At 63.8% G+C, this 57,671-nt stretch carries 49 protein-coding genes and 1 pseudogene (2 of these 50 running past the window's edge); 25 read left to right on the top strand and 25 right to left on the bottom strand.

Translation table 11 applies throughout. The features are described 5' to 3' along the window. From WDM24_RS18470 to WDM24_RS18490, 5 genes are all read left to right on the top strand, one after another. Positions 1-688: the 3' portion of an ROK family protein gene (locus WDM24_RS18470; RefSeq protein ID WP_338832020.1), read on the top strand. 50 nt of this gene lie to the left of the window's left edge; 688 of the gene's 738 nt are visible here — the last part of the coding sequence; its start codon lies beyond the left edge, outside the window; the stop codon is at positions 686-688. Between the two features lie 124 nt (positions 689-812). Continuing rightward, the gene (locus WDM24_RS18475) at positions 813-1,073 is read left to right on the top strand and encodes a hypothetical protein (RefSeq protein WP_338832021.1); all 261 of its coding nucleotides are present in this window, start codon (positions 813-815) and stop codon (positions 1,071-1,073) included. A 266-nt stretch (positions 1,074-1,339) separates the two neighbouring features. Beyond that, positions 1,340-2,623: a cystathionine gamma-synthase family protein gene (locus WDM24_RS18480; protein ID WP_338700427.1), complete on the top strand. Its 1,284-nt coding sequence runs from the start codon at positions 1,340-1,342 to the stop codon at positions 2,621-2,623. Between the two features lie 128 nt (positions 2,624-2,751). Continuing rightward, on the top strand, positions 2,752-3,060 hold the full coding sequence (locus WDM24_RS18485) for a putative quinol monooxygenase (protein ID WP_166294841.1): 309 nt from the start codon (positions 2,752-2,754) through the stop codon (positions 3,058-3,060). A 150-nt stretch (positions 3,061-3,210) separates the two neighbouring features. Continuing rightward, on the top strand, positions 3,211-3,585 hold the full coding sequence (locus WDM24_RS18490) for a hypothetical protein (RefSeq protein ID WP_338832022.1): 375 nt from the start codon (positions 3,211-3,213) through the stop codon (positions 3,583-3,585). A gap of 84 nt (positions 3,586-3,669) precedes the next feature. On the opposite strand, the pseudogene WDM24_RS18495 reads toward WDM24_RS18490, so the two are convergent. Beyond that, positions 3,670-4,445 (bottom strand): annotated as a pseudogene (locus tag WDM24_RS18495) (IS5 family transposase). A gap of 297 nt (positions 4,446-4,742) precedes the next feature. Between WDM24_RS18495 and WDM24_RS18500 the strand changes: the two are divergent. Then, entirely contained in the window at positions 4,743-5,708 is a 966-nt protein-coding gene (locus WDM24_RS18500; RefSeq protein WP_338828278.1) for an IS110 family transposase, read from the top strand. Between the two features lie 229 nt (positions 5,709-5,937). Here WDM24_RS18500 and WDM24_RS18505 read toward each other — a convergent pair whose 3' ends face one another. Then, complete coding sequence (locus tag WDM24_RS18505) at positions 5,938-6,927, bottom strand: LLM class flavin-dependent oxidoreductase (RefSeq protein ID WP_338832023.1); 990 nt, start codon at positions 6,925-6,927, stop codon at positions 5,938-5,940. Between the two features lie 430 nt (positions 6,928-7,357). On the opposite strand from WDM24_RS18505, the gene WDM24_RS18510 reads away from it, so the two are divergent. Beyond that, on the top strand, positions 7,358-7,624 hold the full coding sequence (locus tag WDM24_RS18510; RefSeq protein ID WP_338832024.1) for a hypothetical protein: 267 nt from the start codon (positions 7,358-7,360) through the stop codon (positions 7,622-7,624). Between the two features lie 315 nt (positions 7,625-7,939). Further along, on the top strand, positions 7,940-8,329 hold the full coding sequence (panD, locus tag WDM24_RS18515) for an aspartate 1-decarboxylase (RefSeq protein WP_051346452.1): 390 nt from the start codon (positions 7,940-7,942) through the stop codon (positions 8,327-8,329). A gap of 2 nt (positions 8,330-8,331) precedes the next feature. On the opposite strand, the gene WDM24_RS18520 is transcribed toward panD, so the two are convergent. Next, positions 8,332-9,165 (bottom strand): hypothetical protein, encoded by an 834-nt coding sequence (locus WDM24_RS18520; RefSeq protein ID WP_338832025.1) that lies wholly within the window; start codon positions 9,163-9,165, stop codon positions 8,332-8,334. A 328-nt stretch (positions 9,166-9,493) separates the two neighbouring features. On the opposite strand from WDM24_RS18520, the gene WDM24_RS18525 reads away from it, so the two are divergent. From WDM24_RS18525 to WDM24_RS44510, 4 genes are all read left to right on the top strand, one after another. Next, positions 9,494-10,618 carry a metallophosphoesterase gene (locus WDM24_RS18525; RefSeq protein ID WP_338832404.1) on the top strand — a complete coding sequence of 375 codons (1,125 nt, stop codon included), beginning with the start codon at positions 9,494-9,496 and terminating at the stop codon, positions 10,616-10,618. A 126-nt stretch (positions 10,619-10,744) separates the two neighbouring features. Continuing rightward, entirely contained in the window at positions 10,745-11,014 is a 270-nt protein-coding gene (locus tag WDM24_RS18530; RefSeq protein WP_166204637.1) for a DUF2312 domain-containing protein, read from the top strand. Positions 11,015-11,058: 44 nt separating this feature from the next. After that, the gene (locus tag WDM24_RS18535) at positions 11,059-11,460 is read left to right on the top strand and encodes a lysozyme inhibitor LprI family protein (RefSeq protein ID WP_338832405.1); all 402 of its coding nucleotides are present in this window, start codon (positions 11,059-11,061) and stop codon (positions 11,458-11,460) included. Positions 11,461-11,955: 495 nt separating this feature from the next. Then, entirely contained in the window at positions 11,956-12,609 is a 654-nt protein-coding gene (locus tag WDM24_RS44510) for a ClpX C4-type zinc finger protein (protein WP_414645734.1), read from the top strand. A gap of 114 nt (positions 12,610-12,723) precedes the next feature. On the opposite strand, the gene WDM24_RS18550 is transcribed toward WDM24_RS44510, so the two are convergent. Both WDM24_RS18550 and WDM24_RS18555 read right to left on the bottom strand, forming a co-directional pair. After that, a complete protein-coding gene (locus WDM24_RS18550; protein WP_338832026.1) occupies positions 12,724-14,520 on the bottom strand; it encodes an NACHT domain-containing protein in 1,797 nt (598 codons plus the stop codon). 188 nt (positions 14,521-14,708) lie between these two features. Then, positions 14,709-18,482: a vitamin B12-dependent ribonucleotide reductase gene (locus WDM24_RS18555; RefSeq protein WP_338832027.1), complete on the bottom strand. Its 3,774-nt coding sequence runs from the start codon at positions 18,480-18,482 to the stop codon at positions 14,709-14,711. A gap of 808 nt (positions 18,483-19,290) precedes the next feature. Here WDM24_RS18555 and WDM24_RS18560 point away from each other — a divergent pair. Beyond that, positions 19,291-20,184, top strand: coding sequence for a DMT family transporter (locus WDM24_RS18560; protein WP_166294849.1), 894 nt, complete (start codon positions 19,291-19,293; stop codon positions 20,182-20,184). 328 nt (positions 20,185-20,512) lie between these two features. Here WDM24_RS18560 and WDM24_RS18565 read toward each other — a convergent pair whose 3' ends face one another. After that, positions 20,513-22,750 carry a CHASE3 domain-containing protein gene (locus WDM24_RS18565; protein WP_338832028.1) on the bottom strand — a complete coding sequence of 746 codons (2,238 nt, stop codon included), beginning with the start codon at positions 22,748-22,750 and terminating at the stop codon, positions 20,513-20,515. A 19-nt stretch (positions 22,751-22,769) separates the two neighbouring features. Next, positions 22,770-23,174 (bottom strand): response regulator, encoded by a 405-nt coding sequence (locus tag WDM24_RS18570; RefSeq protein WP_338700454.1) that lies wholly within the window; start codon positions 23,172-23,174, stop codon positions 22,770-22,772. Positions 23,175-23,353: 179 nt separating this feature from the next. Between WDM24_RS18570 and WDM24_RS18575 the strand changes: the two genes are divergently transcribed. Next, entirely contained in the window at positions 23,354-24,250 is an 897-nt protein-coding gene (locus WDM24_RS18575; RefSeq protein WP_338832029.1) for a DMT family transporter, read from the top strand. Between the two features lie 51 nt (positions 24,251-24,301). On the opposite strand, the gene WDM24_RS18580 is transcribed toward WDM24_RS18575, so the two are convergent. Next, entirely contained in the window at positions 24,302-24,928 is a 627-nt protein-coding gene (locus WDM24_RS18580; protein ID WP_338832030.1) for a BA14K family protein, read from the bottom strand. Positions 24,929-25,196: 268 nt separating this feature from the next. On the opposite strand from WDM24_RS18580, the gene WDM24_RS18585 reads away from it, so the two are divergent. Together WDM24_RS18585 and WDM24_RS18590 are read left to right on the top strand one after the other, a co-directional pair. Beyond that, positions 25,197-25,607, top strand: coding sequence for an NADH:ubiquinone oxidoreductase subunit NDUFA12 (locus WDM24_RS18585; protein ID WP_029082185.1), 411 nt, complete (start codon positions 25,197-25,199; stop codon positions 25,605-25,607). A gap of 649 nt (positions 25,608-26,256) precedes the next feature. Continuing rightward, positions 26,257-27,822 (top strand): phospholipase D-like domain-containing protein, encoded by a 1,566-nt coding sequence (locus tag WDM24_RS18590; protein WP_338832031.1) that lies wholly within the window; start codon positions 26,257-26,259, stop codon positions 27,820-27,822. 46 nt (positions 27,823-27,868) lie between these two features. Here the strand turns inward: WDM24_RS18590 and WDM24_RS18595 are convergent, their stop codons facing one another. Beyond that, on the bottom strand, positions 27,869-28,564 hold the full coding sequence (locus WDM24_RS18595; RefSeq protein WP_338832032.1) for a DJ-1/PfpI family protein: 696 nt from the start codon (positions 28,562-28,564) through the stop codon (positions 27,869-27,871). 128 nt (positions 28,565-28,692) lie between these two features. On the opposite strand from WDM24_RS18595, the gene WDM24_RS18600 reads away from it, so the two are divergent. Continuing rightward, positions 28,693-29,631, top strand: a complete 939-nt coding sequence (locus WDM24_RS18600; protein ID WP_338832033.1) for a GlxA family transcriptional regulator — start codon at positions 28,693-28,695, stop codon at positions 29,629-29,631. Positions 29,632-30,242: 611 nt separating this feature from the next. Here the strand turns inward: WDM24_RS18600 and WDM24_RS18605 are convergent. The 4 genes from WDM24_RS18605 to WDM24_RS18620 all read right to left on the bottom strand — a co-directional run bounded on the left by WDM24_RS18605 (position 30,243) and on the right by WDM24_RS18620 (position 34,045). Beyond that, positions 30,243-30,674: a hypothetical protein gene (locus tag WDM24_RS18605; protein ID WP_338832034.1), complete on the bottom strand. Its 432-nt coding sequence runs from the start codon at positions 30,672-30,674 to the stop codon at positions 30,243-30,245. Between the two features lie 212 nt (positions 30,675-30,886). After that, complete coding sequence (locus WDM24_RS18610) at positions 30,887-32,143, bottom strand: SLC13 family permease (RefSeq protein ID WP_338832035.1); 1,257 nt, start codon at positions 32,141-32,143, stop codon at positions 30,887-30,889. 144 nt (positions 32,144-32,287) lie between these two features. Next, complete coding sequence (locus WDM24_RS18615; protein WP_338832036.1) at positions 32,288-33,229, bottom strand: alpha/beta hydrolase; 942 nt, start codon at positions 33,227-33,229, stop codon at positions 32,288-32,290. Positions 33,230-33,265: 36 nt separating this feature from the next. Then, entirely contained in the window at positions 33,266-34,045 is a 780-nt protein-coding gene (locus WDM24_RS18620) for an SDR family oxidoreductase (RefSeq protein ID WP_338700472.1), read from the bottom strand. A gap of 247 nt (positions 34,046-34,292) precedes the next feature. On the opposite strand from WDM24_RS18620, the gene WDM24_RS18625 reads away from it, so the two are divergent. After that, positions 34,293-35,315: a DUF2155 domain-containing protein gene (locus WDM24_RS18625; protein WP_338832037.1), complete on the top strand. Its 1,023-nt coding sequence runs from the start codon at positions 34,293-34,295 to the stop codon at positions 35,313-35,315. Between the two features lie 144 nt (positions 35,316-35,459). On the opposite strand, the gene aat is transcribed toward WDM24_RS18625, so the two are convergent. After that, complete coding sequence (gene aat, locus WDM24_RS18630; RefSeq protein ID WP_166294861.1) at positions 35,460-36,140, bottom strand: leucyl/phenylalanyl-tRNA--protein transferase; 681 nt, start codon at positions 36,138-36,140, stop codon at positions 35,460-35,462. Between the two features lie 225 nt (positions 36,141-36,365). On the opposite strand from aat, the gene WDM24_RS18635 reads away from it, so the two are divergent. From WDM24_RS18635 to WDM24_RS18665, 7 genes are all read left to right on the top strand, one after another. Beyond that, positions 36,366-37,811, top strand: a complete 1,446-nt coding sequence (locus WDM24_RS18635; RefSeq protein ID WP_029082175.1) for a DASS family sodium-coupled anion symporter — start codon at positions 36,366-36,368, stop codon at positions 37,809-37,811. A gap of 178 nt (positions 37,812-37,989) precedes the next feature. Further along, positions 37,990-39,294 (top strand): MdtA/MuxA family multidrug efflux RND transporter periplasmic adaptor subunit, encoded by a 1,305-nt coding sequence (locus WDM24_RS18640; protein WP_338832038.1) that lies wholly within the window; start codon positions 37,990-37,992, stop codon positions 39,292-39,294. After that, on the top strand, positions 39,291-42,398 hold the full coding sequence (locus WDM24_RS18645; RefSeq protein WP_338832039.1) for an MdtB/MuxB family multidrug efflux RND transporter permease subunit: 3,108 nt from the start codon (positions 39,291-39,293) through the stop codon (positions 42,396-42,398). Before WDM24_RS18640 ends, WDM24_RS18645 begins: the two co-directional genes overlap by 4 nt. 3 nt (positions 42,399-42,401) lie before the next feature. Beyond that, entirely contained in the window at positions 42,402-45,686 is a 3,285-nt protein-coding gene (locus WDM24_RS18650) for an efflux RND transporter permease subunit (RefSeq protein WP_338832040.1), read from the top strand. Continuing rightward, entirely contained in the window at positions 45,687-47,159 is a 1,473-nt protein-coding gene (locus WDM24_RS18655; protein WP_414645735.1) for an efflux transporter outer membrane subunit, read from the top strand. An 8-nt stretch (positions 47,160-47,167) separates the two neighbouring features. After that, positions 47,168-47,479: a hypothetical protein gene (locus tag WDM24_RS18660; protein ID WP_338832042.1), complete on the top strand. Its 312-nt coding sequence runs from the start codon at positions 47,168-47,170 to the stop codon at positions 47,477-47,479. 11 nt (positions 47,480-47,490) lie between these two features. Then, positions 47,491-47,817, top strand: a complete 327-nt coding sequence (locus WDM24_RS18665; protein ID WP_338700489.1) for a BA14K family protein — start codon at positions 47,491-47,493, stop codon at positions 47,815-47,817. Positions 47,818-47,829: 12 nt separating this feature from the next. On the opposite strand, the gene WDM24_RS18670 is transcribed toward WDM24_RS18665, so the two are convergent. The 11 genes from WDM24_RS18670 to WDM24_RS18720 form a co-directional block, all read right to left on the bottom strand. Beyond that, positions 47,830-48,513: a hypothetical protein gene (locus tag WDM24_RS18670; protein ID WP_338832043.1), complete on the bottom strand. Its 684-nt coding sequence runs from the start codon at positions 48,511-48,513 to the stop codon at positions 47,830-47,832. 214 nt (positions 48,514-48,727) lie between these two features. Further along, on the bottom strand, positions 48,728-49,819 hold the full coding sequence (locus WDM24_RS18675; RefSeq protein WP_338832044.1) for a sensor histidine kinase: 1,092 nt from the start codon (positions 49,817-49,819) through the stop codon (positions 48,728-48,730). Next, on the bottom strand, positions 49,816-50,256 hold the full coding sequence (locus WDM24_RS18680; protein ID WP_166294873.1) for a response regulator: 441 nt from the start codon (positions 50,254-50,256) through the stop codon (positions 49,816-49,818). The genes WDM24_RS18675 and WDM24_RS18680 overlap by 4 nt, the downstream gene beginning before the upstream one ends. After that, positions 50,253-51,779, bottom strand: coding sequence for a sensor histidine kinase (locus WDM24_RS18685; protein WP_338832045.1), 1,527 nt, complete (start codon positions 51,777-51,779; stop codon positions 50,253-50,255). The genes WDM24_RS18680 and WDM24_RS18685 overlap by 4 nt, the downstream gene beginning before the upstream one ends. A 101-nt stretch (positions 51,780-51,880) precedes the next feature. Further along, positions 51,881-53,239 carry an acetyl-CoA carboxylase biotin carboxylase subunit gene (accC, locus tag WDM24_RS18690; protein WP_338832046.1) on the bottom strand — a complete coding sequence of 453 codons (1,359 nt, stop codon included), beginning with the start codon at positions 53,237-53,239 and terminating at the stop codon, positions 51,881-51,883. A 24-nt stretch (positions 53,240-53,263) separates the two neighbouring features. Next, positions 53,264-53,740: an acetyl-CoA carboxylase biotin carboxyl carrier protein gene (accB, locus tag WDM24_RS18695; protein WP_338832047.1), complete on the bottom strand. Its 477-nt coding sequence runs from the start codon at positions 53,738-53,740 to the stop codon at positions 53,264-53,266. Between the two features lie 52 nt (positions 53,741-53,792). Further along, a complete protein-coding gene (aroQ, locus tag WDM24_RS18700) occupies positions 53,793-54,266 on the bottom strand; it encodes a type II 3-dehydroquinate dehydratase (protein WP_338832048.1) in 474 nt (157 codons plus the stop codon). 309 nt (positions 54,267-54,575) lie between these two features. Further along, complete coding sequence (locus WDM24_RS18705; protein WP_338832049.1) at positions 54,576-55,418, bottom strand: DUF1236 domain-containing protein; 843 nt, start codon at positions 55,416-55,418, stop codon at positions 54,576-54,578. Positions 55,419-55,542: 124 nt separating this feature from the next. Beyond that, positions 55,543-56,505: a hypothetical protein gene (locus WDM24_RS18710; RefSeq protein WP_338832050.1), complete on the bottom strand. Its 963-nt coding sequence runs from the start codon at positions 56,503-56,505 to the stop codon at positions 55,543-55,545. Positions 56,506-56,638: 133 nt separating this feature from the next. Continuing rightward, positions 56,639-57,406: a DsbA family protein gene (locus tag WDM24_RS18715; protein ID WP_166204671.1), complete on the bottom strand. Its 768-nt coding sequence runs from the start codon at positions 57,404-57,406 to the stop codon at positions 56,639-56,641. 86 nt (positions 57,407-57,492) lie between these two features. After that, positions 57,493-57,671: the final stretch of a M48 family metalloprotease gene (locus WDM24_RS18720; RefSeq protein ID WP_338700516.1), read on the bottom strand. Its footprint extends 1,243 nt past the window's final position; 179 of the gene's 1,422 nt are visible here — the last part of the coding sequence; the start codon falls outside the window, past its right edge; it ends in the stop codon at positions 57,493-57,495.

The raw sequence follows: 57,671 nt of genomic DNA on the forward strand, positions 1-57,671 counted from the left end.
GTCGCGGCGCACGGTGCTGGCGATCGACATCGGCGGCACGCATGTCAAGGTGATGACCGACAGGGAGCGCATCAGGCGTGAATTCGAGTCGGGTCCAAATTTGTCTGCGATGGAGATGGTGCGGCAAGTCAAGGCGCTGACCAAGGACTGGTCCTATGATGTGATCTCGGTCGGCTATCCCGGGCCGGTGGTTCACAACCGTCCGCTCGCCGAGCCGCACAATCTCGGCCGCGGCTGGGCCGGCTTCGATTTTCACGCAGCGTTCGGACATCCGACCAAGGTCGTCAACGACGCGCTGATGCAGGCGATCGGCAGCTACGAGGGCGGGCGGATGCTGTTTCTCGGTCTCGGCACCGGGCTCGGCTCCGCGATGATCGTCGAAGGCGTGTTCGAGCCGATGGAGCTGGGTCATCTGCCGTACCGCAAGGGCGAGACGTTCGAGGACTATGTCGGCGCCGCAGGCCTCGAGCGTCGCGGCCGCAAGAAATGGCGCAAGAGCGTCGACGACGTCATCGCGCGCCTGTCGGCGGCGCTGGAGCCCGACTACATCGTGCTCGGCGGCGGCAATGCCGACAAGGTCGACAACCCGCTGCCCAAGGTGAGGTTCGGCGACAACGCCAATGCATTCGAGGGCGGCTTCCGGATGTGGAAGAAGGGCGCGCGCAAGGCGAGCAGCGCGCCGCGTTGACGCCGGAAACGCCACCAAATTGCCGCAACTGCCGAAGTTTCACGCTGCTCCGTCATCCCTGTTCCCGGAACTGATCGGGTGCGCCGCTCGTTTTATGCGGCATAACATCTAATAAGGAGTGAAAATGCGAAGCTTCATTATTCCCGTCGTCGCGGCGCTTGTGATCGGCGCGGCGACGCCGGCGATGGCCTATGATTCCGGCAGCCAGATTTCGATGGGGGCCTCGCTCGACGTCGCGACCAATCTCGGCATCGTGACGGTGTCCAATACCAAGTTCCTCGGCGACGAGTGGGAGGTCGAGGGCCGCGACCGTCTCGGCCGCTGGATGCAGGTCGATGTCGACGCGCGGACCGGCGAGGTGCGCAATGTGGACCGCGGCTGGTAGCCGCGTCTTCTCTCGGTGTGAGCAAGTCACACGTAGCCCGCATCGGCGGCTTTTCTTGATGTCAGCCGGCAGGTGACACGCGCGACCTGCGATACTGACTACGGTTTTCGGACGGCCGGCGGCGCAGGGCGCACGCCGGCCGTTTGTTATCCAGAACTGCACGATGCCGTGCTTTGGCGGAATGGCACAAAGGTGGAGTATGCTTGCGGCAGATTCTTAAGGTCCGGCCGCCGATGCGGCGCCCCCTCAAGACAAGGAGACAGGCCGTGGTCAAACCGTTTCCGTCCAGAACCCACATCGGCAACCACTTGCTGCATCCGGAAACCCAGATGCTGAATTACGGCTACGACCCGCAATTGTCGGAGGGCGCGGTCAAGCCGCCGGTGTTCCTGACCTCGACCTTCGTGTTCCGGACCGCCGAGGACGGCAAGGACTTCTTCGATTTCGTCGCAGGCCGGCGCGAGCCTCCGGAAGGGATGGGGGCAGGGCTGGTCTATTCGCGCTTCAATCATCCGAACAGCGAGATCGTCGAGGACCGGCTTGCGATCTATGAGCGCACTGAAAGCTGCGCGCTGTTTTCCTCGGGCATGTCGGCGATCTCGACGACGATCTTCGCCTTTGCGCGGCCCGGCGACGTGATCCTGCATTCGCAGCCGCTCTATGGCGGCACCGAAACGCTGTTCACCAGGACGCTCGCGGGCTTCTCGATCAGCGCGGTGGGCTTTGCCGACGGCCTCGACGAGAGCGTCGTCCGCGCTGCCGCTGACGAAGCGATGAAGAAGGGCCGGGTTGCGATGATCTTCATCGAGACCCCGGCCAATCCAACCAACGGCCTGGTCGATATCGCGCTTATCAGGCGCATCGCCGACATGATCGGCAAGGCGCAGGGCTTTACCCCGATCATCGCTTGCGACAACACGCTGCTCGGGCCGGTGTTTCAACGGCCGATCGAGCATGGCGCCGATCTGTCGCTGTACTCGCTGACCAAATATGTCGGCGGCCATTCCGACCTGATCGCGGGCGCAGCCCTCGGCTCGAAGAAGCTGATGAAGGACGTCAAGGCGCTGCGCGGCGCGATCGGCACCCAGCTCGACCCGCATTCCTGCTGGATGATCAGCCGCTCGCTGGAGACGCTGAGCCTGCGCATGGAAAAGGCCGACCGCAACGCACGGATCGTCGCCGACTATCTGCGCGACCATCCCAAGGTGGCGCAGGTGCACTATCTGGCGCATCACGATGCGGCCTCGCTTGCCGGCCGCGTATTCGCCAGCCAGTGCTCCGGCGCCGGCTCGACCTTCGCCTTCGACATCGTCGGCGGGCAGGAGGCCGCGGAGAAATTCCTCAACAGCTTGCAGATCTTCAAGCTCGCGGTGAGCCTCGGCGGCACTGAGTCGCTCGCGAGCCTGCCGGCCACGATGACGCATTCCGGCGTGCCTGCGGATATCAGGAAGAAGATCGGCGTGCTGGATACGACGATCCGGCTCTCGATCGGGATCGAACATCCGTCGGACCTGGTGGCCGACATCGCGCAGGCGTTGAGCAGGGTGTGAGCGTGTAGATGAGCGTGTAGGATGGGGTGAGCGAAGCGAAACCCATCACTTTGTATCCGCGGCGCAAATGATGGGTATCGCTTCGCTCCACCCATCCTACCGGCTACCAGATTTTCTGGAGAAGCAGCATGTTGACGATCACGGCGGTCATCAGAGCGAAGAAAGGCCACGAGGCGACGATGCGTCAGGCCCTGCTCGATGTCGTCGACCACGTCCGGGCCAATGAGCCTTCCACTATCGGCTATTACGTGTCGCAGGATGCGTCGGATCCCTGCGTGTTCGCGACCTATGAGCGATATCTGGATCAGGCGGCCATGGACCGGCACAACAATTCGCCGGCCGTGGCGCAGTTCTTCGATATTGCGAAGCCGATCCTCGATGGCGATGTGATCCTCGTGTCGGCGAACGAGTTTGCGAGCAAAGGCGATGCGAAATGACGGATGAGCGCGCCTCGGCATCGTGCCGCTGCGGCAGGGTCGCGCTCGAGATCGCAGGAGCCCCAATCCTGCGGGGCATCTGCTATTGCCCGAGTTGCCAGTCAGGAGGCGGGGCGGCGGCATCAGGCGGCCTCCGGCGCCGATGCTGTTTTGGCCGAGGATGGCGGCACGGACTACGTGCTCTATCGCAAGGATCGCGTGCGCTGTAGCAGTGGCGGAGAGCTCCTGGAGGAGCGGCGGTTGAAACCGGAGTCGCCGACGAGGCGAATGGTCGCGCGCTGTTGCAACACGGCCATGTTCCTCGACTTCACCAGGGGACACTGGCTCACGCTCTATCGCGGCCGCTTGCCCGGAGGCATCCCGCCGGCAACCATGCGGATGATGACGGCCGACCGGCCCGAGGGTGTGATCTTGCCGGACGATATCGCCAACTATCCAGGCCACTCCGGAAAGTTCATGCTGAAGCTGCTCGGCGCGTGGATGGCGATGGGGTTCCGCCGACCGGCCGTTGAGGGCGTGCCGTAGCCGAGTAATCCGTAGGATGGAGCGAAGCGATACCCATCATGTACTGCACGAAAGTCGATGGGTATCGCTAGGTGGTGTGGACACTTATCGCATCCATAAGACGATGGCTGCGAGAGTGACGACGGCCAGGTAATTTCGGGCGGTCTTTTCGAAGCGGGTTGCAACGCGGCGGAACTGCTTGAGCTTTGAGAAGCAGCATTCGACGAGATGACGCTGGGCATAGAAATGCTTGTCGAGTGGATATTTGAGCGCCCGTGACGGGTTGTTGGGGATCACGGCGAGCGCGCCTTTGGCGGCGATGGCTTGGCGCAAGTGATCGGCGTCATAGGCCGTATCGGCCATGACGACCTCGGCGGATAAGCCTTCGATCAATGCGGCGGCTTGCGGTGCATCGCCCTTCTGACCTGCGGTAAGCGTGAACCGCACCGGACATCCCAAGCCTCGAACGGCCATATGTATCTTGGTGCTCAGGCCGCCGCGCGAGCGGCCGATCGCTTGATCTTCCGCTTGATCTTCAGACCCCCCTTTTTGGCGCCGGCGGCGTGCTGATGCGCCCGAACAATGGTGGAATCGACGATCAGATATTCGAAGTCCGGATCATCGGACATCGCCTCGAAGATCCGCCACCAAACACCCTTGATGCTCCATCGACTGAAGCGCCGGAACACGCTGTTCCAGTCCCCAAACACCTCCGGAAGATCGCGCCAGGGAGACCCCGTACGCACGATCCACAGCACACCTTCCACGAACATCCGGTTGTCGCGCCCGGTGGAGCCCTTCTGATCGGGGCGCCCTATGATCAGCGGCGCTATCCGCTCCCACGCCGCGTCGCTCAATACCAAACGGTCCATCACACCCAAGGCGGCCTCCCCAAAAGCAGCCTTGAATCTGATTTGCTCCTAAAAGGGAATCCTTAGAGTCCACACCACCTAGCGCTCCACCCATCCTTGTATTAGCGCGCTGGGTTAGACTGGCCTCGTTCCGTGAGGAATGGCCCAGCTCGGGTGGCCGCCCGGGCTGGGCCGCTGATCGATCGGATCGATACCCATCGAAGCCTTGAAGGCTGTTATTCGTAGCAAGATCGCGATCGGCACTTCATCGGGACCCGCATGGTTGAACGAACTTTAGGTTCGCATCACAAGGGAGGGTCGAGGAAGATGGCCAAGCGTATCACAATCTGTGCCGGAATCGATATTGGCAAACGGAAGCTCGACGTGGCGCTCGACGACGGCTCGGAGCAGCTGCAGGTGGAGAACACGGCGGAAGGTTACAAGACGCTGTTGGAGTGGCTTGGGCGCCATAAGGTCAGGCGAATTGGGATCGAGGCGAGCGGTGGCTATGAGCAGCCGGTCGTCGTCGAGCTGCGGCGCAAGCGGTTTGTCGTCGTGGTGTTCCAGCCGGCGCAAGTGCGTGCCTATGCCAAATACCGCGGGCAGCGTGCCAAGAACGATCGGATCGATGCCGCGCTGATCGCCGCATGCACCGCTGCGGTCAAGAAGATCCACCCGGCACCCGATGCAAGATTGCCGCCCTTGGCCGGGCATCTGACGCTGATCGATCAGATCGGAGAAGATATCGCGCGGTTCAAGAACCGGCTCGAGAGCTGCCGCGACGCGCGTATCCAAAAGCTCTGGAAGGACGACATCGCCCGTCTGGCCAAGCGCGAACGAGTCGAGTTCAAGGCTCTGGTGGCAGCGATCCGCAAGCAGCACGATCTCGCCGCTCGGCTCGACCTGATCTACAGCGTCGGTGGGGCCGGGCTGCCGACTGCGGTCTCCGTCCTGGTCCGGATGCCCGAGATCGGCCAGGTCAGCCGCGAGCAGGCCGCAGCACTTGCGGGCCTTGCGCCTTATGACGACGACAGCGGCGAACACATCGGCGCTCGTCACATCGACGGTGGACGCAAACGTCTGCGCCATGCGCTCTATGCTGCGGCGCTGGCGGCGTCTTTCCGCTGGAATCCGCAGCTCATGGCCCTGTACAAACGATTGATCGCCGCCGGCAAAGGCCACAAGCGTGCCCTGATCGCCTGCGCCAGGAAGTTGCTCATCTTCATCAACACCGTGGTGGCCCGAGCGACCCCTTGGCAAGCTCACTTGCCAGTCGTCGCCCCGGCGACCTGAAGCGTTTCTTTGTTCGATCGGGGCACCGTTTCTTCGTCCCGACCTGCCGTCACAAGGACGCCGCGCACAGCGGCCGTCAAGGATGGCCGTCGCTCAAATGCTGCCACATCCCACCCTCGACAGGCCACGCCTTGATGGCCGCGAGCACGGCGTCAGTCTCAACGGCGATCGGGCAATTCAATCGCACACAACCGAAAGAGCTAATGGTTGCTACGTGCTGCAACGACGGTCAGGCAGTAATCCGACCCGCTTGAGCGATCAGCTCGAAGGATCGCAGCCGCTTCTGGTGATCGTAGACGTCGGACACGATCATGAGCTCGTCGGCGCCTGTCTCCGCCACCAGCGCCTCGATCCCGGCACGCACCGTGTCGGGCGAGCCGATGATGGAGCGCTCCAGCATCCGCATCGCCTGAACCTTTTCCGATGGCGACCAGTAGGTCTCGATGTCGTCGATCGGCGGTTGGCTGAGGCCGCGCGCGCCGCGGAAGATGTTGGTGAACGACATCTGCTGCGTGGTCGCAAGGCGCCGCGCTTCGGCGTCGGTGTCGGCCGCGATGATGTTGACGCCGACCATGGTGTAGGGACGCTCGAGCTGCTCCGACGGCTTGAAGCGCGCGCGGTAGATCTGCAGCGCCTGGATGAGGAGCTCGGGGGCAAAGTGCGAGGCGAAGGCGTAGGGCAGGCCGAGCTCGCCGGCCAGCATCGCGCCGAAATTGCTCGACCCCAAAATCCACAGCGGCACGTCGGTGCCCGCAGCCGGGACCGCCTGGATACGCTGGTTGGGACCGGCGGCCGCGAGGAAGGCCTGCACCTCGAGCACGTCCTGCGGAAAATTCTCGGCGGATTCCGGCGTGCGGCGCAGCGCGCGCAGCGTCAGCTGATCCGTCCCCGGCGCGCGGCCGAGCCCGAGGTCGATACGATCGGGAAACAGCCGTGCCAGCGTGCCGAACTGCTCGGCGATGACGTAGGGCGCGTGGTTCGGCAGCATGATGCCGCCGGCGCCGACGCGGATGGTCTTCGTGCCCGCCGCGATATGTCCGATCACGACTGATGTCGCGGCGCTCGCGATCCCCGCCATGTTGTGATGCTCGGCCACCCAGATGCGGCGATAGCCCAGCGCCTCGGCATGCACGGCGACATCGCGCGCGTTGTACAGCGCGCCGCGCGCATCGGTCTCCTCAGTGACGCGGACGAGATCAAGGATGGACAGTGCGGTCACGGGGGCTCCGGAACAGGCGGTGCGTGGGGGACGAGGCCGGTGGTATCAGGCTGTGTCCGGGTGAGGGCGAAGCGGCTGATATCAGCCGGTTCGTCCGTCCCATATGGATAGTGCCGCTGAGCGGGTCAATCTGCTGAGCCCTTTCGGCGATCGACTGGCAGCGTTGCGCGACGACATCGATGTGAAACTCGTCGTCCGTCGCGTGGCGTGATCATCGTGTCGATCGCGAAAGCGCGCTGCGCGTCGACGTCGCACAGCGCGCCGATCCCTGTTCGCACCACGCGCTGCGCCGCCAGGGCGGTGACCCGCGCCTGTCATGCGATTCAATGCACGTGCATCTATCACAAAATTGTGCAATGCGTCATATAGTATTGCGGTGCAGCAATTGGAGCATTAGCTCGATATTCCAATGCTATCGAGGAGAAGTGACGTGAAGAAGATCTCTCTGTCCATCGCGGCCGCTATTGTCGCGATGACCGCTGTGACTGCCGGCGCGGCGGAACTGCCGGCCTATGAAAAGGCGGGCTTGCCGATCTCGCCCGTACAGGTCCAGCTGCTCGGTGCGGCCGGTGTCCAGCAGCAGTCGTCGGTGACGAATTCCGCCACGCCGCATCAACGCAGCGTCCTGACATCGCGCAAGGTCACGACCGCGACCGCGCCGGGCCAGACCGAAACGGTCGGACGCTCCATGCGCTGAGGACAACGAATAGGGCGGGTTGGCCAACGGGTCCGCACAACGCGCGTCCCCGGGCCAATCCGCCAATCGCTCGCTGCCTGCCAAGGAATTGCGAGATAAGAATTTGCTCCCCGAAAGCCGGTCTGTAACGCGATCGTTCTCGGATCGTTGCGGTCCGTAGCCATTCCCACCACAGCGATCCGCGATCTCGGGACAATCATATCGACCCAAGGGCGCACGCGCGGCGCGCCTTTGCGCTGTGAAGATTGACCCGGCGCCGTGAGGCCCGTATTGGCGAGCACGAAAATTCCGACGCAACGATACGGGATGGCCTGGATGCAAGTGACTTTGATGAAGGGCAAGATTCATCGCGCGCGTGTCACCGAAGCGGACTTGCACTACGAGGGATCGATCTCGATCGACCGCAATCTGATCGAGGCCGCCGGCTTCCTGATCAACGAACGCGTCGACATCTACAACATCGACACCGGTGCGCGGTTCTCGACCTATGTGATCGAGGCGCCGGCCGGCTCCGGCACCATCGGCCTCAACGGCGCCGCCGCGCGCCTCGCCATGGCGGGCGACAAGGTGATCATCGTCGCCTATGCCGGCTTCGATGCCGAGGAGGCGCGCAGGTTTCGGCCGCGCGTGGTGATCGTCGACGAGAACAACCGGCGCGTCGAGCCGGCTGGCGTTTCAGCGGCTGTCGCGCTGGCCGACGCGTAGGCTCAGTTCGCCGCGTCGTTCAACCGACGGCGGCCGGCGGAGAATCGCCGCGTCACCCCCCAGACGACGGCGGCCGTGGCTGCCGTTGCGATTAGATGCTTCAAGGTGTGTCCGCTGACGAAGCCGAGCGTGCCGGCGATCTGATGGTCGAGCACCTCAGTGATCTTGGCGAGAACGTACAGCGCCATCGCGGCCGCGAAAGCGATGCGATCGGCGCGCGGCGCGCGATAGATCGACTGCCAGAGCGGGATCAGGATGAGCGGGAGCACCTGTAGCAACAAATACGGTCGCAAATCGTCCGCGCCATGGCTGTCGGTTAAGACCCACCACGCGACGCTGGCGACGGCAAAAAGCCCGAGACCGATCGCTTCGAGTTCGGTCTTCAATCCGGGCCTTGTGTCTCCGCGGACGCCGACGAGCAGGCCGGCGCAAGCAAGCGCGATCGGCAAGCGGTCCCAGACCAGGCGGGCATTGCCGGGGTCCAAGTGATAGTACGCGGACCCGAAGGCGGTCAGGAACAGTCCGATCAGGAACAAGCGGTAGCCGGGCCATCCGGCGCGAAGCTGACCACTGTTGCGCTGGGGGCGCAGCGTCAGCCAGCCCCAGATCGCGACCAGGGCGAACCCTGCGCTGGAAAACACATCGGCTGCGTGGTGAATGCCAGAGATGACTGAGCGGTCGGCGAAATCGTTGTAATCGGCCGGTTGCGCAATGCGTCCGTGCACCGCGAAGATTACGATGATGCCTGTCGTGATGAGCGTCGGAGCGTACTTTATCCACGATTTCACGGGCCGGTCGGGGCCAATCGATCCGTCCGTCCAGGAGGTGGTTTGCATGGCCGGTTCCGTCAAAAATGAACATCGTTCAATAATAGATCAAGAAAATGAGCGATGTTCAAGTTCTATTTCGGGAGGATCGCTTGATGATGCCGATAGGGAAGGTGCCTGGAGACCTCCGCCAAACCTTCAACGCGGCCTTCGGCTTTGCCGGGGCGACGGCTGCAGCGGCGTCAGCCTTGCTCCACCGCAAAGCCAGCAGGGCGCTTCAGCGAAGCGCAACTCGCCGAAATGTGCTGATGATGGCGGCTTACGCCTGCGGCCGATCCACCCTACGTTCGCTGAGCGCCGACCGCACAGCCCCACCGATCCAATCCGGAGCGAACCGATTCCCCAGCTCATATTCGGCCTGACCAGTCTGCTGATCCTGGCCCGCTTCATCTGGCCGCTCGACTGGCCGCTCCCGGCAAAGATCGTCGCCGCGGTGCTCGTGCTGGTCGCCTTGCAGTTTCACCGCTGGAACAGACTGTCGTCGGGATCGGAATTCTCGCCGGAGTTTCCGCGTCCGGTGGTCGTCCTCTTCAACTGGGCGTTCGGTGCGATCGTCCTGCTGGCGCTGCTGCAACTGGCGCTTGATGCCGGATTGCTGGTCGCCGCGCTGATCCACGGCGGCATCGTGGGCGCGCCTGACGGCGTCCGCTACGCACTTGCAGCGCTCGCGGCCACAGCCGCCGCGATCGGCGTCCATCAGGCCATGCGAATTCCGCCGTTGAAAGATGTCGAAGTCGGCATCCGCGGACTTCCGCCAGAGTTCGACGGCTACACCATCCTGCAACTGACCGATCTTCACATCAGCCGGCTGTTTCCTGCGCCATGGGCGCGTGCCGTCGTCGCGCGATCGAACAAGCTCGGCGTGGACCTGATCGCGATCACGGGCGACCTGATCGACGGCACAGTCGATGCGCGGCGCAAAGACGTTGAGCCGTTGCGGGACCTGCAGGCGGCCGATGGCGTCTACGTGATCTCGGGCAATCACGAATATATCTTCGGCTACGACATGTGGATGGCGCACTATGCCGCGTTGGGCCTGCGCTCGCTCGAGAACAGGCACGTCGTTCTCGAGCGCGGTGCTGGCCGCCTGGTGATCGCAGGGATTACCGACCGCGCGTCGCGCCGAAGGGGGCATCCCGTCCGCGACCTTCCCGCGGTTCTCGACGGCGCCCCCAAGGGCGCGCCTGTCATCCTGCTCGACCACCAGCCGAGCGACGCACGAAACGCCGCTCGGGTCGGCGTCGCCCTGCAACTCTCCGGACACACGCATGGTGGATTGATCCTGGGGATAGACCGCCTGGCCGCGCGCGCCAACGCCGGCTTCGTCTCCGGCCGCTACGACGTCGAAGGGATGACGCTCTACGTCAACAACGGCACCGCGCTTTGGCCGGGTTTTGCCTTGCGGCTCGGTCGCCCGTCCGAATTGACGCGGATCACGTTGCGTGTGGCTGACGACGCCTGAGTGATTTGTTCCGCATGCGATGATGCGAATACCTCCGCTATCGAGGCGCCACGGCGATCGCGTGGGTTAAGAAATTGGTCATCTCTTTGCTTTCATTTTCACGGCCTCATTCAGCAAGGAGGCACCATGTCCGACATCACCATTCCCGGCGGAAAAATTCGTTCCTTCGTCGAGCGGATCGAGAACCTCGACACCGAAATTCAGGAACTGAGCGAGCAGAAGAAGGAAGTTTTCTCGGAGGCGAAGGGCGAGGGTTTCGACGTGAAGATCCTCAAGGAGATCATCAAGCTGCGCAAGCAGGACCAGGACGAGCGCGACGAGCGTGAATCGCTGCTCGATCTCTACATGCGCGCCATGGAAACGGCGCCGGCGGACAAGGCTGCGAAGGCTGCGTGAGTGCGACCATGGCTGTCCGGAGATGCAGGTGGAGTGATTTGGACGTGGTGATGCTTTCGCGAAGGCTTGTCATTGTTGCAGCTACGCTCATGCTCGGGACTTTGTCGGCCCGCGCGCAGCAAAGCACCGAGTATGATGCGTGCACGGACAAGGCCGAAGGGGTGTCAACGAAGATGCTCGAGTGCGGCAAGGCCGAAATCGACAAGTGGGACACCAGGCTCAACACCGCTTATCAAGCGCTTCTCGCAAAGTCGAAGGGCGAGGCGCACGCGCAATTGCAGGCCGAGCAGCGGGCCTGGCTGAAGCATCATCTGGGTGAAACCCATCGCCTCGCCGCGGACCCCAACAACGGGTCCGTCGCGTTCCTCGACTCCCAGGCGTTCGAATTGAAGGACATCACCGACCGCACGCTGCTTCTTGAAAAGCGTGCCAATGCCTCGCGGTAGACTGTACGATCTTGATCGTCAGAGGCTCTCGGCATGGAAATGCTTACGCTCGAAGATCGCACCATGAGATATCAATGAGCATCCGATGTCGCCTTCGACGGCATCCGCATGGAGGTCTTTTCGGACGACGGGCACGTGCTCTTTGATGTCAGCGTGGCGGATAACGGTTCGATCACAATCAACGCCTTCGGCGGAGAGGTAGCTGCAAACGTGATCGAAGCGAGTAGGGCGGGTTAGCCAAGCGTAACCCGCCGCGACTGTTGCGAGCGAAGCGGCGGAGTACGCCTTCGGCGAATCCGCCCTACGCTTGCTACGTTTGCTTGTCGGTATTGACAACAAGTCGATCGAGCCCAATTATGGTCGCGGGTCGATACACCCGCTGCTTGCGCCCTTTGTGGATAGTGAACGTATCGAAATCAGCTACACCCTCGCTATTGGCGAGCGGGTCGGCAAGGCAAGCACCGATCTCCTCCGTTCGCCAATAGGGGTGCTACCATGCGCGATTTTCGCGATGCGAAGGCTATGGCGCGGTCTCTGCGCAACGCCTTGAATGCCAAGGCGAAACAAACCACTCACAGCGAGTCTCTGGAGTTGATCGCCAAGGCGTTCGACTGCGAGACCTGGAATATCCTGTCTGCCAAGATCGATGCCGCCAGCGCACAGAAGCAGGCCGCTCAGGGTGGTCTGCTCTACTGCTCATTCTGCGGCAAGAATCAACATGACGTGAGCAAATTGGTGGCGGGTCCTGCCGTCTTCATTTGCGACGAATGTATCGACCTGTGCACCGATATCGTCGACGAAAATCTCCATTACTTGATTGAAGAAAACGAGGAGAGCGCTCGCGCTTTGCCGACCGATCGATTGCTGCACTATGTCGAGCACGCGAGCAAGATGGTGGAGCGCCATCGTTTGATGTTGCAGCGCATTGACCGGATGATTGCGGTTCGATCGAGTCCATCGCCGACGGACGAGGAGGGGCCACAATCGCCGATCTTCGCTCAGCTCAAGATCAAGACCTCAGATGAATTGCTGGCCATGAAGAAACTCTCGCAAGATCAAATCAGCCGCTATGAGCGGGTTCAACGGACTGCCGCGCCCATCATCAACGAGCGAACGCAACAGTGTGTAGGGCGGGTTAGCGAAGCGTAACCCGCCGAGAATGTTGCGAGCGAAATGGCGGATTACGCCTTCGGCTAATCCGCCGACGCTTGCCGTGTTCAGCCGACGGTCCCGAATATCTCCGTTCTAACCGAGCGACGTCTGTTAGCGTGCGAGCATCTCTGCCACGATGTTGTTTCGCTGCTTTGCTTGACCTTCAATCGTACGGAGCGTGGACGCTGCGTGCTCCCGGAGCTTCAACGCGAACTCCACGAAACCTACTTCAATAAGGAGCTGATCGTCGATGTCGGAAAGTGAAATTTCAAGATTGTTTCTCGCCGAATGGGTATCGCCGTCGATTTCTCTAGCTCGTCGCAGGACGGTCTCCTCGTCAAACCAGGGATACCCATCGATCGAATAGAACTGACGTAACAGTGCGTAGGTTGAAAACCATCCTTTGGAATTGGAAACTACCACCGTTACCTTGTTGTCGAGATGGTCATCCTCGCCATCATAGTGGATCGCAGAGAAAAGCATCCGGAAGACTTTGATGGGATGATTATCAATGTCGATCTTATGCAAAGCCGCAGATAGTTTTCGAATCCTGTCTTCATAGAACTTTGCCTCAAATGCGGGCCTGTTCATGTCAATCAGCATCGAGATGACGTTGTCCTCGCGGGCAGATTCAACCAATAGTTCAATGATCTTTCCGATCTGCGGGACGTCGCGTTGTGCGAGGAAAAGAGCTGTAAAGTATTCTTGAAAAGATCGATGCAGGAAGGCAAGGCTGTCGCCATCTTTGAGCAGCAGGCAGATAGGCTCTTGCAGGTCATTGACGAACATCTGGTCGTTAACTGTGACCGTTTCGTAGAGAGCTGCTTTCCGAGTGTACTGGCGGGCCGCTTCTTCGTTGAACGATATCTGACGATCAACGTAAGAGAACAAACAATATGTCGTAAGGACCCGTTTGAAATCATCGACCGACAGGGTTGTGTAGAATTTGCGCTTGAAAGAGGCTTTGGTTGCGTCATGCTTGCTATAGAGCACATTGAAGGCTTGCTCGTAGAAGACGTGCATCTTGGAGGGGATTTCGGCAAACTCTTCGAACGTCATCAGCATCATGGTACATAGCAATGGATTTGACAAAAATTCTTCGTGGGTCTCGAAGATTGATGAGTTGACTTCATTCAAGAACTTCTTCTTCGATGCCTCGTCGTAATCAATCTTGTTGATCAGCTCGTTTACTTGTTCTTTGTCGAGGGGCAATATTTCGCCCACATGAAATTCGGTCCACGAGGAGAATCGATCGAGAGGCCGGCTGGATATCAACGCGAGAGTTCTCGCGTACTTGAAAGTTAGTTCGAGAATTTGATCAGATATCTGATCTCTCAGCGTGTGCTCCACTTCATCCAAGCCATCCAACATCAAGACAAACTTGCCATGCGCCAAGCAGTACTCGAGCTGCGTTTGAGAGAAGCCTTTGATGATGGATGAAATTTGGTTGAGGATATAGGTGAGAAGGTTGGCGTTCGTATTATTCAGGTGTCGCATCTCGATAAAGATAGGAATTCGACCGATGGGTTCACGACACAGTGTTACGTATAAATACTTCATAAACATCGACTTGCCTGAGCCGGCCATGCCGGTGACAACGATGCGGCAGTGTTCTTGGAATAGCCTCAGAAAGGTGGCTTGATCGGCCTCTGTTCTGGCGAAGCCAATTAGCGGATGGACATATGCGCGTTCGATGTCGATAGGTTCGTATCGATGAAGCAATGTCTTGACCTTTGCGCATCGTTCTAGATTTCGCTGAGTAAGTTTTTTGAATCCAATTTCCAATTCTACGGTCAGCTTCTCGGCTTGGGCCTTAGCTAAGCCAACCGTTGACATAACGATTTCCTTGCATATCGCCGCTGTGGCTTGGGAGATTCCAGCTAGTATCGCTGCGGTGATGTCAGCCATCGGAGTTCCTGCAATGCGGGATGATAAAATGGACAGAGTGGCGTAGCAGAGGGAGTCTGAATTAGCGCTTGCTTACTCTCTCTCTGGTTGTAGTCTGCTTTGCGGGAATAAGAAAGGGCGGCCGTTTGGCCGCCCTTTCTGTTACCCGAGTCAAAGCACGAGCGTGACGCCGACGTTCCTCTACCGCCTCACGAACACCCCGTCGTGCTTCCGCAAGTATCACACTTCATGCACGTGCCATTCCGCACCAGTGTGAAGTTGCCGCACTCCGAGCACATCTCGCCTTCGTAGCCCTTGGCCTTCGCTTCGGCGCGGCGCTCGGCCTTGGATGGTGCGACGGCTGCGGCGGTGCCGGCCTTGCTCCAGTTCAGCGCCTCGAGCTTTTCCGTCGGCGAGAGGTCGTGGCTGACCTCCTGCTTTAGCGCAACCGCGCCTTCGATGGTGTCGGAGACGCCGCGCGCGGTTGCGCCGTGGGGGCTAAGCGCAGTGACGCGGCTGCCGCCGGCGGGGGCGTTGTCGGCGTTGCCGCTCACCGCGGCCGAGCCGCCGCGCATGACGACGAGGTTGTCGGTGCGCGAACGGGTCAGGCCCTTCGATACGTACTTCGTCGCCTGGTGGGTGGGGGCCTCATCCGGCTCCTTGCCTTCCTCGACGCCCTTGCCGAGCGCGTCGAAGCCGCTTTCGTTCGGATCGACATGGGCGAGGTCGAAGCGGCTCATATAGCTCACCGCGAGCTCGCGGAAGACATAGTCGAGGATCGAGGTCGCGTACTTGATGGAGTCGTTGCCCTGCACCGGGCCTGCGGGCTCGAAGCGCGTGAAGGTGAAAGCGTCGACATATTCTTCCAGCGGCACGCCGTATTGCAGACCGAGTGAGACCGCGATCGCAAAGTTGTTGATGAAGGAGCGGAGTGCGGCGCCTTCCTTGTGCATGTCGATGAAGATCTCGCCGAGCCGTCCGTCGTCATATTCGCCGGTGCGCAAGTACACCTTGTGGCCGCCGACAACAGCCTTCTGGGTGTAACCCTTGCGGCGATCGGGCATCTTCTCGCGCTCGCGCATCACGATGATGCGCTCGACCAGCTTCTCGACGATCTTCTCCGAGACCTGGGCGGCACGCGCCGCCATCGGCTTCTCGTAGAGCGCCTCGACCGCATCGTCCTCGTCCTCATCGTCGGAGATGAGCTGCGAGTTGAGCGGCTGCGAGAGCTTCGAGCCGTCGCGGTAGAGCGCGTTGGCCTTCAGCGCCAGCTTCCACGACAACAAATAGGCGGACTTGCAGTCCTCTACCGTGGCGTCGTTCGGCATGTTGATGGTCTTGGAGATCGCGCCCGAGATGAACGGCTGGGAAGCCGCCATCATCCTGATGTGGCTCTCGACCGAGAGATAACGCTTGCCGATCTTGCCGCAGGGGTTGGCGCAGTCGAACACCGGATAGTGTTCGGCCTTCAGGTGTGGCGCGCCTTCGACCGTCATCGCGCCGCAGATGTGCACGTTGGCGGCTTCGATCTCGCGCTTGGTGAAGCCGACCGCGGCGAGCAGGTCGAAGCCGGGGGTGGCAATCGCCTCGGCGCCGATGCCGAGCGTGTCGCGAATGAAATCCTCGCCAAAGGTCCACTTGTTGAAGGCGAACTTGATGTCGAACGCGGTCGGCAGCGCCTTTTCCACTTTTGCGATCGCTTCGTCGGTGAAGCCCTTGGTCTTCAAGGTCGAGGCGTTGATCCCAGGCGCATTCGACAGCGAGCCGTGGCCGACGGCGTAGGCCTCGATCTCCGCGATCTCGCTCTCGCGATAGCCGAGCGCGCGCAGCGCCGCCGGCACCGCCTGGTTGATGATCTTGAAGTAGCCGCCGCCGGCGAGCTTCTTGAACTTCACCAACGCGAAATCAGGCTCGATGCCGGTGGTGTCGCAATCCATCACCAGGCCGATGGTGCCGGTCGGCGCCACCACCGTGGTCTGGGCGTTGCGATAGCCGTTCACTTCTCCCAACGCCAGCGCGTCGTCCCACGCCAGCCTGGCATGCGCGACGATGTCGGCCTGCGGGCAGGAGGTGTGGTCGAGCGCCACCGGATTGACGGCGAGCGCCTCATAGCCGCGGCTTTCACCGTGCGCGGCGCGGCGGTGGTTGCGGATCACGCGCAGCATGTGCGCGGCGTTCTTCTTGTAGCCCGGGAAGGTGCCGAGCTCGCCCGCCATCTCGGCCGAGGTCTTGTAGGAGATGCCGGTCATCACGGCGGTCAGCGCGCCGCACAGCGAACGGCCTTCCTTGCTGTCATAGGGCAGGCCCATGGTCATCAGCAGGCCGCCGATGTTTGCAAAACCGAGGCCGAGGGTGCGGAACTCGTAGGACAGCTCCGCGATCGCCTTCGACGGGAACTGGGCCATCATGACGGAGATTTCCAGCACGATGGTCCAGAGCCGGCAGAGGTGCTCGTAGGACTCGATGTCGAAGCGCTTGGTGCTCGTGTTGTAGAAGGTGAGCAGGTTGGCGGAGGCCAGATTGCACGCCGTGTCGTCCAGGAACATGTATTCCGAGCACGGATTGGACGCGCGGATGTCGCCGGACGCCTTGCAGGTGTGCCAGTCGTTCATCGTGGTGTTGAAGTGCAGGCCGGGATCGGCCGACGCCCAGGCGGCGTAACCGATCTTTTCCCAGAGGTCGCGGGCCTTCAGCGTCTTGGTCACCTTCTTGGTGGTGCGTCCCACCAGATTCCAGTCGCCGTCGGTTTCCACCGCGCGCAGGAAGTCGTCCTTCAGCGACACCGAGTTGTTGGAGTTCTGGCCGGAGACGGTGAGGTACGCCTCGGAATCCCAGTCGGTGTCGTAGATGTCGAACTGGATGTCCTTGTAGCCCTGCTTGGCAAACTGGATGACGCGCTTGATGTAGTTGTCGGGCACGAGGCTGCGGCGCGCGAGCTTGATCTCGCGGCGGAGAGCCGGGTTCTTCTCGGGATCGAAGCAGTCGTCACCGCTGCCTTCGCAATTGACGCAGGCCTTCATCACGGCCTTGAGGTGCTTCTGGTTGATCTTGGAGCCGGTGACGAGCGCTGCGACCTTCTGCTCCTCCTTCACCTTCCAGTCGATATAGGTCTCGATGTCCGGATGGTCGGCATCGACCACGACCATCTTGGCGGCGCGGCGGGTGGTGCCGCCCGACTTGATCGCGCCGGCTGCGCGGTCGCCGATCTTGAGGAAGCTCATCAGGCCGGAGGAGCGGCCGCCGCCGGAGAGCTTTTCGCCTTCGCCGCGCAGGCTCGAGAAGTTGGAGCCGGTGCCGGAGCCATATTTGAACAGGCGCGCCTCGCGCACCCAGAGGTCCATGATGCCGCCCTCGTTGACGAGGTCGTCGCCGACGCCCTGGATGAAGCAGGCGTGCGGCTGCGGATGCTCATAGGCCGACTTCGATTTCGTCAGCTTGCCGGTCTTCCAGTCGACGTAATAGTGGCCCTGGCCGGGGCCATCGACGCCATAGGCCCAATGCAGGCCGGTGTTGAACCACTGCGGCGAGTTCGGCGCGACCATCTGCTTGGCGAGCTGGAAGCGGAGCTCGTCGAAGAAGGCGAGGGCGTCTTCTTCCGAAGAGAAGTAGCCGCCCTTCCAGCCCCAATAGGTCCAGCAGCCGGCGAGGCGATCGAACACCTGTTTTGCGCTGGTCTCGCCGACGATGCGCTCGTTCTCGGGCAGCAGGGCGAGCGCCTCGGTGTCGGGCACCGAACGCCACAGCCAGGACGGTACGGTCTCTTCCTCGACCTTCTTCAGGCGCGCGGCCACGCCGGCTTTGCGGAAATACTTCTGCGCCAGCACGTCGGAGGCGACCTGCGACCAGAACTCCGGCACCTCGACATTCTCGGCGCGGAACACGACCGAGCCGTCCGGATTGCGGATCTCTGATGTGGTCAGGCGGAAATTGATCCCGGCATAGGGAGATTGTCCGCTGGTAGTATTGCGCCGATCGATTTGCATGGTCGAGCCCCGTCTCTTCTTCTGCCCGGCCCCACGTTTTCTCCGCAGGTTGCCGGAATGTTATCCGTTCACGAACGACCGGAACACGCGTCAGCACGCCTCCCGTCATCCGCAGCTCAGCCGGTGGACCCGGCCTGTTCTCTCATCCGCTCGGCGCCGGTTTGACCCGGCCCTGCGGCGGCACGATCCCGGCGCGGATCCCGACGTTGCGGGTCCTCCGGGTCATGCATTCAACGCCCCAAAACGCTTCACGCGACACGTCACGCGTACGCTTCTTTCGGGCCGGTTCCGGCCTCTGTTTCCGGGTCCTTCTCGGCCCGTTTGTCGTCCCGACGGCGGCCCAAAATCAGGGCAGACAAGCCCTTCACCCGCGGCCCAAAGGCCTGGCGGAGTGGTCATTTTGGTACCCTTGTGGGAGCGACCGGCGGGAACCCAAACACACTCGCGCCGAACAGGTTGAAAACTAGGCCATGTCCGTCTCACCCGTCAAGGACTAGTACGAGTTTCTGAATCAAACACTAAATATGGTGGATGGAGGGGGATAACAGGGGTCGGTGCCGCGCCTGTGATCGAGCCAACTATCGGTGAGTCCTCAGGGATTCCCAAGCCAAAAAAATTCGCTCCGCCTGTGGATTGGAGTTTCGCCCCGCTGTTCACAGGCGAAGTTTTTATTCGCCGTCCCGGATTGAATTTTAGGGACTCACGTAGGGCTACGGGCAAACTAAGGATCAGGCATGTCAGGGGCGTGATGGTCGGGCGACAAAATCGCGGGCAAGCTGCGGCCGACTCACATCCCCCGCCGGGTTCCATGACAGACCAGAAGCCTCACGCGCGGCCGCGCCTTGCGCCCGCCGGCCTGATGTTCCTCGCCATCACCTCGGTGGGCTGGGGGTTCAACTGGCCGTCTACAAAATTCCTGCTCAGCGAGCTGCCGCCGCTGACGCTGCGCGGCACCACCGGCGTGATAGGCGCGGTGCTTCTGGCGGTGCTGGCGCTGATCCGCGCGCAGAGCCTGCAGGTCGAGGCCCGGCTGTGGCCGCGGCTCGTGCTGTATGCGGCGCTCAACGTCACCGGCTGGATGGTGCTGATGGGGCTGGCGCTGCTCTGGCTGCCGGCGAGCGAGACCGCGTTGATCGCCTACACCATGCCGGTATGGGCTTCGCTCTTGGCCTGGCCGGTGCTCGGCGAGCGGCCGACGCTGCTGCGGACCATCGCGCTGGTGATGGCGTTCGCCGGGCTCGCGGCGATCATGGGCGGCAACGGCATTTCCGCCAGCAAGGAGAAGCTGCCGGGAATCATCATGGCGCTCTGCGGCGCCTTCGGCTTTGCGCTCGGCACGGTGCTGGCGAAGAAATACCCTCTGGTGATGCCGCCGATCCCGGCCGCGGCCTGGCAGATCGGCCTCGGCTGCGTGCCGATCGCAATCGTCGGCCTCCTGGTCGAGACCACGCATCTCGAGAGGGTGACGACGATCGGCTGGTGGCTGCTGGTCTATTCGACGCTGATCCAGTTCTGCGTTGCCTATGTCGCCTGGTTTGCCGCGCTCGCCCGCCTGCCAGCCTCGGTGGCGGCGATCGGCACCATGGCAGTGCCTGTGATCGGCGTGGTGGCGTCGGCGATAGCGCTCGGCGAGCCGCTCGGGCCGATCCAGATCACCGCGCTGCTGTTCACGCTCGCCGGCGTCGCGCTGGCGACGCGGTAGCTGCGTCTCGCTCTGCGCCACAAACTCGTCATGCCCGGCCTTGTGCCGGGCATCCACGTCTTGGCCTCTGAGCAAAAGAAGACGTGGATGGCCGGGACAAGCCCGGCCATGACGACGTGGCAACGTCAGTTGCAGAAGTCCGCAAATGCAATATACGACAGCCCCAGAGTGCATGATTTCTGAATAACGGAAAAATGTCGCTGATTAGCCCGTCGTGTCAAGGCACCGTGGCGAACGTCGGCTCCTTTGCATGGGGTTGTTTTCGATATTTTGGCAGCGCACCCCTGCGATCGCCCTGCCGCAACCGAGGAGAGGTCGAGGCGTCGCGTCACTCGCCGAGCGCCTGCTGCAGCATGCTGGAAAGCTGCGCCTTGCGGTAAGGCTTCGCCAGCAACAGCACGCCTTCGTCGAGGCGGCCGTGATGCACGATCGCGTTCTCGGTGTAGCCCGAGGTGTAGAGCACCTTGAGGCCGGGCCGCCGTTTTCTCACTTCGTCGGCGAGCTGGCGGCCGTTCATGCCGCCGGGCATGATCACGTCGGTGAACAACAGGTCGAACTTCTCGCCCTTGTCGACCAGCGCCAGCGCCGCGCGGGCGTCGGGCACGGCAATGGTCTTGTAGCCGAGGGCGCCAAGCTGGGTGACGACGTAGTTGCGCACCAGCTGGTCGTCCTCCACCACAAGGATGACTTCGCTGCCGCGCCGCACCGGCTCCGGCTCCGGAGCCGTCGCCTCGACCTGGCCGCGGGCAGGGGGCAGATAGAGCTTGATCGTGGTGCCGTGGCCTTCCTCGCTGTAGATCTTGATGTGGCCGCCAGACTGCTTGACGAAGCCGTACACCATGCTCATGCCGAGGCCGGAGCCCTTGCCGACCTCCTTGGTGGTGAAGAACGGCTCGAACACCTTGTCCTGCACCGCGTGCGACATGCCGGTGCCGGTGTCGCTGACCGCGAGCAGCACGTAGCGGCCCGGCGTGATGTCGGGGTTGGTCGCGGCATAGGCGTCGTCGAGCACGATGTTGCTGGTCTCGAACAGCAGCTTGCCGCCGTTCGGCATCGCGTCGCGCGAGTTGATCGCCATGTTGAGCAGCGAGTTGGCAAGCTGCGACGGATCGATATGGACGCTGGCGACATCGGGGGCGAGCACCGAATCGATCTCGATCTGCTCGCCGAGCGTCGGCCGCAGCAGTTTTGCGATATCGACCACGGTGCCGTTGATGTCGACGGTGCGCGGCTCGAGCGGCTGGCGGCGGGCGAAGGCGAGCAGATGCTGGATCAGCTCGCGGCAGCGCTCGGCGGCGCGGTCGATCAGTTCGGCGGTTTGCGCCAGCTTCGGCTGGTTGCGCAGGCTGTCGACCAGCGTCTCGGTGGTGCCGGTGATGACAGTCAGCATGTTGTTGAAGTCGTGCGCGACGCCGCCGGTCAGCTTGCCGATGGCGTCGAGCTTCTGCGCCTGTTGCAGCTTGTGCTCGGTTTCGCGCGAGGCGGTGATGTCGTGATAGATCAGCGCGGCCCCGGTGATGGCGTCGTCGCCATCGCGCAGCGGGCAACCCGACACCACGAGGTGAATCGGTGGCGCGCCCCGGACCGGCTTGGCGACGAATTCCAGCCCGTCGAATTCCTCGCCGCGCAGCGCCTTGGCTGAGGGCATGTCGTCAGCCTGCATCGGCGTCTCGCCGTCGGACTGGAAAACGTTGCTCATCGCGCGCAGCTGCCGGAGCGTCATGCCCGGCTTGTAGCGCAGCATCTTCTCGGCGGCCGGGTTCGAGAGCAGCACGACGCCGGCGGCATCGATCACCAGCACCGCCTCCGCCATGCTGCGGAAGGTGGTTTCCATCACCGAGGTGGAGCGGCGCAGCCCTTCGAGCGCGGCGCCGAGATCCTTGGTGCGTTCGGCGACCTTGCCCTCGAGCGACAAATTAGTGGCCTTGGTGGCGCTGAGCGCGCCCTGCAGTTCGCGGCTGGCACGGCGGGCCGCCAGCGTCAGCGCGACCGCAAGCAGCAGGATCAGCACCACGCCGGCGAGGTCGATCGCCAGCAGCAGCCGTCCGTTGGTCTTCGACTGTCCGGTGCGAATCCCGAGCAGGCGGCGCTCTTCGGTGACCAGGCGGTCGAGCGCCGCTCCAACCTTGTCCATCAGCGCGCGGCTCTCGCCCGCGGAGATCAGCGCGGCGGCGCCGGCGGTGTCGCCCGCGCTGCGCATGCGGATCAGTTCGGCGCCGAGCGCGATGGCGCGCTTGACATCTGCCCTGGTGCCCGTGATCAGCTGCGCTTCGTCGGGCGCCGACTTCACCGCGGCCATCAGGCCGTCGAAGGCGGCGGTGAGGGCTGTGCTCTGCTCGCGGAATTCGTCGGCGAAGGACGCGTCGCCGGTCAGCGCAAAGCCGCGTGCCGCGCTTTCGACGCTGCGCGGCAGCGCCCGCGCATCCGAAATACGCTTGAGGACGCTGAGCGTGCGCTCGACCGAATCAATCTCGCTGCGCGACCTGACGTCCAGCCCGATCGACGCCGCGCTGATGACGAGAAGGATCGCAAGGCCGCTACCGAGGATGAGACGTTGGGAAGCCATCGACGATTAGTACGAGCAATTACTTCGAAAGACGAGCGGAAGGAGTGTACTTGGCAAGACATTCGTTCACGGCGGCAATCAGCGCCTGCGGGGTAAACGGCTTGCGCAGGCAGGCGGACGCACCGAGCTCGATCGTCATCCGCAGGAAGTCCGGCGCGCGGTCGGCATTGGCGAAAGCGTAGCCGGACATCGCGATCACAGGAATATCGGGGGCGCGTTCGTGGAAGATCCGGATCGCCTCGAAGCCCCGCATATGCGGCATGAAGACGTCGACAAGCATCACGTCGAACGTGCCGTTCTCCAGCGCGCGCATGCCGGCCTCACCGCCGTCGGCGACGGTGACCTCGAAGCCCTGGCGCTGCAAACAGACCTCGATGGCAACGCACACCATCGGGTCGTCATCGACCACGAGAACGCTCGGCACGATGCATCCTCTTGCTATGGCCTCGCGTGCCGGCGACTCGCTTGGCCCGTTTGCCGATTAAGGCGGAACCGCGACGGAAAGTCTGTATCATAGAATGCATATGCTGTTTGCTGACAAGCTGATTTCCAGCTAGCCCTGACACATCACTTGTATTTGTCCATTCCCTTTACGACAGGTCCATGACCGCAGTTCCAGCCGCCGGCCGCGCTCCGCTGTCACCGCTTGGCCTCGCATTCCTGGTGGTAGCCTCGACCGGCTGGGGACTCAACTTCCCGATCATGAAATTTCTGCTGAGCGAGTGGCCGCCGCTGTCCTCGCGCGGGCTGTGCGGCGTGGTCGGCGCGCTCGCGCTCGGTCTGGTGGCGGTCGCGCGGGGGCAGACGCTGCGTGTTCCGCCGGGCATGTGGTGGCGGCTTGCCCTGGTCTCGACACTGGCGATCGGCGGCTGGGTCGCCTCGATGGGGCTGGCGCTAATCTGGCTGCGGGCCAGCGAGGCGGCCGTGCTCGGGATCACGATCCCGGTGTGGGTCGCACTGGTGGCCTGGCCGGTGCTCGGCGAGCGGGTGTCGCTGCCGCGCGCGCTCGCGCTTGCGGTGGCGCTCGCCGGCATCGCCGCGCTGATCGGCGGCGGCGGTCTCGACGCAAGCCTCGGCAAGTTGCCGGGCATTCTGTTTGCGCTCGCGGGCGCGGTGTGTGTCGGGCTTGGCACGGTGCTGACCAAGTCCTTCAAGCTCGCGATGCCGCCATTGTCGCTCGCGGCCTGGCAGCTTGCGATCGGCTGCTTGCCGATCGCGATCATCGGCGTCCTGATCGAGCAACCGCAATTGGTCGCGCTGTCGCGGTTCGGCTGGGCGTCGATGATCTACATGACGCTGATCCAGTTCTGCCTTTGCTATGTCTGCTGGTTCGCGGCGCTGGAACGGCTGCCGGCGGCAACCGCATCGATCGGCACGCTGCTGGTGCCCGTCGTCGGCGTCCTGGCGGCAGCGGCGATGCTGCGCGAGCCGCTCAGCACCAGCGATGTCGCGGCGCTGGTCGTGACGTTCGCAGCCGTCGCAGTGGCCTTGCGCACATGAAAAAGGGCGGCGTTGCCGCCGCCCTTCGCAAACTTGAACGTCAGACCGCCATTACGGGCAGGGGTGCCGCAGGCCGTCATAGCCGAGATAGGTGCCGGAGCCCGGATCGTAGGACTTGTAGCGCTGCGCGCAGTAGCTCGCGTCGCCACCACCCGGCACGGCTTCTACGGCGACTGACGGTTCATCGTAATAGCCGTAGCTGTCGTCATAGTATCCGGGGCCATAGCCGTAACCGGAGCCATAATACGCGCCCGAGGCGAGGGCACCGCCGACCACCGCACCGGCAACCGCGCCGGGCCAGTATCCGCCGCCACGGTGATAGCCGCCGCGCCAACCGCCGCCACCGCCATGCCAGCGACCGCCGCCGCCACCGCCAGCCCACTGGCGGCCACCGCCTCCGCCGCCAGCCCACTGGCCACCGCCGCCAACGCGCGGGCCGGCTCCCATGGCCGCACCACGGCCGCCGCCAAAGCCACCGCCGCCGATATGGCCGCCACCACCGCCGCCGCCACCGCCGATGTGTCCACCGCCGCCGCCGCCACCTCCGCCACCGCGCGCGCCACCGCCGCCCATCGCGCCCATCTGCGCACCGGACTGTGCGAACGAGGCGGTCGGCATCACCATCGGCAGCGCAAGCGCCAGCGCCGCGGCGGTGCTCAGAACCTTCATATTGATCATTTTGAACTCCATCAAAACAGGTGATGTCTAACCATCTCTGCGGTCAGACGTTCCTGCGCTCCACATTGATTGTGCGTCATCTTTGCTTGGCAGGCGGCGCATGTATGGTGGCTGAACAAAACCGCCCGTGACCGCGTCATTTGGTCGCCAAACGGGTTCGTGATCGGGGCCGTTCGGGGGAGTGCGCGGTTACCTTGGCGGCGGCTGGACATTTGGGGTTTGAGGTGGCATCAGAGCCTGACTGCCTCGAACCGACGACCGGCCGCGCATGAAACAATTCCTGCTGAAATTCTTCACCTGGTGGAACGGCCAGACCTTTGGCACGCAATTGTGGACCTCGCGATTCGGCGAGCTGGTCGGCGAGGACGAGCAGGGCAATCGCTACTATCGCACCAAGGGCGGCGAGATCGACCCGACCCTGCATTTCGAGCGGCGCTGGGTGGTCTATAACGGCTACGCCGAAGCGTCCCGCATCCCGGCCGGGTGGCACGGCTGGTTGCATCACACCGTCGACGTGCCCCCGACCGAAGAGACCTACACGGCGCGGGAATGGGAGAAGCCGCATCTCCCGAACATGACCGGCACCGCGCAGGCCTATCGTCCGTCCGGCTCGACGCTGGCGAGCGGTCGCCGCCCCAAGGCGACCGGCGACTACCACGCCTGGACGCCGGGAAGCTGACCTTCACGCATTGCCGTTCGGACGTGCATCTGCGTCACGCCGCGCGTGCACCGCACGCGTGCGCGTGGTGACGCAAGTGCGTGCCTGTGGACAACGGTAACAGCGGGGACAGAGGGACGGCAGCCGAACATGTCCGCTTGCGCCGTGCACGGGTTCGCGGCTCAATGAAGCCATCTTACGGAGATGGGAAACCATCGCGTCGGATCGGGCTCCAGATCGCGACTGTCCCGATAAGCAGCGGCCTCCGAGTTGGATGCGGCCGGGAGATAGGCCCCCGGTACAGATGTCCTGAAATCGCCCGCAAATGTGAGGCTACCGTGAGACAGGAAGGGCCGCCCGGGAAACTGGGCGGCCTTTTTCTTTGCGCGTAACTCGTACTTGGCGCTCAACTGGTTCTTGGCGCGTGACCGGCCGCTTTGCGTGATCGGCACGCCGGCGCGCCGCCGGCATGGTCCCGCGCTGTTTTGTCCTCTTCCCGGATAGCCAATTCTCGCCGACGTTGTGAAATTATCGCTCACACGAAGAGATTGTTTGCTCGATTTTCGCTGGAGATTGCCATGCGCGTCACCAAGACGACCAAGGGCCTCAAGGTTCACGCCGTCGCCGGGACCTATGTCGTGATGCTGGGATTCGATCTGCCGCAGCGATCATGCAACGGCCTCAAGGGCTTTTCCATTCATCGCGTGGATCACACGGAAGACGAAGCCAAATACCTCGAAGGCATGAAGGCGTTCGCGGGGAAACCGACCCGGGATTTCCGGCGGGCGCGACCTACTCAACGAAGGACCAGCCGATCCAGAGCTTTCAATGGAGCGATTACAGTGCCAAGCCGGGGCACGACTACACCTACACGATCGCAGCGCTCAAGGGGACGCCAAGGGATCTGAAGATCTTTGCCGAGACCTCCGTCGATATCACGACGGAAAGCCCGGAGGGCGGCGATCAGGACGTCTATTTCAATCGCGGCGTCGCCGCCTCGCAGGAATACGCCCGCCGCTTCGGCAATCGCGCCCCGGACAAGGTCCCCAACAACCAGGCATTCATCTGGTTGTCACGCGGGCTCTACGAGGCGCTCGAAGCCTATGTGGAGTCATGCGGCCGCGGCGACAGGTTGCGCATCGCCGCCTATGAATTTCATTACGAGCCCTTTCTCAAGCTGCTCAAGAAGGCCGAGAGCCGCGGCGTCGACGTGAAGGTGGTGTTCGACAAGCGGAAGGCCGACCCTGGCGAAGCAAACACCAACGCCATCAAGGACACCGGGATCGGTGCATTCTGCACGCCACGCAAGAAGGGCAAATCCTACATCTCGCACAACAAGTTCATCGTGAAGATGAAAGGAAACAAGGCGCTCTCGGTCTGGACGGGCGGGACGAATTTCTCGAGCGGCGGCATCTTCGGCCATTCCAACGTCGGTCATCGCGTCGAGGACCCCGCGGTCGCCGAGCGCTACCTGACTTACTGGAACATGCTGGCTGAAGACCCGGATACGCCCGAGGCACGCGACCGGGTGGACGAGATCACCAAGGTGCAGAAGCTGCCGCCGCCGAAGGGGACGTCGGTGATCTTCAGCCCGCGCAAGGGCCTCGAGGCATTGCAATACTACGCGAAACTCGCCGCGAGCGCGGACCAGGCGCTTTTCATGACGTTCGCGTTCGGGATCAACAAGCTCTTCAAGGACGTCTATCGAACCTCCCGCGCGCCATTTCGAATGGCGCTGCTGGAGAAGGCAACCCGCCCGATGAAGGATGGTCCGGAGAAGAAGAAGGAAGAGCAGGACATCCAGCAGCTGAGGAATATGCCCGAGAACACCTTCGCGATCGGCGACTTCATCAGGACCACCGCGGTCGACGGCTGGCTCAAGGAGAAGCTGAGCGGACTGAATTCAAACGTGCGCTACGTTCACAACAAGTTCATGCTGGTCGACCCGCTTTCCGACGACCCGATCGTGGTGGCGGGCTCGGCCAATTTCAGCGATGCCTCGACCACCAACAATGACGAGAACATGATCGTGGTGCGCGGCAACAAGCGGATCGCTGATATTTATTTTGGTGAGTACATGCGCCTGTACAGCCATCACGCGTTTCGGGAGTCCCTGAAATGGCGCGACGACAAGAAGCCGCCGAAACCGCTCGAGCACGGCGACTGGTGGCGGGATTATTTTGGCACGACGGAGCGGTCGGTGCGGCGCCGCTATTTTGCGAGATCAAGCACGTAAGCCGGGCAGGAGCGCGGCGCCGACGCGCCGCGCGCATGCAGGCCGGCTATCCCGTCTGCGCCAAATTCGCCGCGGCACGGTTCATCTGTTCGGTGCGGCGGGTCTGCGACGGCGCGATCCGCTCCTTCACCAGAGCGAGGATCTCGGCCGGCGCGGTGTCGGGCGAGCCGGCATTGAAGGGCGGTGCGGGATTGTATTCGATCCCAAGCTGGATCGCTTCGGCGGTCTTGCGGTCGACAAGCTCCGACACCAGCGTCAGCGCGAAATCGATTCCGGCCGTGACGCCGCCGCCGGTGAAGCGGTTGCGATCGACGCAGACGCGCGTCTTCGTCGGGATCGCGCCGAAGCCGGCCAGAAAATCGATCGCGCTCCAATGCGTGGTCGCGCGATAGCCTTTGAGCAGGCCGGCCGCGCCAAGCACCAGCGATCCCGTGCAGACCGAAGTGATGTACTTCGCGCCGGCGGCCTGCCTGCGCAGGAAGGCGAGCATCTCCTCGTCGCCGACCATGTCGTTGGTGCCGGCCCCGCCGGGCACGCAGATCACGTCAAGCTGCGGGCAATCGGCAAACGTCATGGTCGGCGTGAGCACCATGACGGAATCGGTCGGAACGGGTTCGATCCGTTTCCAGATCAGATGAACCTTGGCGCCGGGGACGGCCGAAAACACCTGCAGCGGGCCGGTGAAATCGAGCTGGGTCACTTTCGGGAAGATCAGCAATCCAATCTGCAGGGGTTCGGACATCGGAAGTCTCCAAATAGCGCTTGACGGAACCACGATGCCATGATGGCCTTCCGTCCAAAATGGCGTATTTCCCTCATTTTAAGACGTAAGGCCATTCGGAACGTAACGTCCTTTGCGAGGATTTGGCGATGATCGGCATCCTGATCTTTCCGGACTTCCAGCTGCTCGACGCGGCCGGACCGATCGCGGCCTTCGAGATCGCCGCGCGCCTTTCCAACAACGCGCCGGCGATCAGGACGATCGCGATGAAGGTGGGGCCGGTACGCTCTTCGTCCGGCGTCGAGATGCTGGCGCGCGGACTCAAGCCGTCGGCGGCGATCACGACGCTGATCGTCGCGGGCGGCACGGGCGTGGGCGGAGCGGCGACCTGTCCGACCACGCTGTCATTCGTGCGGCGGATGGCGGACCGCGGCATTCGGGTCGCCAGCGTCTGCTCGGGCGCCTATGTGCTGGCCGAAGCGGGCTTGCTCGACGGCCGCCGCGCCACCACGCATTGGCAGCGCACGCCGCATTTCGTGAAGACCTATCCGAAGATCAAGCTCGAGCCGGACCAGATCTTCGTCCGCGACGGCAATATCTGGAGCTCGGCCGGCATCACCGCCGGCATCGATCTCGCGCTCGCGATGATCACCGAGGATTACGGCGACGAGATCGCGCAGAACACCGCGCGGCAGCTCGTGCTGTATCATCGGCGCAGCGGCGGGCAGTCGCAGTTTTCCTCGCTGCTGGAGTTGAAGACGCCGAACGGACGGTTCGGGCCGCTGCTCGCCTGGGCGCGCGAGCATCTCGACGCGCCGCTGACGGTCGAGGACCTCGCCGACAAGGCCGGGATGAGCTCGCGGCATTTCACCCGCGCCTTCATCGCCGAGACCGGCACCACGCCGTCGAAAGCGGTCGAGCGGCTCAGGATCGAGGTGGCGCGGCAGCGCGTGCAGTCGTCGGGCGAGGCGATCGAGCGCGTCGCAGAGATCACCGGCTTCCGCGATCCCGAGCGGATGCGCCGCGCCTTCATCCGCGCCTTCGGCCAGCCGCCGCAATCGCTGCGCCGGGCAGCGCGGGTGGGGTAGGCGCCAAATTCATTGACGCTGCCGGCAGAGGCAATTTGAGTTTGGGACAAGCTCGTTGTCCGATCTCACACGATCCATGATGTTTTCGCACTGATGAACCGGCGCGAAGGTTCCCGTGACTTACCTTAAGTGGGCATTGGGGACCCAAGGAGGTTCTAATGACAAAGCATCGAACGATTACCGGGTTCGTGGCTGTTGCCCTGCTAGCTGTCACGGCAACCGCCGCTACGATGAGGTCGCACGCGTCCCGGACCGACGGCATTGCCGTCTCCGGCACGGACATGCTCCCGGCCAAGGACTTTAACGACCGCTGGTCCGCGATATCCGCTTTGCCTCCGGCAACGGACTTGGCCGAACGTGCACCTGACGCGCGTTAAATCGGTCATTGGCAGCGGTCCGGCCCGTTCGAGGACTCGCCGCGCGCAGAGATTGCCCTCGCAGCACAAAAGCCCCGCCGAAGCGGGGCAAGATGTTGAACGACTTAATTTTGAACAGAACTAGCGGTTCCGCCGCGCCGGAAGAGCGCAGCCATTTACCTCACGCAGGATCAGCCCACGATCGCAGAAATCCACGAATGCGCTGAGCACGAAACGTGCCCCAGCCGAAAATTACTAGCTCAATGTGTCGGTCGCGATCTTCTTCTTGAGTGCTTCGCAGGTATCCCTGACCTCCGTGGTCATCAACGCGACGGCTTCGATCTGCAGGAAGAAACGCTTGCCCTGATCGCGGTAACCTGCGGCGAACTCCTTGATTTCCGCGATCATGTCATGGACGCCTGCCACCATTGCCTCGCAGTTCTTGGCCGCCAATTGCAGTTCCGTTCCAAGGGCCTCGATCTCTTTCACCGCCGCTTCGTATTCGCGCACCACCGCCTCGGCCGACAGCTTGCCCACCTCGTTGACGCCGTTGCGGTGCTCGACGTAGTCCGGCATCGGTGAGAGAGGCCGAACGTTGCTGCGTGGTCGATGCGAATTCATCGTGTCGACTTCGCCCTGCAACTGTTCCAGCGGGGCGCGGGCGAGGACTTCTGCACTAACACTCATGCGACGCTCCATAAGTTGTTACGACAAATTGAGTTTAGCAATGTCAACGGATTTGTCTTGCTTTTCCACAAGTTTGACGAAAGTCCATTGTGCAACGCAGCATGGCAAATTCCGCATTGGCGATAGCAGGTTGGTGAACAGCCGCGCGCCTGCGGCCAGCTGCCGCAATCGCTGTGCCGGGCGGGTGAGGTAGGGCGGCCTGGACGGCGAGCTCAATGCGGCGCGTCGGGGTGCCAGCCGAGCAAAGCGAGCATCACGAAGAAACCGACGACGTAGGCCACCATGATCGGCCAGCCCTGGGTGATCCATCGGACCACTGACTTGGCTTCCGGATACATGCTCGACACCGCGACGCCCGCGGACGAGCCGAACCAAACCATCGATCCGCCAAATCCGACCGCGTAGGCGAGGAAGCCCCAGTCGTAGCCGCCTTGCTTCAGCGCCAGCGCCGTCAGCGGAATGTTGTCGAACACCGCCGAGACGAAGCCGAGCCCGAGCGCGGTCTGCCATGATGCGGCCGGCAATTTCTCCACGGGCATCATTGAGGCCGCCGTCACCAGCGCCAGCAGAAACACGGTGCCCTTGAGCGTCTCTGGCATCACCGACCAGTCCGGGCGGCGCAGCAGCGAGGTCAGCAGGATCGCGGCCCAGACGGCGAGGCCGAGCACCGGCAGCGCATCGAGTAGCGCGGGGAACTTCAGATTGGCCGTCACATTGGCCGCGAGCGCAGCGAGCAGGATGATCGCGACGATCGCGACCCGCGCCCAGTCGATCTTCAGGCCGGACGGTGCGTCCTTCACGATCGGGGAGAAGCGATGCTGCTGCAGCGAGGCTGGAACCGCAAACACCAGCATCGCCACGACGGCGCCGACATAGGCGTCGACGACGGTGAGCGGGCTGACGCCGTCGATCCACATCATCGTCGTCGTGGTGTCGCCGACGACGCTGCCGGAGCCGCCCGCGTTCGATGCGGCAACGATGGCGGCGAGATAGCCGATATGGACGCGGCCCCGGAAAACGTAACGCGCAACGGTGCCGCCGATCAGCGCGGCCGCGATGTTGTCGAGAAAGGCCGACAGCACGAACACGATGACGAGCAGGATCAGTCCGCCCTTCCAGTCATCGGGCAGCAGCGCCGGCATCTCGTCGGGAATGCGGCTCTCCTCGAAATGGCGCGACAGCAGCGCAAAGCCCATCAGCAGCAGGAACAGGTTCGAGAGCCCCACCCAATCGTGCTCCATGTGGTGGACGAGGCCGGGCAGGCCGACTCCGAATTTCGCAAAGCCGGCGAAGATCAGCTTGTAGGCGACGATCGCGGCAAGGCCTGTCAACGCCACAGCAAGCGTGTGGTGATGGAAGATCGCGACGCCGAGCAGCGTCAGCGCGAACAGGATGAAGTCGAGCGGGATACCGTAGACGAGGATAGGCGTGAACAAGGCGATCTCGATGGCTGGAGTGCCGGGCGGCATGACACGCGCCCGGCCGCACTATCGCGCGGCGCGGGGAACTGCAAGGCGCGCTAGCGCCGCAAGCTGCGCTCGCCGCTTCGAGCCATGATCGGGGGGCGCCAGACCACGTCGCCCCGATCCGGTTGGCCACTCGCCGGGCGGCCGTCAGCCCAGCGTCTTCAGCCAGGCGGTGATCTCTGACACCGCGACATTGGCCTGATTGAGCAGCTTGCCCATGGTGAAGAAGCCATGGAATTGGCCGGGGAAATGCCGGTAGGTGACGGGCACGCCGGCGTCCTTGAGGAATTTCGCGTACTCGTCGCCTTCGTCGCGCAGCGGATCGGCGCCGGCGGTCAGCACATAGGCCGGCGGCAGTCCGGCAAAGCTTGTCGCGCGCGCCGGTGAGACGCGCCAGTCGCTGCCGTCGGCGCCGCCGAGATAGTGGTTGGCGAACCAGCCGATCACCGAATGCGTTAGGAGGATGCTGGTCTCGGGCTCGCGGTGCGAGGGATGTTTTCGCGAGAATTCGGTTGCGGGATAGATCAGCAGCTGGGCGGCAAGCTTCGGTCCGCCGTCACGGGCGGTGAGCGCAACCACGGCCGCAAGATTGCCGCCGGCGCTGTCGCCACCGACGATCAGCCGCGCGGCGTCGATGCCGAGGCCCTTTGCATTCGCGGCGACCCATCGGGTCGCGGTAACGGCGTCATCGACCGCGGCGGGGAAGCGGTGCTCGGGTGCCAGCCGATAATCGACCGAGATCACGATCAGTTCGCCCTCATGGGCGAGCTTCTGGCAGACCACCTCATGGGTATCGAGATCGCCGATCACCCAGCCGCCGCCATGGAAGAACACCAGGCACGGCGCCAGCCCGTCGGTCTTGCGCAGTGTCTTCGGCGTGTAGATGCGCGCCGGGATGATGCCGTGCGGCGCCGGGATCGAAAGCGGCTTGCTGGATTCAAGCGCCGGCGGCTCGGGATTGGAGACGACGCGGGCGGCTCGGTAATATTCGCGCGCTTCCGGTGCGGTCAGCGTCTCATAGGCGGGGCGGCCAGCCTCCTGGAAGGCCTTGTAGACGGCGGCGGCATCGGGATCGAGAACGACGGGCATGGACGACAAACCTTCTTGCGATGCTGGACTGAAGTGTTACGCGGCGGTGCGGCCGCCATCGACGGTGTAGGCGGAGCCGGAGACGTAGCTCGCCTCGTCGGAGGCAAGGAACGCGACGATGGAGGCGACCTCGCTTGCAAGCCCGAGCCGGCGCGCCGGGATGCGGTCGACGATCTTCTCGACAGGCGGCGGCGCGTTGCCGCCACTGCGGCCCTGCAGGATCGTGCTCAGCATGCGGCTGTCGATCATGCCGGGACAGACGCAATTGACGCGCACGCCGGTGCCGGAGCATTCCCAGGCCGCACTCTTGGTCAGTCCGATCACCGCGTGCTTGCTCGCGCTATAGACCGCGATCATCGGCGATCCCACGAGGCCCGCGATCGAGGCAGTGTTGATGATGCTGCCCTTGTTCTGTTTAAGCATCACCGGCAGCACATGCTTCATGCCGAGGAAGACGCCGACGACATTGACGTCGAGCACCCGGCGAAAGCTCTCCAGCGAATATTCCGGGATCGGCTTGATGTCGCCTTCGATGCCGGCGTTGTTGTAGAAGGCGTCGATGGTGCCGAAGCGGTCGACGGCGGCGCGGACATACTCCTTGACCTCATCCTCGCTGGTGACATCGGCTGCGATTGCCAGCGCCTCGGCCGAGGCCGGCAGCCCCTTGATGGCCGCCGACAGATCGGCCTCCCTGCGGTCGACTGCGACAATCCGCGCACCCCGTTCGGCGAGCAGATGGAGTGTCGCGGTTCCGATGACGCCGGCAGCCCCGGTGACGACGGCGACCCGGCCGTCGAGCCTGATGCGATCGGGCATGTCTGGGTTTCCTCTGGCTGGTCCGGTTCGATCCGGATTTTCCTGATTTTCGCGCGTCGCCGCGCGGCTTTAGCGTGCGGACTATCCCACGTGTCCCCAGGGCTTACCAGTGGCTGGCCAGAGCGCCGGGGAGGGCGCCGGACCCGCCCTTTCCCCGCCGTATTCGGCGTGTTAACCGGTGACCTGCGAGCGGCCGATATCAAGGTACACTGTCGCGAGCCCGATTCGCCTTTTAAAGCCGCGCGAGATGCTTCGAACCATTGCCCTGACTGGCTTTGCGGCCTTGATTGCCGCCTCAACCATCTCGCTTGCGCCGCCTGCGCGCGCGCAGATCGGAACGATTTTCTCCGATCCCGCGCCGCGTCCGCCCGGCTCGATTCCGCGCGGTCAGGTGCAGCCACCCAGCGACGACGACGAGGAAGTGCCGGAATTGCCGCGTGGCCGCCTGCTGCCGACGCAGCCGCGGGCGTTGCCGCCAGGGCAGGCGGTGCCGCCGCCCGGCAGCGTGCAGTCGCAACCTTTGGCGCCGCCGCCCGGCACCACGGTCGCTCCGCCGGGCACCCAGCCCGGCGTTGCCGTGCAGCCGCCGCAGCCCGGCGGTCCTGCCGTTGCCAATACGCCGCCCGGCGCAAATCCCTTGCCCGGCCTGCCGCCGGGGCAGCGTCAGCCCAAGGGGACGCCACAGGGAGCTCCACAGGGCACCCCGCCGCAGACGCCGGCGGCGCTGCAGCCGGGCGACGAGGTGGTTCAGGAGCCGCCCTCGACCAAGATCACTAACAAGAAGGCGAGCTTCTCCGGCCTCGACAAGATCACCGGCCGCATCATCAATTTCGACGAGGAAATCGGTGAGACCGTGCAGTTCGGCGCGCTGCGGGTGAAGACCGATGCCTGCTACACGCGGCCGTCGACCGAAGCCGCCAACACCGACGCCTTCGTCGAGGTCGACGAGATCACGCTGCAGGGCGAGGTGAAGCGGATATTCTCGGGCTGGATGTTCGCGGCAAGCCCTGGCCTGCATGGTGTCGAGCATCCGATCTACGACATCTGGCTGACCGACTGCAAAGGGCCGGACCAGACCATCGTGACCGCCGCGCCCGACCCGCCGAAGGCACCGACGCCGCCACCGCCGCCAGCCCAGAAGCGCGCGCCGCCGAAGCAAGCCGCGCCGCGTCCGCCGCCGCAGCCGTTGCCGCAATACCAGCAGCCGCCACCTCCGCCGCCCCAGCAGCAGCGGCCGGGCGGTTTGTTCGGCGGCTTGTTCGGAAACTAGACGCGGTCTCGTGCCCCGGACGCAACGCAGCGCGAAGTGATGCGCTGCTGGGCCGGGGCCTATGCTTCCGATGGGAATGAGTGAGATGGGTCCGCGCTCTGCGGAGCAGCGTTACACGCTGCACCGCGTCCGGGACACCAGCCCTTAATTTCGCGCCGCGATGATCGCCAGCGCCTGCTCGCCCTTCACCGGTTGCGTGGCATCGAGCTTGCTGAAATCCGCCGGCGTGCCAGTGATCGCCTTGTCGAGCAGCGCGCGATAACGGCGCCGCGAGATTTCGATCGCGCCGAACGTCTTCAAATGCTCGGTCACATACTGCGTGTCGAGCAGCTCGAACCCGCCCGCGATCAGCCGTGCCACCAGATGCACCAGTGCGACCTTCGACGCATCGCGTGTGGTGTGGAACATGCTTTCGCCGAAGAAGGCGCGGCCAAGGCTGACGCCATAGAGCCCGCCGACCAAATTGTCGTCCTGCCAGACCTCGACGCTGTGGCAATGGCCTGACGCGTGCAGCCCGAGATAGAGATCGCGGATGCGCTTGTTGATCCAGGTGTCGTCGCGGCCGGGCTGCGGTGCCGCGCAGCCGGCGATCACGGCCTTGAACGCGGTATCGACGGTGACCGTGAACACATCCGAGCGCACGGTGCGCGCCAGGCGGGAGGCGATACGGAAGCCATCGAACGGAATCACGCCGCGCAATTCGGGCTCGACCCAGAACAGGGTCGGGTCGTCGGCGCTCTCCGCCATCGGGAAGATGCCGCAGGCATAGGCGCGCAGCAGCACCTCGGGGGTGATCTCGGAGGAGGCGGAGTCTCGTGACGTCATGGTCACGAGAATAGCAAAGCGTGCGTGGTCTTGCGATGGGGGGCCCCTCGGGTGTCGCACGGTGTTGACGAGACGCGCCGGTTCCTCCACAAGCCGCGCCGTTCGGCTGCAGTTTCCCGAGACGGGCTGCGCGGCCGTGCTACATTGCAACAAAAAGATGGCGCCGCCGTCCGGGACATGGCGGTTTGCACGCCCGACAATCGACACAGCTGAGGGGGACGCTGCATGAAGTGGTCATGGCGGACATTTGCGCCGTTGCTGGTCTGGCTGGTGATTTATCTGGTCCCGGTGCCGGCGGGGCTGAACGCCAACCAGTGGCACTATTTCGCGGTGTTCGCCGCCGTGATCACCGGGCTGATCCTGGAATCGATGCCGGTCGGCGCGGTTGGCCTGATCGGCCTGACGGTCGCCGGCGTCGGCGGCTATGTCGAGCCCGATCCGAACAAGTCGCTGCGCTGGATGCTCGGCGGCTTTTCCGAGAGCACGGTGTGGCTGATCGTCGGCGCCTTCGTGTTCTCGATCGGCTACCGCAAGAGCGGGCTCGGCCGCCGGCTGGCGCTGCTGTTGGTGCGGGGGCTCGGCCGCCGCACCATCGGGCTCGGCTATGCGGTGGCGTTCTCCGATCTCGTGCTGGCACCGGCAACGCCGTCCAATACCGCACGCTCGGGCGGCACGATCTATCCGATCGTCAGCAACATCCCGCGCATCTATGGCTCCGAGCCCGGTCCGACCGCGGGCAAGATCGGCACCTTCGTGATGTGGACGGCGTTTGCGACCACGGCCGTCACCAGCTCGCTGTTCCTCACCGCGCTGGCGCCGAACGCCGCCGCGCTCTCGATCGCCAAGAAGCTCGTCAATATCGAGGTCGGCTGGTCGCAATGGTTCATCGGTTTCGCGCCGCTCGGTATCCTTCTGCTGCTGCTGGTGCCGCTATTGAGCTACGTGATCTGCCGGCCCGAGATCAAGGAGAGCCCGGAGATCGTGACCTGGAGCGAGGGCGAGCTCACCAAGATGGGCCCGCCGTCGCGGCACGAATGGATCATGGCGGTGTTGGTGCTGCTCGCGATGTTCCTGTGGATCTGCGGCTCCAATCCCAATATCAGCGTGCCGCTGCTCGGCTCGAACTTCATCAACGCGACCACGGTGGTGTTTGTGGTCATCTCGCTGATGCTGCTCACGGGCGTGATCGCGTTCGAGGACATCGTCGCCGAGAAGAGCGCGTGGGAGGTATTCTTCTATTTCACCTCGCTGCTCACGCTGTCGTCGGGCCTCAACGAAATCGGCTTCATCAAATGGGTGGCCGAGGGCTACGCGAAGCCGCTTGCCGGGATGTCGCCGTTCGTCGGAATGATCCTGCTCGTCTCGTTCTTCTTCTGGATCCATTACTTCTTCTCGAGCATCACCTCGCACGCCGCCGCCGTGCTGCCGGTGGTGCTCGCCGTCGGCTCAAGTATTCCCGGCCTCTCGGTGCAGACCTTGATGCTGCTGTGCGTCTATTCGCTCGGGCTGATGGGCGTGATCTCGCCCTACGCCACGGGACCGGCGCCGATGTATTACGGCAGCGGCTATATCGGCAAAGGCGACTTCTGGAAATTCGGGCTGATCTTCGGCGCGATCTACTTTGCCGGATTGTTGCTGATCGTGTTGCCCTGGTTACAAACGATCGGGTAAAATAGCCACAATCCAGCGGGAAACAGCGGCCGACCGGGAAGGAGGGACTTTCCTTTCCGATTCTTAACGCGCTTTGTCTGGCGGAAGCGATCAAAATGCTTCCCGAATGTGGCGCGCGTGGATCTCAGGGGACACATAGAGCCGCGCGAGCTCTTTCGTGTTTCTTCGTGGGCAAGTTATGGACCAGCATATAAAAGACCCGTCGATCATCGCGCCCGAGCCGGTCAGGCGAACGTCGCGCGGCCGAGGGATTCTGACCGGATGTCTCGTGCTGGCGGTGCTTGCCGGCATCGTCTGGTGGACGCGCCAGCAAAGCCCGCCGCAACAGGCCGGCGGCGGCCGCAACGCCGCGCCGATGTCGATCGTCCCGGAGACGGTCGGCAAGGGCGATATCGGCGTCAGCCTCAATGCGCTGGGCACCGTGACGTCGCTCGCCACCGTGACGATCAGGAGCCAGATCAGCGGCTACCTGATGAAGATCGATTTCAAGGAGGGCGACGAGGTCAAGAAGGGCGACCTGATCGCCGAGATCGATTCGCGGCCCTATGAGGCGACGCTGGCGCAGGCCAAGGGCACTCTGGCGCGCGACGAGGCGCAGCTGAAGGGTGCCCAGGTCGATCTCACCCGCTACCAGAACCTCGCCACGCAGAACGCGGTGCCGCACCAGACGCTCGATACCCAGGTCGCACTGGTCGCGCAGTATCAGGGCACTGTCGAAGCCGACCGCGCCTCGGTGAAGTCCGCCGAGGTGAATTTGCAATATTGCCACATCGTGTCGCCGATCAACGGACGCGTCGGCCTGCGCCAGGTCGACCTCGGCAACTATGTGACGCCGGGCGACACCAACGGCCTCGTCGTGATCACGCAGCTCGAGCCGATCAGCGTGCTGTTCACGCTGCCGGAGGACAATCTGCAGGCGGTCGCCAAGCGGCTGAAGGAAGGCGCCAAGCTGCCGACGGCGGCCTATGACCGCAGCGGCGCCAACAAGCTCGCCGAGGGATCGCTGCAGACCTTCGACAGCCAGATCGACGCCACCACCGGCACGATCAAGCTGCGCGCCCAGTTCGAGAACGACAAGCGCACGCTGTATCCGAACCAGTTCGTCAACATCCGCCTGCTGCTCGATACCCACAAGGACGCCACCACGATGCCGACGGCCGGCATCCAGCGCGGCGTCCCCGGCACCTTCGTCTATCTCGTCAACGCCGACAGCACGGTCTCGGTGCGCCCGGTCAAGCTCGGCGTCACCGACGGCGACCGGGTCGAGGTGCTCACGGGGCTTGTGCCAGGCGACCATATCGTGATCGACGGCGCCGACAAGCTGCGCGAGGGCGCCAAGGTGATCGTGCGCTCCGCCACCGATACCGCCAACCCGGTCGGGACGGCCAAAGGCGCGGCGACGGGAGATAGCAAAGGCGGCGCCGAACCCGACAAGGCGGGAGGCGGCCACCGCAAGCGTTCCGAGGACGGGCAGACGAAATGAACCCGTCTCGGCCATTCATCCTGCGGCCGGTGGCGACGACCCTGATGATGATCGCCATCATGCTGTCGGGCATGCTGGCGTTCAGATTCTTGCCCGTCGCGGCGCTGCCGGAGGTCGATTACCCGACCATCCAGGTGCAGACCTTCTATCCGGGCGCGAGCCCCGACGTGATGACCTCGTCGGTGACGGCGCCGCTCGAGGTGCAGTTCGGCCAGATGCCGAATTTGAACCAGATGAGCTCGGTGAGCTCGGCCGGCTCGTCGGTGATCACGCTGCAGTTCGGCCTGTCGATCTCGCTCGACGTCGCCGAGCAGGAGGTGCAGGCCGCGATCAATGCCGCGGGCAATCTGTTGCCGTCGGACCTGCCGGCGCCGCCGATCTACGCCAAGGTCAACCCGGCCGACGCGCCGATCCTCACGCTCGGTCTGACCTCGAAGACCATGCCGCTGACGCAGGTCAACGATTTCGTCGACACGCGGCTGGCCCAAAAGATCTCGCAGCTGCCCGGCGTCGGCCTCGTCAGCATCAGCGGCGGCCAGCGGCCCGCGGTGCGGATCCAGGCCGACATCCGCAAGCTCGCGGCCTATGGGCTGAACATCGACGATCTCCGCACCACGCTCGGCAACGCCAATGTCAACACGCCGAAGGGCAATTTCGACGGCGCGATGCGCGCCTACACGATCAATGCCAACGACCAGATCCGCAACGCGAGCGACTACCGGTCGCTGATCATCGCCTACAAGAACGGCTCGCCGGTCCGCCTCAGCGACGTCGGCAACGTCATCGACGGCGCGCAGAACGACAAGCTCGGCGCCTGGATGAACGAGACGCCGGCGATCATCCTCAACATCCAGCGCCAGCCCGGCGCCAACGTCATCTCAGTGGTCCAGGGCATCAAGGCGCTGCTGCCACAGCTCCAGGCCACGCTGCCGGCCGCGATCGACCTCAACATCCTGACCGACCGGACTGTCACGATCCGCGCCTCGGTGCGCGACGTCGAATATGAGCTGTCGCTCGCGGTGGTGCTGGTCGTGCTGGTGATCTTCGTGTTCCTGCGCTCGACCCGCGCCACGCTGATCCCGAGCCTGTCGGTGCCGCTGTCGCTGGTCGGCACGCTGGGGGCGATGTACCTGTTCGGCTTCAGTCTGAACAATCTGTCGCTGATGGCGCTGACGATCGCGACCGGCTTCGTGGTCGACGACGCCATCGTCGTGATCGAGAACATCTCGCGCTACATCGAGGAGGGTGAATCGCCGCTTGAGGCGGCGCTGCGCGGCTCCGAGCAGATCGGCTTCACCATCATCTCGCTGACGGTGTCGCTGATCGCGGTGCTGATCCCGCTGCTGTTCATGGGCGATGTCGTCGGCCGCCTGTTCCGCGAATTCGCGATCACGCTGTCGGTCACGATCCTGATCTCCGCCGTGGTGTCGCTGACACTGGTGCCGATGGCCTGTGCCAAGCTCTTGAAGCCCGAGAGCATGACACGCGAGAACACCTTCCAGCGGCTCAGCCGGGAAGGGTTCGATTACGTCATCGCGATCTATGCCCGGATGCTCAACTGGGTGCTGGATCGCCAGACGCTGGTGCTGTTGGTCGCGCTCGCCACCTTCGGTCTGACCGCGCTGCTCTACATCGTCATCCCCAAGGGGTTCTTTCCGCTGCAGGACACCGGCGTGATCCAGGCGATCTCGGAGGCGCCGCAATCGGTGTCCTATGCGGCGATGGCCGAACGGCAGCAGCGGCTCGCCAGCGCGATCCTGAAGGATCCTGATGTCGAGAGCCTGTCGTCCTTCATCGGCGTCGACGGCACCAACACCACGCTCAACAGCGGCCGTATCCTGATCAATTTGAAGCCGCATGAGCAGCGCAAGGCCGGCGTCGCGACGATCATGGACCGGATCAAGGCGAGCACGGCAGCGCTGACCGGTATCACGCTCTATATGCAGCCGGTCCAGGACCTCACCATCGAGGGCACGGTGAGCCGGACGCAGTACCAGTTCATCCTGCAGGATGCCGATCCGAACGAGCTTGCGGAATGGACGCCGAAGCTGGTCGACAAGCTCAGGGAATTGCCCGAGCTCAGCGACGTCACCAGCGATATCTCGGCGCAGGGGCTCTCGGTGTTCGTGGACATCGACCGTGACCAGGCCGCGCGGTTCGGCATCACGCCGGCCACCATCGACAATGCGCTGTACGATTCCTACGGCCAGCGCATCGTCTCCACCGTCTTCACCAATTCGAACCAGTACCGCGTGATCCTGGAGGCCGACCCGTCGCTGCAGAATTCGCTGGACTCGCTATCGTCGATCTATTTGCCGTCGTCGGTGGGCTCGACGCCGGTGCCGCTGTCGGTGATGGCCAAGATGAGGGTCGAGACCGCGCCGCTGCAGGTCTCGCATCTCGGCCAGTTCCCCTCGGCGACCGTGTCGTTCAATCTGGCGCCGGGCGCCTCGCTCGGCGGCGCGGTGACCGCGATCAAGCAGGCGCAGGCCGACATCAACCAGCCGCTCGGCATGATCACGAGCTTCCAGGGCGCGGCGTTGGCGTTCCAGTCGTCGCTCTCCAATCAGCTGTTCCTGATCCTGGCCGCGATCATCACGGTCTATATCGTGCTCGGCGTGCTCTATGAGAGCTTCATCCATCCGCTGACCATCCTCTCCACGCTGCCCTCGGCCGGCATCGGCGCGTTGCTGGCGCTGATGATGGCGGGCCAAGATCTCACCATCATTGCGATCATCGGCATCATCCTCTTGATCGGTATCGTGAAGAAGAACGCGATCATGATGATCGACTTCGCGCTCGATGCCGAGCGCAACGAGGGCAAGCCGCCGCGCGAGGCGATCTACCAGGCCTGCCTGCTGCGGTTCCGGCCGATCATCATGACGACGATGGCCGCGGTGCTCGGCGCGCTGCCGCTGATGCTCGGCAGCGGCGCTGGCTCAGAGCTGCGGCATCCGCTCGGCATCTCCATCGTCGGCGGCCTTTTGCTCAGCCAGCTGCTGACGCTGTTCACGACGCCGGTGATCTACCTCTGGTTCGATCGCCTCGCGTTGCGGTTTGCCGGGCGGTCTGACGAGGTCGGTGAGGCGAGCGGGTCGCGTTGAGCCATGGATCCGTCAACGCCCTTCATCCGCCGGCCGGTCGCAACCACGTTGTTGACCTTCGGACTTGCGGCCGCCGGCATTGTCGCGTTCTTCAAGCTGCCGGTGTCGCCGCTGCCGCAGGTGGATTTTCCGACCATCTCGGTGCAGGCGACGCTGCCCGGCGCCAGCCCGCAGGACGTCGCGACCACGGTCGCCAGCCCGCTGGAGCGGCATCTCGGCCAGATCGCCGACGTCAGCGAGATGACCTCGTCGAGCTCGGTCGGTCAGACCCGGATCACGCTGCAGTTCAACCTCAATCGTGACATCGACGGCGCGGCGCGCGACGTGCAGGCCGCGATCAACGCGGCGCGGGCCGATCTGCCGACCAGCCTGCGCAGCAATCCGACCTACCGCAAGGTCAATCCGGCCGACGCGCCGATCCTGATCCTGACGCTGACGTCGGATACGCTGACGCGCGGCGCTCTCTACGATGCCGCGTCGACGGTCTTGGCGCAGAAGCTGTCGCAGGTCGAGGGCATCGGCGAGGTGGTGGTCGGCGGCAGCTCGCTGCCCGCCGTCCGCGTCGATCTGATCCCGCAGGCGCTCTACAAATACGGCATCGGGCTGGAGGATGTCCGGGCGGCGCTGTCGAGTGCCAACGCCCACAGCCCGAAGGGCGGCATCGACGTCGGCGACCAGCGCTACCAGATCTACGCCAACGACCAGGCCAACAAGGCCGACGACTACAAGCCGCTGATCGTGGCCTACCGCAACGGCGCGCCGGTCCGCGTCTCCGACGTCGGCGAGGTGACCGACGGCGTCGAGAATTTGCGCAACGCCGGGCTCGCCAACGGCAAGCCTGCGGTACTGCTCATCCTCTACCGCCAGCCGAACGCCAACATCATCAGTACCGTTGACCTGGTGAAGGGGCTGATGCCGCAGCTGCAAGCCTCGATTTCGCCGGCGATCGACATCGGCCTTGCCGTGGACCGCTCGACCACCATCCGCACCTCGCTCAGGGACGTGGAGCGGACCCTCGTCCTGGCCGTGCTGCTTGTCATCATCGTGGTGTTCGCGTTCCTGCGCAATGCGCGCGCCACATTCATTCCCGTCGTGGCGGTCTCGGTGTCGCTGGTTGCGACCTTCGGGGCGATGTACCTGTTCGGCTACAGCCTCGACAATCTGTCCCTGATGGCGCTGACGGTTGCGACCGGCTTCGTGGTCGACGATGCCATCGTCGTGCTGGAGAACGTCACGCGCTACATCGAGGACGGCTTGAGCCCGCTCGAGGCGGCGTTGAAGGGCGCCAACGAGGTCGGCTTCACGGTGCTGTCGATGAGCGTCTCGTTGATCGCGGTGTTCATCCCGATCCTGCTGATGCAAGGCATTGTCGGCCGGCTGTTCCGCGAATTCGCGATGACGATCTCGATCTCGATCCTGATCTCGCTCGCGGTCTCGCTCTCGACCACGCCGATGATGTGCGCGGTACTGCTCAAGCCGGACAAAGGCGGCCACGGGCGGCTCTATTGGGCCAGCGAGCGCTTCTTCGAGGCGATGCTGAATTTCTACCGCAGGACGCTGACCGCAGCGCTTGCGCATCCGCTGTCGGTGATGCTGATCCTGGCGGCGGTGTTCGGCCTCAACTTCTATCTCTACGACGTGATCCCGAAGGGCTTCTTCCCGCAGCAGGATACCGGGCGGCTGGTCGGCTCGATCCAGGCCGATCAGAGCGTCTCGTTCCAGCTGATGCAGCAGAAGCTCGCGCAGTTCGTCGGCATCATCAAGCGCGATCCGGCGGTGGAGACGGTGGTCGGCTTCACCGGCGGCGGGCAAACCAATTCCGGCTTCGTGTTCGTCTCGCTGCGTCCGCTCGACCAGCGCAAGATCGGCGCCGACGGCGTGATCTCGCGGCTGCGGCGTGAGATGTCGGTGGTGCCCGGCGCGAGCCTGTTCCTGCAGGCGGTGCAGGACATCAGGGTCGGCGGACGGCAGTCCAACGCGCAGTATCAGTACACGCTGCAGGGATCGACGCTGGAGGAGCTCAATGAATGGACGCCGAAGATCGCGGCGGCCCTGCAGCGCGATCCGAACCTGGCCGACGTCAACAGCGACCAGCAGAACAAGGGCCTGGAGTCCGATCTCGTGATCGACCGCGACGCCGCGGCGCGGCTCGGCATCACGGTCAGCCAGATCGACAACACCCTCTACGACGCCTTCGGCCAGCGGCAGGTGTCGACCATCTATGTCGCGCGCAGCCAGTACCACGTCATCATGGAGGTCGCGCCGCGCTACTGGCAGAACCCGCAGACGCTGAAGGACGTTTATATCAGCACGTCGGGCGGATCGGTCGGCGGCTCGCAGGCCACCAACGCGGTGGCGGGCACGGTGGCGGCGCCGGGGACCTCAAGCGCCGCCAATTCGGCCAATGCCCAGGCCGCACGCAATCAGGCCACCAACTCGATCGGGTCGACCGGGAAGGGCGTGGCTTCGACCGGTTCGGCCGTCTCGACCAGCAGCGAGACCATGATCCCGCTGTCGGACGTCGCCGCCTTCAAAGAGGGCGCGACGCCGCTTGCGGTCAATCACCAGGGCCTCCTGGTCGCCAACACCATCTCGTTCAACCTGCCGCCAAACGTGTCGCTGAGCACCGCGGTCGGAAGCATCGAGGCGACCATGAACCGGATCGGCGTCCCGGCCACGATCCGCGGCACCTTCCAGGGCTCTGCGAAGGCGTTCCAGGATTCGCTCGCCAACCAGCCATTCCTGATCCTGGCAGCGCTGGTGACGATCTACATCGTGCTTGGTGTGCTCTACGAAAGCTTCGTCCACCCGCTGACGATCCTGTCGACATTGCCCTCCGCAGGTGTGGGCGCCTTGCTGGCGCTGATGGCATTCAAGACCGAGTTCAGTATCATGGCGCTGATCGGCGTCATCCTGCTGATCGGCATTGTGAAGAAGAACGCCATCATGATGATCGACTTTGCGCTGGAGGCGGAACGCAAGCGCGGGCTGGAGCCGCTCGAGGCGATCAGAGAGGCGTGCCTGCTGCGCTTCCGTCCGATCATGATGACGACCATGGCCGCGCTGCTCGGGGCGGTGCCGCTCGCCATCGGCATGGGCGACGGCGGCGAGCTGCGGCAGCCGCTTGGCATCGCCATCGTCGGCGGGCTGCTCCTGAGCCAGGTCCTCACCCTCTATACGACCCCGGTCATCTACCTCTATCTCGATCGGTTCCGCTTGTGGGCCCAGCGCGTCCGCCGCGGCGGCGCCGTGCGGACGCCGGGCTCCTCACTTCAACCGGGCGAGTAAATGCCGACAGTTGCAGCGTTGCGAAATCTTCAGGTGTTGCGGAAACCGGTCCGGTTGCTGCGCGTGGCGGCGTTTGGCGGCCTCAGCCTTGGTCTGTCCGGGTGCATTCCCGGGGCGGAGAAGCCCGAACTCAGTCTCGAAGTGCCGGCGAGCTATCGTGCGGCCGCCAAGGGCGATGCCGATGCGGCGGTTCCGGCGCTCGCCTGGTGGCGCGGCTTCCGCTCGCCCGAGCTGACCGGGTTGATGGAATCCGCGCAGCTCTACAATCTCGACATCGCGGCGGCGATCGCCCAGATCGTCCAGGCCGACGCCCAGGTCGGCGTTTCCGGCGCCGCGCTGCTGCCTTCGGTCTCGGGATCGGCGAACGCCGAGCGCGAAAAGCTGGCGACAGGATCGAGTTCGTCGCTTGGCAGCAGCGGGACGTTCTCGCAATACAGCCTGGGGCTCAGCGCGAGCTATATCGTCGATTTCTGGGGCAAGAACCGCGCTACGCTGGCGGCGTCGGAGGAGAGCGCCACCGTCTCCCGCTACAATCGCGAGGTGGTCGCGCTGACCACGATGGCAACGGTGGCCAATACCTATTTCCAGGTGCTGGCGGCGCAGGACCAGATCAAGGTCACCCGCCGCAATCTGGCGGCGGCCGAGCGCATCCTTGCATTGATCAAGTCGCAATTCGCCGGCGGCACCGCCTCGCAGCTCGATTTGTCGCAGCAGGAGGCGCTGGTCGCGACGCAGCGCGCGGCGATCCCCCCACTCGAGGTGACGGTCGGGCAGAACATCGCGGCGCTCGCCGTGCTGGTGGCGCGCGCGCCGGCCAATTTCACGGTGCGCGGCGGCTCTACCACGCAGATCGCGGTGCCGCGCGTGACGCCGGGAATGCCGTCGGAGCTGCTCTACCAGCGGCCTGACGTCCGCGAAGCCGAGGCGCAGCTCGCGTCCTCCAATTTCAGCGTTGATGCGGCGCGCGCGGCGTTCTTCCCGCAGATCCAGCTGACCGGCACCACCGGCTTCCAGAGCGCGGCGCTCGCCTCGCTGTTTGCGCCGGGCGCCTGGTACTACACGCTCGCCGCCGGGCTGACGCAGCCGCTGTTCGACGGCTTCCTGCTCGAAAGCCAGCTGAAGCTCGCCAAGGGCCAGCAACTGCAAAATCTGCAGGCCTATCGCAAGGCGGTGCTGTCGGCCTTCGCCGATGTCGAGAAGGCGCTGATCGCGCTGCAGAAGTACACGCTGCAGGAGCGCCTTCAGTCCGATGTGGTGGCGAGCTCACGCAAGGCGTTCGAGGTCTCGGAGACGCAGCTGCGCGGTGGCACGGTCAATCTCATCACCGTGCTGCAGACGCAGCAGACGCTGTTTACGGCTGAACTGAACCTGGTCACGGTGAGGCTCAACAAGCTGCTGGCGGCGAGCAGCCTGTTCCAGGCGCTCGGCGGCGGCTGGACGCCCGCCGGCACGCTGGCGGCGGCGGTGCAGTGAGGTCGGTCATGCAGCGGTTCGTCACACTCGTCGTCGTCATCCTCGTCATCGCGCTGGGCACGCCGCTCGGCACAGCCCGGGCACAGCAACGTGCGCCGAACAGCGTTCCGCTCGCCTTCGGCATGAACGCCGACCAGGCCAGCCAGTCGCTGGGCGTTCCCCTGAATTACGTTCGCGGCACGCCGGGCAATGAATTGTTCGTCGCGCTGCCCAACGTCAGGGGCAGCGTGCTGTCGAGACGCAGCGACGGGCTCTATCTGCAATTCGGCAAGGGTCGCCTGATCGCCTGGAAGGGCGATTGGGGCACCAATCCGCAATGAGGGCTTTGGCCATGACTGCCATGAGGGGACTGATCGCCTGCGCCGTCATCGCGCTCAGCGCGGCCGCGGCATCGGCACAGGAGCGGCCGCTGCGCTACGGCAGCACCGGCGGGGCGTATTTCGACGGCCGCGACGACGACCGCGATTTCCGCAGCAACGGATATTTTCCGGGCAGCTTTGCCGCCGATCCCTTCAGTGCAGGGTTCGGGGCGGCGGGCCTGTTCGGCTCGACGCCGTGGCATCAGGCGCGGCCGTATCCGTCGCAGGTGATCTTTGGCGCGCCGTGTCAGGACTGCCGCCCGTACCGGACGCGGCGGCACCGCGACAGGCAGGATTGAGAGGCGGGTGTTTTAGCCCTGAATGCGCACAAGCTCGTCGATGATGCGCGGCTTCATCCAGCCGACCTTGTCGACGATCTCCTGACGAAGCGTGTCCTTCTCCGTCTCATATTGTTCGCGCGTGATGCCGCCTTCGCCGCCGGTGGCCGTGACGCCGTATAATTCCAGTGCAGCCTCGTGGCGCGCCTTCCATGCGGTCACGTGCTTGGCCAGGACGTCAGTGACGGCAGGCACGGTGCCGGGATGGCCGGCGATGCCGCACATTTGCCTGGTGCGCTCATCTGCCGCCAGCATCAGCACGTTCCAATCGTCGAAGCCGATCAGGTTCAGGCTCGCATAGAGGAAGGCGCCATCCTCGCCGTCCCAGATGGTGTGGTCGATTACCAGGAAGGGGACGGCGCGGCAGTAGGCGTAGCGGGCGGTCATGTCGCGGTTGAAGGCTTCAGAGCGTTCATCGAGCCGCTTTTTCGCCGCGGCGAACATCGCGATGTAGTCCTCGGCCGTCTTTCTGATATTGCGCGGATCGTCGGGGTTGAAGCCGAGATCGCGCAGCATCGCACCGACCTTCGGATCGTCCCAGATATCCTTGGGAAAGACCCGCGTCACGCCATCCGCGTCAGGTGTCGGACGCATCAATTCCTGGAGTTCGCCAAGGGTGTGCTGCTTCTTCCCGAACGTGATCCTGCGCCCGAACATGGGTAGCGCCTCCTGCCAAGCTGGTAGCGGGATTTTCGCAATCAACGTCGATTTGTTTCTTAATAGGGCGGAAGGGCGACATTCCGATCGAACAACAGGATGACGCAGCCGTTAACGCCAACACGACAAATCGATCCAATCCGCTGCAGGCTCCGGCTATCGGTTCGACGCGTTTTCTTCACGCGAACCGGTATCCACTTCGCTCGAAAACGCTTTAACTCGCGGCGGCGCTTGTCGATTTCGCCAGCGCCGGGCTGACGCGGGCGAACCGCAGTACGAACCGGGTGCCCTGGTGGTTCGGGTCGCGCTCGACGCTGGCGTCGAGCTTGGCGGCCATCGCGGTGACGATGCGCTGGCCCATGCCGGTGCCGCGCGGGTCGGCCATATCGGAAAAACCGACGCCGTCATCGCTGATCGAAAGCTGCAAATCCTCGGCCTGCGGCTTCAGCTCGACATGGATCGGACCGGCGCCGTCGGGATAGGCGTATTTCACGGCGTTCATCACCAACTCGTTGACGATGATGCCGATCGCGACCGCGCGGTCGGGGTCGATCTCGATCGGGGCGGCCTTCAGCGTCAGCCGCGACATCTTGTTGCCTTCGGCCGAGCGCCTGAGATCCTCGAGCAGCGCCTCGAGATACTGGTTGAGCATCACCGTCTTGAAGTCGTGTGAGGTATAGAGGCGGCGGTGCACTTGCGCGACCGCGGCAACCCGGCCCATGGCGTTGGTGAGCGCCGCCTTGACGTCCTGCTGGCTCGCGGAATTGGCCTGCAGATGTAGCAGCGATGCGATGATCTGCAGCGAATTGCCGACCCGATGGTTGACCTCGCGCAGCAGAACCTCGCGCTCGGCGGCGAGCGCGGCGTAGCGGTCGCGCGAGGCGTGGACCTCGGCCTCGGCCTCGTCGCGCGCCTTCTGGATCGCGGCCTGCCGGATTGCGCCGTTCACCGCGACCTGAAGCAGGGGAATGAAATCACCCCTCGCGTCCTTGACCAGATAGTCGGCCGCGCCGGCCTTCAGCGCGGTGACCGCGATCGCCGAATCCTGCGAGGCGGTGACGAACACCACCGGTGGCGCGTCCGCGATCTTGAGGATCTGCTCCAGCGTCTCCAGCCCGTCGAGGCCGGGCATGTACTGGTCGAGCGCGATGACGTCGATGCCGCCCTGGGCGAGCCGGTCGAGGCCTTGCTGGCCGCTTGCGGCGTGCACGACCTTGAAACCCGCGCGCGTCAGCCTGCGTTCGACCAGGCGCGCCAGCGCCGCGTCGTCGTCGATATAGAGCAGTGTCGGCGTTGCGCTGGTCATATCGAAGCAGGTGGCACCTGAATCACGGAAAAGAACAGGCCAAGCTGGCGAATGGCGTTGGCAAAGCTTTCGTAGTTCACCGGCTTGGTGATGTAGACGTTGCAACCGAGTTCGTAGCAACGCTTGATCTCCTGGGAGTCGTCCGTCGTGGTCAGCACGACCACCGGCGTCGCCTTGAGATACTTGTTCTCCTTGACCCGCCGCAGAATATCGATGCCGCTCGTGTCAGGCAGATTGAGATCAAGCAGGATGAGCAGGGCCTGCCCCTTGCGCTCGACCGCGCTGCCATCCTTGCCGAACAGGTAGTTCACGGCCTCTGTACCGTTGGTGAACGGGACGATCTCATTGTTGACACCTGAGCGCCGGATATTGCGCTCAATCAGGCGGGCATGGCCCTCGTCGTCCTCGATCATGATGATGGTGACTGGATCGCTCATGATTCCTTATCCCGGTGCTTGCCTGACCAATTGATCGGCAGCGTCACTGTGAATGTGCTGCCGTTGTGAAGTTCCGATGCTACCGACATGGTGCCGCCCAGTCTGCGCACAAGTGCGCGGACATGGGCAAGCCCGATGCCCTGACCGGGCTTGTCCTGGGTTCCGGCGCGGCGGAACAGGTCGAAGATGCGCTGGTGGTCCTTCGGGTCGATGCCGCGGCCGTTGTCGGTGACCTCGAAGATCGCGAAGCCGAGCTTGGTGCGGCCCTCGATCGCGATCTCGCCGGGGACACCGTCCTTGAGATATTTGAGCGCGTTGTCGATCAGATTGGAGAAGATCTGCTCCAGCGCGAGGCGGTCGCTGACGAGGTTGGGCAACGTGCCGACCTCGATGGTCGCATTGGCCTCGACCGCCTGATGGGCGACCGTCTTGACGATGCCGTCGATCAGTTCGCGAAGATCGATCCGTTCGGGCTTGAACTCGCGGCGGCCCTCGCGGGTGAGGTTGAGGATCGCGCTGATCAGGCGGTCCATCTTGGCGATCGACGACTTGATGAAGCTGAGCGACTCGTTGAAATCGTCGGATAGCTGCTTGTCGGAGCCTTCGAGTTCGGGCTCGGCCACGTCGGGGGCGTCTTCCATCGCCGGCGCCAGCGACGCGGAGCGATTGAGCGTGGCGATGCGCTTGAAGATGTCGCCGCGCAATTCCTCCAGCTCACTGGTGAATCCCATGATGTTGACCAGCGGCGAGCGCAAATCATGGCTGACGATGTAGGCGAAGCGCTGGATTTCCTCGTTGGCCTCGCGCAGGTCGGCGGTGCGCTCGTCGACGATGGTTTCGAGATTGACGTTGCTGTCGCGCAGCCTGGCCTCGGCCTCGTCGCGCGCCCGCGACGATAGACGCAGCAGCACGATTGCGAATCCCGCGAGCGCCAGCACCATGCAGGAGCCGGCGATCGTGACTGAGGAGGCCAGCACCTGGGTCCTGTCCGCGGTCGCGGTGCGCATCGCCAGCAGGCGATCCTCCTCGGTGCGCATGTCACGGCCGATCCGGGCGATCGCCTCGATTGCCTCGGTCGATGTGCCCTTGCGCAGGATGTCGATGCTGGTCGCGACGTCGTTGTTCTTGACGCGCTCGATACCGAGCGCGAACTCGGCCAGCCGTTGCTCGACGGCGGCCTTGAGCTTTGCGGCATTGGCGACCTGCGCCGGATTGTCGACGGTCATCATCTGGAGATGATTGAGCGCGGCCGGGATTCCTTCCGCAGCAGATTCATACTCGGACAGGTATTGTGGTGCCGATGTCAGCAGATACGCCCTGGTCGCACTTTCGGCGCGCCTGATATCGACCAATAGGTTGGCGACCTGGCTTTCGACCTCGACGGTGTGGACCACCCAGGCGTTGTCCTCGCGCGCCTTGTTGACCAGGATGACCGACGCCACGCTGATCGCGACCAGCACGAAAAATCCCGCCGAAAGCAGCAGGATCTGGAGCGTCGACCTGCGTCGTGAAACCGGTGTCACGACGTTCTCATCTCGGGAGTGGGATTCAGTGCGTCCCCGTGGAAAGCCAATAACCCCTCAATTACGTTTGAACAGGGCGCTGGGTTCCACGGAGTTCCGAACTATTTCGGGGCGTCGGATGGCTGGCCGGCGAGGTACTGCTCCAGCCAGTGAATGTGGTAGTCGCCTTCGATGATGTCGGGCTCGCGCACCAATGCGCGGAACAGCGGCAGCGTCGTCTCGATGCCGTCGACCACCATCTCGTCGAGCGCCCGCCGCAGCCGCATTAGGCACTCGCCGCGGGTCTTGCCGTGTACGATCAGCTTGCCGACCAGCGAATCGTAATAGGGCGGGATCACGTAACCTTGGTAGACCGCGGAGTCGATCCGCACGCCGAGGCCGCCCGGCGGATGGTATTGCGTGATCCGTCCCGGCGACGGACGGAAGGTCTCCGGGTTCTCCGCATTGATGCGGCACTCGATGGCGTGGCCGATGATCGCGATGTCGCTCTGCTTGGCCGGAAGGTCGCCGCCGGCCGCAATCCGGATCTGCTCCAGCACCAGATCGATATCGGTGATGCTTTCGGTGACGGGATGCTCGACCTGGATACGCGTGTTCATTTCGATGAAATAGAACTCGCCGTCCTCATAGAGGAATTCGATGGTGCCGACGCCGAGATACTTCATGTCCCGCATCGCCTTGGCGCAGGTCTTGCCGATCCTGGCGCGGGCGGCTGCCCCGAGCACCGGCGAGGGGCCTTCCTCCCAGACCTTCTGGTGGCGCCGCTGCAGCGAGCAGTCGCGCTCGCCGAGATGGATGGCGCCGCCGCGGCCGTCGCCGAGAATCTGGATCTCGATGTGGCGCGGCTTCTGCAGGTATTTCTCCAGATAGACCGAGGCGTCGCCAAACGCCGACTTGGCCTCGTTGGACGCGGTCGAGAGCGCCAGCGCGAGGTCGGCCTCGGTGTGAGCGACCTTCATGCCGCGCCCGCCGCCGCCGGCCGCCGCCTTCACCAGCACCGGGAAGCCGATCTCCTTGGCGATCGCCATGGCGTCGTCGTCCGCCGTCACCGCGCCGTCGGAGCCGGGCACCACGGGAATGCCGAGCCGCTTGGCGGTCTTCTTGGCTTCGATCTTGTCGCCCATCAGGCGGATGTGCTCGGCCTTCGGTCCGATGAAGCCCAGATTGTGGTCGGCGAGGATCTCGGCGAAGCGCGCGTTCTCGGACAGGAAGCCGTAGCCGGGATGCACGGCGTCGGCGCCGGTGATCTCGCAGGCTGCGAGCAGCGCCGGCACGTTGAGATAGGAATCCTTCGACGGCGGCGGACCGATGCACACGCTCTCGTCGGCGAGCCGCACATGCATGGCGTCGGCGTCGGCGGTGGAATGCACCGCGACGGTGGAGATGCCGAGCTCCTTGCAGGCGCGCAGCACGCGAAGCGCGATCTCGCCGCGATTGGCTATGAGGATCTTGTCAAACATCGCAGCGCCTGGTGTTGACGGAAGCTATTCAATGATGACGAGCGGCTCGCCGAATTCGACCGGCTGGCCGTCCTCGATGAGGATCTGGGTCACGGTGCCCGCGCGCGGCGACGGGATCTGGTTCATCGTCTTCATCGCCTCGATGATCAGAAGCGTCTGGCCGGCCGAGACCTTGGTGCCGACTTCAATGAACGGCTTGGCGCCCGGCTCGGGCGCCCAATAGGCGGTGCCGACCATCGGCGAGGGCACTGCGCCCGGGTGCTTTGCGAGGTCGGTCGCAGCCGCAGCGGCCGGGACGGCCACCGGCGCGGCCACCGCATGCACGGCGGGCACGGAGGCTGCGATACTGATATTGCGCGCGACGCGGACGCGCAGCCCGGCACGCTCGATCTCGATCTCGGTCAGGTTGGTCTCCGCGAGCAGCAGGGCGAGCTCGCGAATGAGCGCGCTGTCGTCGCTCTTGGATTTTGCCGCTGATTTGTCGTCTGGCTGGCGCGCCATGTTGTTTGATCCAAAATCTCTGTCTGATGACGGGGGACGTCAGGAGTGACGATTAAGCCTTTGCCTTGGCATCGGTCTTGGTACCAATCTTGGTGGCGAGGCCGATGATCGCAAGCCGGTAGCCATCGATGCCGAAGCCGCAGAGCGACGCGAACGCGGCTTTAGCAGTGAACGAGTGGTGCCGGAAGCTCTCGCGGGCGTGGATATTGCTGACATGGACCTCGACGGCGGGAATCTTGACCGCAACCAGCGCGTCATGCAGCGCGATCGAGGTATGGGAGTAACCGCCGGCATTGATGATGATGCCGACCGCCTTCTTGGCGTGGGCCTCATGGATGAAGTCGATCAGTTCACCCTCGCGGTTGGACTGCCGGCAGTCGGCGGCAAGCCCGAACTGGCGTGCGGTGTCCGCGCACAGCTTCTCGACGTCGGCGAGGGTGGCGTGGCCGTAGGTCTCCGGCTCGCGCGTCCCCAGCAGATTGAGGTTCGGGCCGTTCAGCACATAGATCGTTCCGGCAGCAGCCATTCCAGGGGTTCCGGACAAGGGTTCCGACAAGGGGTGAAGTGGGCCGGGTTATAGGTAACAACCGGCCGCAGGGGAAGTGTTTAGGTGAAATCGGAATGTCTTCAACAGCTTCCTCCGCCCTCTCAGGTGGCTGCCGTAACCTACGGAAATTGCTGATTAACCAAATCTCGCGGAAGGCGACTTCCGCCGGCGCTCCCGTGAGCCATCCACTGCCGCGAGGGGCGGTGCCCAGACGCAAAACCCCGCCCCGAAGGGGCGGGGTCGAGAATGGGCGAGGGCCCTTGATGGTGCCCTCGCACCGAGGCCGGCTTAGCCCTCGATAATGTAGACGATCTCGTGGGTCTCCGGCTGCACGATGATGTAGCGGCCGTGGACCAGGATGAACTCGTAACCGCGCCACTGCGGATAGATCGTCACCACCCGCTCCGGCACCGGGTAGAAGCGAACGTCGGCTGGGACGCGGGTGCCGACCGCCACGTTGAAGTTCACGTTGGTGACCTCAGTGACGTGCTCCGACTTGATCGCGGTCGTGATCTGGGTGCGCTTCTCGGCCGGCGGAGCCGCGGTGGCCGACGTTGCCGCGTTGCCAGTCGTGGTCTGCGTGCGGCTGGTGTCGTTGGTCTGCGCGCGGTTGGTGTCGGTCGGGCTCTTGGTCTGAGCGTTCTGGTTGGTCGTGGCGCCGCTCTTGTCGCGGCTGTCGGCGGCGTTGCTGCGATCGCGGCCGTCACGGCTTTCCGCGTTCATCTTGCCGCTCTTGTCATGCTCCTCGGCCTTCATGTTGCCGCTCTTGTCGCGGCCCTCGGCCTTCATGTCTTTGGAGCCCTTGGTCGCGTCGTTCTCGGAGCTCATGCTCTTCGACTTCTGCGTGTTGTCCTGCGCACCCTTGGTGGCGGGGCCGGACTTGTCGGACTCCGCACCCTTCGTGCTCGGAGATTCACCGGTCGTGGAATGCTCGGAACCCTTCATGCCGCCCGTATCACGCTGCATCGTGCCCGATGACGCGCCACCGGACGGTGCGCCGTGTTGCGTGGTCGCGCCAGCGCCGGCCGCCGGCGAATCCTTGCCGGCGCCACCTGCGCCCTGTGCATTCGCAAAGCCGGTGCCGGCGATCAAAGCCGCCGTAGCGACCGAAATCAGAAAGCGGTTAGACATCGTATTCCTCCTCAAGTGAAAGCATTGCCCGCGCCGACAACGGGGGAGGATGTGCGATGTTCCTGTTGATTTGCGGTTCCCCGCGGTTTGTTTGTTGTGTGAATGCGCGATGAACGCGCACGCTTCAACCGCAGGCCCAGTCGAACTCCATGCTCGCAAGATCGAGCTGGCCGTTGCCGCCGCCGAAATTGAAACCGCCGAAATGCTCCTCGATCTCGAGATAGGTCGCGCTGAATTTCGGCGTCCATTGATTCGGAAACATCGTGCCGCCGAGATGGTTGCGGCCGTGCAACCGCTCGAGGCCGCGCGCTTTGCCATCTTCGCCGTACGGCGCGATGTAGTCGCCGAGCGCGCCCTTGTGCAGCAGATGGTCGCGCGGCGGCTTGCCGACATTGGGATCGCCGTCGCGCGGCGCAAGCGCAATGCCGTAGGCGTGGTGCCCGGTCTCGGGGACACGGCCGAACAGGCGGTACCAGTATCTCTTCTCCAGTTCGTCGACGCTGGTGGTGCGGCCGACCTGCGCATCGAACGCCGTGCGTGCCGCGCCCTTCTCGAGCCAGCGCGGTGGCGCATTGGCTTCCAGCAATGGATTGCCAGCCAGCTCCGGCGGCCGGCACAGCGGCCCCATGAACTCGGCATCCGTGAGCCAGATCGCCGCGAAATTGTGGTCGATGATGTCCTTCATCCGAAACTCCATCGGATGACGGTTCTGCCGATAGGCGAAGTACGGCAGCAAATGGCGATCGGCCGGACGCTCGATCGTCTCCGCCGCGAGATATTGCGCGACCGCATCGATCTCGACGGGTTCGTCATATTGCTGGTCGGCGAACATCGCGAGCGCAGCATAGGCGTCGCCCTTGGTGCGATATTGCACGGGAATGCGCAGCGTGAAGCAGTGCTGCATCGGAAAGCCGTCATGTGGACTGAGCGGCCATTGCTCGGTGCGAATGCCTGGCGGCAGGCCGTAGCACCAGCCGTGATCGTGTTCGGTGCCGCGCGGCGGCGCCGTCTTCAGCAGCGTGAGGTCGTAGCCAAGGGTTGGTCGAGCAAGAGTTGGTGGAGCAAGGGTTGGCGGGGCCAAGGGCATCGCGCGGCCTTCGTTGTTGGTGACGGCCCTTGGTTGCGGCGAGCGCCGAGGTGGTTCGGTGCCGGCAATAAAAAAAATCCGGCTGCCTGGCAGCCGGATTTCGTTGAGCGAATGAGCGTCGGCGAAAGCGCGATCAGCAGGTCGCCTTGCCGCAGCGGGCGATGCCGATCTTCTCCTTGAGATTGTCGACGCCGACGGCGCCGATCACGACCTGCTTGCCGATCACGTAGCTCGGCGTGCCGTTCATGCCCATGGATTCGGCGAGGCGGAAGTTCTCCTCGATGGTCGCCTTCACTTCGGGGCTTGCCATGTCCTTCTCGAGCTTGGTCATGTCGAGGCCGACCTCCTTGGCAACCGCCAGCGCGCGCGCCTTGTCGGCGGCACCGCGGCCGCCCAATAGCTTCTGGTGGAAGTCGAGATACTTCTTGCCGGTCGGATCCTGCATGCGCACGGCGACCGCGACCTGCGCGGCCTCGACCGAGCCCTGGCTCAGCACCGGGAATTCCTTCAGCACGACCTTCAGCTTCGGATCCGCCTTCATCAGGTCCATCATGTCGGACATCGCGCGCTTGCAGTAGCCGCAATTGTAATCGAAGAACTCGACGAAGGTGACGTCGCCGTCCTTGTTGCCGAGGAAGACGCCGCGCGGCGAGTTGAAGATGGTGTCGGCGTTCTTGGCGACGCTCTGTTCATGCTTCTCGGCTTCGGCGGCGGCCTGCCGCTTGCTCAGCTCGTTCATCGCCTCCTCGAGCACCTCGGGGTGCGCGATCAGATAGTTGCGCACGATGGTCTCGATGTCGCCGCGCTGGGTGTCGTTGAAGCTCTGCGCGGACGCCGACAGCGGCGCGGCACAGATGCCGAGCGCGAGCAGGGCAGGGGCAAGAAAACGAAGCGCTGGCATGACAAAATCCTTGTTCGAGGTGGCCCAAAATGCGGCGGGGCCGTGAGCCGGTTTCGGTGATCGTTGTATCGAACTACGGTTTATTTCTAGTTGTTTTTCTGACCCGGCATGGGCTTGGCGCTCACAATGTCGTCAGCTTTGACCCAGCCGGGCGTGCCGATCGCGAACCGCGTCTTGGCGCGCGACGCCAGCTCGCGGGCGGTCTTGTTGTCGCCGCGGAGGTAGGCTGCCTGTGCCGAGGCGAGGTCGGCCTGGGCATAGTCGC

The organism is Bradyrhizobium sp. 27S5 (assembly GCF_037217225.1).
GTDB lineage: Bacteria > Pseudomonadota > Alphaproteobacteria > Rhizobiales > Xanthobacteraceae > Bradyrhizobium > Bradyrhizobium septentrionale.

What these genes read in the sequence shown, in the direction of transcription:
- WDM24_RS18550 (WP_338832026.1), bottom strand. Translation starts at nt 14,520, where the DNA reads ATGGCTGACATCACCGCAGCGATACTAGCTGGAATCTCCCAAGCCACA.
- WDM24_RS18530 (WP_166204637.1), top strand. Translation starts at nt 10,745, where the DNA reads ATGTCCGACATCACCATTCCCGGCGGAAAAATTCGTTCCTTCGTCGAG.
- WDM24_RS18625 (WP_338832037.1), top strand. Translation starts at nt 34,293, where the DNA reads ATGCTTCGAACCATTGCCCTGACTGGCTTTGCGGCCTTGATTGCCGCC.
- WDM24_RS18660 (WP_338832042.1), top strand. Translation starts at nt 47,168, where the DNA reads ATGCAGCGGTTCGTCACACTCGTCGTCGTCATCCTCGTCATCGCGCTG.
- WDM24_RS18560 (WP_166294849.1), top strand. Translation starts at nt 19,291, where the DNA reads ATGACAGACCAGAAGCCTCACGCGCGGCCGCGCCTTGCGCCCGCCGGC.
- WDM24_RS44510 (WP_414645734.1), top strand. Translation starts at nt 11,956, where the DNA reads ATGCGCGATTTTCGCGATGCGAAGGCTATGGCGCGGTCTCTGCGCAAC.
- WDM24_RS18640 (WP_338832038.1), top strand. Translation starts at nt 37,990, where the DNA reads ATGGACCAGCATATAAAAGACCCGTCGATCATCGCGCCCGAGCCGGTC.
- WDM24_RS18595 (WP_338832032.1), bottom strand. Translation starts at nt 28,564, where the DNA reads ATGTCCGAACCCCTGCAGATTGGATTGCTGATCTTCCCGAAAGTGACC.
- WDM24_RS18520 (WP_338832025.1), bottom strand. Translation starts at nt 9,165, where the DNA reads ATGCAAACCACCTCCTGGACGGACGGATCGATTGGCCCCGACCGGCCC.
- WDM24_RS18655 (WP_414645735.1), top strand. Translation starts at nt 45,687, where the DNA reads ATGCCGACAGTTGCAGCGTTGCGAAATCTTCAGGTGTTGCGGAAACCG.
- WDM24_RS18615 (WP_338832036.1), bottom strand. Translation starts at nt 33,229, where the DNA reads ATGCCCGTCGTTCTCGATCCCGATGCCGCCGCCGTCTACAAGGCCTTC.
- WDM24_RS18475 (WP_338832021.1), top strand. Translation starts at nt 813, where the DNA reads ATGCGAAGCTTCATTATTCCCGTCGTCGCGGCGCTTGTGATCGGCGCG.
- WDM24_RS18555 (WP_338832027.1), bottom strand. Translation starts at nt 18,482, where the DNA reads ATGCAAATCGATCGGCGCAATACTACCAGCGGACAATCTCCCTATGCC.
- WDM24_RS18710 (WP_338832050.1), bottom strand. Translation starts at nt 56,505, where the DNA reads ATGCCCTTGGCCCCGCCAACCCTTGCTCCACCAACTCTTGCTCGACCA.
- panD (WP_051346452.1), top strand. Translation starts at nt 7,940, where the DNA reads ATGCAAGTGACTTTGATGAAGGGCAAGATTCATCGCGCGCGTGTCACC.
- aat (WP_166294861.1), bottom strand. Translation starts at nt 36,140, where the DNA reads ATGACGTCACGAGACTCCGCCTCCTCCGAGATCACCCCCGAGGTGCTG.
- WDM24_RS18645 (WP_338832039.1), top strand. Translation starts at nt 39,291, where the DNA reads ATGAACCCGTCTCGGCCATTCATCCTGCGGCCGGTGGCGACGACCCTG.
- WDM24_RS18600 (WP_338832033.1), top strand. Translation starts at nt 28,693, where the DNA reads ATGATCGGCATCCTGATCTTTCCGGACTTCCAGCTGCTCGACGCGGCC.
- WDM24_RS18605 (WP_338832034.1), bottom strand. Translation starts at nt 30,674, where the DNA reads ATGAGTGTTAGTGCAGAAGTCCTCGCCCGCGCCCCGCTGGAACAGTTG.
- WDM24_RS18705 (WP_338832049.1), bottom strand. Translation starts at nt 55,418, where the DNA reads ATGTCTAACCGCTTTCTGATTTCGGTCGCTACGGCGGCTTTGATCGCC.
- WDM24_RS18620 (WP_338700472.1), bottom strand. Translation starts at nt 34,045, where the DNA reads ATGCCCGATCGCATCAGGCTCGACGGCCGGGTCGCCGTCGTCACCGGG.
- WDM24_RS18590 (WP_338832031.1), top strand. Translation starts at nt 26,257, where the DNA reads ATGCAACGGCCTCAAGGGCTTTTCCATTCATCGCGTGGATCACACGGA.
- accC (WP_338832046.1), bottom strand. Translation starts at nt 53,239, where the DNA reads ATGTTTGACAAGATCCTCATAGCCAATCGCGGCGAGATCGCGCTTCGC.
- WDM24_RS18635 (WP_029082175.1), top strand. Translation starts at nt 36,366, where the DNA reads ATGAAGTGGTCATGGCGGACATTTGCGCCGTTGCTGGTCTGGCTGGTG.
- accB (WP_338832047.1), bottom strand. Translation starts at nt 53,740, where the DNA reads ATGGCGCGCCAGCCAGACGACAAATCAGCGGCAAAATCCAAGAGCGAC.
- WDM24_RS18565 (WP_338832028.1), bottom strand. Translation starts at nt 22,750, where the DNA reads ATGGCTTCCCAACGTCTCATCCTCGGTAGCGGCCTTGCGATCCTTCTC.
- WDM24_RS18585 (WP_029082185.1), top strand. Translation starts at nt 25,197, where the DNA reads ATGAAACAATTCCTGCTGAAATTCTTCACCTGGTGGAACGGCCAGACC.
- WDM24_RS18650 (WP_338832040.1), top strand. Translation starts at nt 42,402, where the DNA reads ATGGATCCGTCAACGCCCTTCATCCGCCGGCCGGTCGCAACCACGTTG.
- WDM24_RS18485 (WP_166294841.1), top strand. Translation starts at nt 2,752, where the DNA reads ATGTTGACGATCACGGCGGTCATCAGAGCGAAGAAAGGCCACGAGGCG.
- WDM24_RS18500 (WP_338828278.1), top strand. Translation starts at nt 4,743, where the DNA reads ATGGCCAAGCGTATCACAATCTGTGCCGGAATCGATATTGGCAAACGG.
- WDM24_RS18670 (WP_338832043.1), bottom strand. Translation starts at nt 48,513, where the DNA reads ATGTTCGGGCGCAGGATCACGTTCGGGAAGAAGCAGCACACCCTTGGC.
- WDM24_RS18575 (WP_338832029.1), top strand. Translation starts at nt 23,354, where the DNA reads ATGACCGCAGTTCCAGCCGCCGGCCGCGCTCCGCTGTCACCGCTTGGC.
- WDM24_RS18680 (WP_166294873.1), bottom strand. Translation starts at nt 50,256, where the DNA reads ATGAGCGATCCAGTCACCATCATCATGATCGAGGACGACGAGGGCCAT.
- WDM24_RS18610 (WP_338832035.1), bottom strand. Translation starts at nt 32,143, where the DNA reads ATGCCGCCCGGCACTCCAGCCATCGAGATCGCCTTGTTCACGCCTATC.
- WDM24_RS18715 (WP_166204671.1), bottom strand. Translation starts at nt 57,406, where the DNA reads ATGCCAGCGCTTCGTTTTCTTGCCCCTGCCCTGCTCGCGCTCGGCATC.
- aroQ (WP_338832048.1), bottom strand. Translation starts at nt 54,266, where the DNA reads ATGGCTGCTGCCGGAACGATCTATGTGCTGAACGGCCCGAACCTCAAT.
- WDM24_RS18665 (WP_338700489.1), top strand. Translation starts at nt 47,491, where the DNA reads ATGACTGCCATGAGGGGACTGATCGCCTGCGCCGTCATCGCGCTCAGC.
- WDM24_RS18675 (WP_338832044.1), bottom strand. Translation starts at nt 49,819, where the DNA reads ATGACCAGCGCAACGCCGACACTGCTCTATATCGACGACGACGCGGCG.
- WDM24_RS18580 (WP_338832030.1), bottom strand. Translation starts at nt 24,928, where the DNA reads ATGATCAATATGAAGGTTCTGAGCACCGCCGCGGCGCTGGCGCTTGCG.